Origin of the sequence: Micromonospora sp. NPDC005220, assembly GCF_040607895.1 — a bacterium.
In the GTDB taxonomy this organism is placed as follows: Bacteria; Actinomycetota; Actinomycetes; order Mycobacteriales; family Micromonosporaceae; genus Micromonospora.
Genome location: NZ_JBEXHP010000002.1, coordinates 113986 through 170251 on the forward strand (window position 1 = coordinate 113986; position 56266 = coordinate 170251).

Annotated in this window: 55 protein-coding genes and 1 tRNA gene (2 of these 56 running past the window's edge); 37 read left to right on the forward strand and 19 right to left on the reverse strand. The window is 71.2% G+C overall.

From position 1 onward, the window contains the following. A protein-coding gene (locus tag ABZU52_RS01515; RefSeq protein ID WP_354969138.1) for a homogentisate 1,2-dioxygenase domain-containing protein crosses the window boundary here: on the reverse strand, positions 1-829 show its 5' portion. The gene continues 338 nt to the left of window position 1, outside the view; only the first 829 of its 1167 coding nucleotides appear in the window; its start codon is at positions 827-829; the stop codon falls past the left edge of the window. Between the two features lie 94 nt (positions 830-923). On the opposite strand from ABZU52_RS01515, the gene ABZU52_RS01520 reads away from it, so the two are divergent. From ABZU52_RS01520 to ABZU52_RS01540, 5 genes are all read left to right on the forward strand, one after another. Then, on the forward strand, positions 924-1793 hold the full coding sequence (locus ABZU52_RS01520; RefSeq protein WP_354969139.1) for a hypothetical protein: 870 nt from the start codon (positions 924-926) through the stop codon (positions 1791-1793). Further along, on the forward strand, positions 1790-2986 hold the full coding sequence (gene fahA, locus ABZU52_RS01525) for a fumarylacetoacetase (protein WP_354969140.1): 1197 nt from the start codon (positions 1790-1792) through the stop codon (positions 2984-2986). Before ABZU52_RS01520 ends, fahA begins: the two co-directional genes overlap by 4 nt. A gap of 175 nt (positions 2987-3161) precedes the next feature. Beyond that, complete coding sequence (locus ABZU52_RS01530) at positions 3162-3371, forward strand: DUF397 domain-containing protein (protein WP_354969141.1); 210 nt, start codon at positions 3162-3164, stop codon at positions 3369-3371. A 144-nt stretch (positions 3372-3515) separates the two neighbouring features. Next, entirely contained in the window at positions 3516-3998 is a 483-nt protein-coding gene (locus ABZU52_RS01535; protein ID WP_354969142.1) for an SRPBCC family protein, read from the forward strand. 81 nt (positions 3999-4079) lie between these two features. Next, positions 4080-5336, forward strand: coding sequence for a PQQ-binding-like beta-propeller repeat protein (locus ABZU52_RS01540; protein WP_354969143.1), 1257 nt, complete (start codon positions 4080-4082; stop codon positions 5334-5336). Between the two features lie 91 nt (positions 5337-5427). Here ABZU52_RS01540 and ABZU52_RS01545 read toward each other — a convergent pair whose 3' ends face one another. Continuing rightward, positions 5428-6264, reverse strand: a complete 837-nt coding sequence (locus ABZU52_RS01545) for a BTAD domain-containing putative transcriptional regulator (protein ID WP_354969144.1) — start codon at positions 6262-6264, stop codon at positions 5428-5430. A gap of 569 nt (positions 6265-6833) precedes the next feature. Here ABZU52_RS01545 and ABZU52_RS01550 point away from each other — a divergent pair. Beyond that, the gene (locus ABZU52_RS01550) at positions 6834-7451 is read left to right on the forward strand and encodes a hypothetical protein (protein WP_354969145.1); all 618 of its coding nucleotides are present in this window, start codon (positions 6834-6836) and stop codon (positions 7449-7451) included. Positions 7452-7729: 278 nt separating this feature from the next. Then, a complete protein-coding gene (locus tag ABZU52_RS01555) occupies positions 7730-7999 on the forward strand; it encodes a hypothetical protein (RefSeq protein ID WP_354969146.1) in 270 nt (89 codons plus the stop codon). Between the two features lie 103 nt (positions 8000-8102). Here ABZU52_RS01555 and hisC read toward each other — a convergent pair whose 3' ends face one another. From hisC to hppD, 4 genes are read right to left on the reverse strand one after another with little or no spacing between them, the layout of a single operon-like run. After that, a complete protein-coding gene (gene hisC / locus ABZU52_RS01560) occupies positions 8103-9206 on the reverse strand; it encodes a histidinol-phosphate transaminase (RefSeq protein WP_354969147.1) in 1104 nt (367 codons plus the stop codon). Then, entirely contained in the window at positions 9203-10195 is a 993-nt protein-coding gene (locus ABZU52_RS01565; protein WP_354969148.1) for an RDD family protein, read from the reverse strand. The genes hisC and ABZU52_RS01565 overlap by 4 nt, the downstream gene beginning before the upstream one ends. Before the next feature lie 22 nt (positions 10196-10217). Then, positions 10218-10355 (reverse strand): hypothetical protein, encoded by a 138-nt coding sequence (locus ABZU52_RS01570; RefSeq protein WP_354969149.1) that lies wholly within the window; start codon positions 10353-10355, stop codon positions 10218-10220. Between the two features lie 11 nt (positions 10356-10366). Next, positions 10367-11572 (reverse strand): 4-hydroxyphenylpyruvate dioxygenase, encoded by a 1206-nt coding sequence (gene hppD, locus ABZU52_RS01575; RefSeq protein WP_354969150.1) that lies wholly within the window; start codon positions 11570-11572, stop codon positions 10367-10369. A gap of 139 nt (positions 11573-11711) precedes the next feature. Here hppD and ABZU52_RS01580 point away from each other — a divergent pair, with 139 nt between their 5' ends. From ABZU52_RS01580 to ABZU52_RS01600, 5 genes are all read left to right on the forward strand, one after another. After that, positions 11712-12215, forward strand: a complete 504-nt coding sequence (locus tag ABZU52_RS01580) for an Lrp/AsnC family transcriptional regulator (RefSeq protein WP_354969151.1) — start codon at positions 11712-11714, stop codon at positions 12213-12215. A 79-nt stretch (positions 12216-12294) separates the two neighbouring features. Next, positions 12295-13731 carry a PQQ-binding-like beta-propeller repeat protein gene (locus ABZU52_RS01585; protein ID WP_354969152.1) on the forward strand — a complete coding sequence of 479 codons (1437 nt, stop codon included), beginning with the start codon at positions 12295-12297 and terminating at the stop codon, positions 13729-13731. A gap of 114 nt (positions 13732-13845) precedes the next feature. Then, complete coding sequence (locus tag ABZU52_RS01590; RefSeq protein ID WP_354969153.1) at positions 13846-15513, forward strand: fumarate hydratase; 1668 nt, start codon at positions 13846-13848, stop codon at positions 15511-15513. A 259-nt stretch (positions 15514-15772) separates the two neighbouring features. After that, complete coding sequence (locus tag ABZU52_RS01595; protein ID WP_354969154.1) at positions 15773-18751, forward strand: BTAD domain-containing putative transcriptional regulator; 2979 nt, start codon at positions 15773-15775, stop codon at positions 18749-18751. Positions 18752-18786: 35 nt separating this feature from the next. Next, complete coding sequence (locus ABZU52_RS01600; protein ID WP_354969155.1) at positions 18787-20196, forward strand: class II fumarate hydratase; 1410 nt, start codon at positions 18787-18789, stop codon at positions 20194-20196. Between the two features lie 79 nt (positions 20197-20275). On the opposite strand, the gene ABZU52_RS01605 is transcribed toward ABZU52_RS01600, so the two are convergent. Next, positions 20276-20566 carry a hypothetical protein gene (locus ABZU52_RS01605; protein ID WP_354969156.1) on the reverse strand — a complete coding sequence of 97 codons (291 nt, stop codon included), beginning with the start codon at positions 20564-20566 and terminating at the stop codon, positions 20276-20278. A 525-nt stretch (positions 20567-21091) separates the two neighbouring features. Here ABZU52_RS01605 and ABZU52_RS01610 point away from each other — a divergent pair. The 3 genes from ABZU52_RS01610 to ABZU52_RS01620 all read left to right on the forward strand — a co-directional run bounded on the left by ABZU52_RS01610 (position 21092) and on the right by ABZU52_RS01620 (position 22841). Next, positions 21092-21904 (forward strand): helix-turn-helix transcriptional regulator, encoded by an 813-nt coding sequence (locus ABZU52_RS01610; protein ID WP_354969157.1) that lies wholly within the window; start codon positions 21092-21094, stop codon positions 21902-21904. Next, complete coding sequence (locus ABZU52_RS01615) at positions 21895-22077, forward strand: DUF397 domain-containing protein (protein ID WP_354969158.1); 183 nt, start codon at positions 21895-21897, stop codon at positions 22075-22077. The genes ABZU52_RS01610 and ABZU52_RS01615 overlap by 10 nt, the downstream gene beginning before the upstream one ends. 164 nt (positions 22078-22241) lie before the next feature. Then, positions 22242-22841 (forward strand): GNAT family N-acetyltransferase, encoded by a 600-nt coding sequence (locus ABZU52_RS01620; RefSeq protein ID WP_354969159.1) that lies wholly within the window; start codon positions 22242-22244, stop codon positions 22839-22841. Here the strand turns inward: ABZU52_RS01620 and ABZU52_RS01625 are convergent. After that, the gene (locus ABZU52_RS01625; RefSeq protein WP_354969160.1) at positions 22808-23353 is read right to left on the reverse strand and encodes a CGNR zinc finger domain-containing protein; all 546 of its coding nucleotides are present in this window, start codon (positions 23351-23353) and stop codon (positions 22808-22810) included. The two genes, ABZU52_RS01620 and ABZU52_RS01625, sit on opposite strands and share 34 nt — an antisense overlap. An 86-nt stretch (positions 23354-23439) precedes the next feature. Here ABZU52_RS01625 and ABZU52_RS01630 point away from each other — a divergent pair, with 86 nt between their 5' ends. The 3 genes from ABZU52_RS01630 (at position 23440) to ABZU52_RS01640 (ending at position 27052) form a co-directional block, all read left to right on the forward strand. Beyond that, entirely contained in the window at positions 23440-24411 is a 972-nt protein-coding gene (locus tag ABZU52_RS01630) for a DMT family transporter (protein WP_354969161.1), read from the forward strand. A 116-nt stretch (positions 24412-24527) separates the two neighbouring features. Next, positions 24528-25259 carry an HAD family hydrolase gene (locus tag ABZU52_RS01635; protein ID WP_354969162.1) on the forward strand — a complete coding sequence of 244 codons (732 nt, stop codon included), beginning with the start codon at positions 24528-24530 and terminating at the stop codon, positions 25257-25259. A 98-nt stretch (positions 25260-25357) separates the two neighbouring features. Next, on the forward strand, positions 25358-27052 hold the full coding sequence (locus ABZU52_RS01640; protein WP_354969163.1) for a S8 family serine peptidase: 1695 nt from the start codon (positions 25358-25360) through the stop codon (positions 27050-27052). Positions 27053-27491: 439 nt separating this feature from the next. Here the strand turns inward: ABZU52_RS01640 and ABZU52_RS01645 are convergent, their stop codons facing one another. Further along, positions 27492-28100 carry a DUF559 domain-containing protein gene (locus tag ABZU52_RS01645; RefSeq protein WP_354969164.1) on the reverse strand — a complete coding sequence of 203 codons (609 nt, stop codon included), beginning with the start codon at positions 28098-28100 and terminating at the stop codon, positions 27492-27494. A gap of 110 nt (positions 28101-28210) precedes the next feature. On the opposite strand from ABZU52_RS01645, the gene ABZU52_RS01650 reads away from it, so the two are divergent. Next, positions 28211-28537: a hypothetical protein gene (locus tag ABZU52_RS01650; RefSeq protein ID WP_354969165.1), complete on the forward strand. Its 327-nt coding sequence runs from the start codon at positions 28211-28213 to the stop codon at positions 28535-28537. Between the two features lie 19 nt (positions 28538-28556). Next, on the forward strand, positions 28557-28697 hold the full coding sequence (locus ABZU52_RS01655) for a hypothetical protein (RefSeq protein WP_354969166.1): 141 nt from the start codon (positions 28557-28559) through the stop codon (positions 28695-28697). A 502-nt stretch (positions 28698-29199) separates the two neighbouring features. Here ABZU52_RS01655 and ABZU52_RS01660 read toward each other — a convergent pair. Next, positions 29200-29838, reverse strand: a complete 639-nt coding sequence (locus tag ABZU52_RS01660) for a helix-turn-helix domain-containing protein (RefSeq protein WP_354969233.1) — start codon at positions 29836-29838, stop codon at positions 29200-29202. Between the two features lie 243 nt (positions 29839-30081). Between ABZU52_RS01660 and cysS the strand changes: the two genes are divergently transcribed. Beyond that, a complete protein-coding gene (gene cysS, locus ABZU52_RS01665; protein WP_354969167.1) occupies positions 30082-31497 on the forward strand; it encodes a cysteine--tRNA ligase in 1416 nt (471 codons plus the stop codon). Further along, positions 31497-32627, forward strand: coding sequence for a 23S rRNA (guanosine(2251)-2'-O)-methyltransferase RlmB (gene rlmB, locus ABZU52_RS01670; RefSeq protein ID WP_354969168.1), 1131 nt, complete (start codon positions 31497-31499; stop codon positions 32625-32627). Before cysS ends, rlmB begins: the two co-directional genes overlap by 1 nt. A gap of 52 nt (positions 32628-32679) precedes the next feature. Here rlmB and ABZU52_RS01675 read toward each other — a convergent pair whose 3' ends face one another. Both ABZU52_RS01675 and ugpC read right to left on the reverse strand, forming a co-directional pair. Beyond that, a complete protein-coding gene (locus ABZU52_RS01675; RefSeq protein ID WP_354969169.1) occupies positions 32680-33267 on the reverse strand; it encodes a hypothetical protein in 588 nt (195 codons plus the stop codon). A 167-nt stretch (positions 33268-33434) separates the two neighbouring features. Then, entirely contained in the window at positions 33435-34526 is a 1092-nt protein-coding gene (gene ugpC, locus ABZU52_RS01680; protein WP_354969170.1) for a sn-glycerol-3-phosphate ABC transporter ATP-binding protein UgpC, read from the reverse strand. Positions 34527-34865: 339 nt separating this feature from the next. On the opposite strand from ugpC, the gene ABZU52_RS01685 reads away from it, so the two are divergent. Further along, a tRNA-Thr gene (locus tag ABZU52_RS01685) sits at positions 34866-34942 on the forward strand. 138 nt (positions 34943-35080) lie between these two features. Here ABZU52_RS01685 and ABZU52_RS01690 read toward each other — a convergent pair. Beyond that, the gene (locus ABZU52_RS01690; protein WP_354969171.1) at positions 35081-35794 is read right to left on the reverse strand and encodes an ATP-grasp domain-containing protein; all 714 of its coding nucleotides are present in this window, start codon (positions 35792-35794) and stop codon (positions 35081-35083) included. A gap of 204 nt (positions 35795-35998) precedes the next feature. Here ABZU52_RS01690 and ABZU52_RS01695 point away from each other — a divergent pair, with 204 nt between their 5' ends. The 5 genes from ABZU52_RS01695 to ABZU52_RS01715 all read left to right on the forward strand — a co-directional run bounded on the left by ABZU52_RS01695 (position 35999) and on the right by ABZU52_RS01715 (position 38662). After that, the gene (locus ABZU52_RS01695; RefSeq protein ID WP_354969172.1) at positions 35999-36766 is read left to right on the forward strand and encodes a hypothetical protein; all 768 of its coding nucleotides are present in this window, start codon (positions 35999-36001) and stop codon (positions 36764-36766) included. A gap of 185 nt (positions 36767-36951) precedes the next feature. Then, entirely contained in the window at positions 36952-37353 is a 402-nt protein-coding gene (locus ABZU52_RS01700; protein ID WP_354969173.1) for an AraC family transcriptional regulator, read from the forward strand. 35 nt (positions 37354-37388) lie between these two features. Next, a complete protein-coding gene (locus ABZU52_RS01705; RefSeq protein WP_354969174.1) occupies positions 37389-37808 on the forward strand; it encodes a VOC family protein in 420 nt (139 codons plus the stop codon). Between the two features lie 10 nt (positions 37809-37818). After that, on the forward strand, positions 37819-37950 hold the full coding sequence (locus ABZU52_RS01710; protein WP_354969175.1) for a hypothetical protein: 132 nt from the start codon (positions 37819-37821) through the stop codon (positions 37948-37950). Positions 37951-38017: 67 nt separating this feature from the next. Further along, positions 38018-38662, forward strand: a complete 645-nt coding sequence (locus ABZU52_RS01715; protein ID WP_354969176.1) for a histidine phosphatase family protein — start codon at positions 38018-38020, stop codon at positions 38660-38662. Here the strand turns inward: ABZU52_RS01715 and ABZU52_RS01720 are convergent. Beyond that, on the reverse strand, positions 38650-39222 hold the full coding sequence (locus ABZU52_RS01720) for a hypothetical protein (RefSeq protein WP_354969177.1): 573 nt from the start codon (positions 39220-39222) through the stop codon (positions 38650-38652). The two genes, ABZU52_RS01715 and ABZU52_RS01720, sit on opposite strands and share 13 nt — an antisense overlap. Positions 39223-39373: 151 nt before the next feature. Here ABZU52_RS01720 and ABZU52_RS01725 point away from each other — a divergent pair, with 151 nt between their 5' ends. The 3 genes from ABZU52_RS01725 to ABZU52_RS01735 all read left to right on the forward strand — a co-directional run bounded on the left by ABZU52_RS01725 (position 39374) and on the right by ABZU52_RS01735 (position 44439). Next, complete coding sequence (locus ABZU52_RS01725) at positions 39374-41761, forward strand: M4 family metallopeptidase (RefSeq protein WP_354969178.1); 2388 nt, start codon at positions 39374-39376, stop codon at positions 41759-41761. A gap of 187 nt (positions 41762-41948) precedes the next feature. Beyond that, positions 41949-42716 (forward strand): enoyl-CoA hydratase/isomerase family protein, encoded by a 768-nt coding sequence (locus tag ABZU52_RS01730; RefSeq protein WP_354969179.1) that lies wholly within the window; start codon positions 41949-41951, stop codon positions 42714-42716. A 133-nt stretch (positions 42717-42849) separates the two neighbouring features. After that, complete coding sequence (locus ABZU52_RS01735) at positions 42850-44439, forward strand: serine/threonine-protein kinase (RefSeq protein WP_354969180.1); 1590 nt, start codon at positions 42850-42852, stop codon at positions 44437-44439. A gap of 71 nt (positions 44440-44510) precedes the next feature. On the opposite strand, the gene ABZU52_RS01740 is transcribed toward ABZU52_RS01735, so the two are convergent. The 4 genes from ABZU52_RS01740 to ABZU52_RS01755 form a co-directional block, all read right to left on the reverse strand. Further along, positions 44511-44954 carry an HNH endonuclease gene (locus tag ABZU52_RS01740; protein ID WP_354969181.1) on the reverse strand — a complete coding sequence of 148 codons (444 nt, stop codon included), beginning with the start codon at positions 44952-44954 and terminating at the stop codon, positions 44511-44513. Positions 44955-45167: 213 nt separating this feature from the next. Continuing rightward, complete coding sequence (locus ABZU52_RS01745) at positions 45168-46379, reverse strand: hypothetical protein (protein WP_354969182.1); 1212 nt, start codon at positions 46377-46379, stop codon at positions 45168-45170. Between the two features lie 67 nt (positions 46380-46446). Beyond that, on the reverse strand, positions 46447-47994 hold the full coding sequence (locus ABZU52_RS01750; protein ID WP_354969183.1) for an FAD-dependent oxidoreductase: 1548 nt from the start codon (positions 47992-47994) through the stop codon (positions 46447-46449). A 25-nt stretch (positions 47995-48019) separates the two neighbouring features. Beyond that, complete coding sequence (locus tag ABZU52_RS01755; protein WP_354969184.1) at positions 48020-48508, reverse strand: MSMEG_6728 family protein; 489 nt, start codon at positions 48506-48508, stop codon at positions 48020-48022. A 95-nt stretch (positions 48509-48603) separates the two neighbouring features. On the opposite strand from ABZU52_RS01755, the gene ABZU52_RS01760 reads away from it, so the two are divergent. The 6 genes from ABZU52_RS01760 (at position 48604) to ABZU52_RS01785 (ending at position 55984) form a co-directional block, all read left to right on the forward strand. Continuing rightward, on the forward strand, positions 48604-50571 hold the full coding sequence (locus ABZU52_RS01760; RefSeq protein ID WP_354969185.1) for an NAD-binding protein: 1968 nt from the start codon (positions 48604-48606) through the stop codon (positions 50569-50571). A gap of 127 nt (positions 50572-50698) precedes the next feature. Beyond that, a complete protein-coding gene (locus ABZU52_RS01765) occupies positions 50699-50998 on the forward strand; it encodes a type II toxin-antitoxin system Phd/YefM family antitoxin (protein ID WP_354969186.1) in 300 nt (99 codons plus the stop codon). After that, positions 50995-51237 carry a type II toxin-antitoxin system RelE/ParE family toxin gene (locus tag ABZU52_RS01770; RefSeq protein WP_354969187.1) on the forward strand — a complete coding sequence of 81 codons (243 nt, stop codon included), beginning with the start codon at positions 50995-50997 and terminating at the stop codon, positions 51235-51237. The genes ABZU52_RS01765 and ABZU52_RS01770 overlap by 4 nt, the downstream gene beginning before the upstream one ends. A 101-nt stretch (positions 51238-51338) precedes the next feature. Continuing rightward, complete coding sequence (locus ABZU52_RS01775) at positions 51339-54182, forward strand: BTAD domain-containing putative transcriptional regulator (protein ID WP_354969188.1); 2844 nt, start codon at positions 51339-51341, stop codon at positions 54180-54182. Between the two features lie 30 nt (positions 54183-54212). Then, the gene (locus ABZU52_RS01780) at positions 54213-55202 is read left to right on the forward strand and encodes an ATP-binding cassette domain-containing protein (protein WP_354969189.1); all 990 of its coding nucleotides are present in this window, start codon (positions 54213-54215) and stop codon (positions 55200-55202) included. Continuing rightward, the gene (locus ABZU52_RS01785; protein WP_354969190.1) at positions 55199-55984 is read left to right on the forward strand and encodes an ABC transporter permease; all 786 of its coding nucleotides are present in this window, start codon (positions 55199-55201) and stop codon (positions 55982-55984) included. Before ABZU52_RS01780 ends, ABZU52_RS01785 begins: the two co-directional genes overlap by 4 nt. A 27-nt stretch (positions 55985-56011) precedes the next feature. Here ABZU52_RS01785 and ABZU52_RS01790 read toward each other — a convergent pair whose 3' ends face one another. Further along, a protein-coding gene (locus ABZU52_RS01790; RefSeq protein ID WP_354969191.1) for an APC family permease crosses the window boundary here: on the reverse strand, positions 56012-56266 show its end. The gene runs 984 nt beyond the window's last position; the window shows 255 of its 1239 coding nt (coding positions 985-1239); the start codon falls outside the window, past its right edge — the gene reads right to left on this strand; it ends in the stop codon at positions 56012-56014.

The window sequence follows — 56266 nt, forward strand, 5'->3', positions numbered from 1 at the left end:
CGAAGTTGGGCCCCTGGAAGGTCTGGTGCACCGGCGGGGGCTGGTGGATGCGGCCGGTGATCGGCTCGAAGTCGTGGATGGAGAACGCCCACGGGTAGAGGTGCCCGTCCCAGCCGACCACGTCGAACGGGTGCTGGGCGTAGACGTAGCGGGTCCAGCCGCGTCGGTGCCGGACCAGCACCTCGACCTCCTCGCCGTCGACGAGCAGCGGGGCGTCGGGGCCCCGGACGTCCCGCTCGCAGTACGGCGAGTGCTCCAGGAACTGGCCGCGTACGGAGAGGTAGCGCTTGGGCGGGCCGATGTGCCCGGAGGCCTCGACGGCGAGCAGCCGGACGGGCTGGTCGCCGGTGGGCACCAGCCGGTGGATGGTCGAGGTGGGGATGACGACGTAGTCGCCGGCGACCGCGTCCAGCGCCCCGAACGGGGACTCGACCCGCAGGGTGCCCGACTCGACGTAGAGGCAGTGGTCGCCGGTGGCGTCGCGGAACAGCGGTGAGGGCCGGTCGGCGAGCACATACCCGATCCGCACGTCGTCGTTGGCGAGCAGGTACTGCCGGCCGAGGATGGGGTCGGAGCCGCCGGTGTCCAGTTTGTGGGTGCGCAGGTGGCGGGGCTTGAGCGGCAGGTTGGGTGCCCGGGTGAACGCGGGCGGGGTGAACTCGTCGGCGGCCAGGATCGCGGTCGGCGCGTGCCGGTGGTAGAGCAGGGACGAGTCGGAGGAGAAGCCCTCCTGGCCCATCAGCTCCTCGGCGTAGAGGCTGCCGTCGGGCTGCCGGAACTGGGTGTGGCGCTTGCGCGGCACTTCGCCGATGCTGCGGTAGTACGGCATCTCGCCTCCCGATATGTCCCGTTCACCGGGCCAAGGCGTCCGATAATCGGACGCTGTTGTCCGTTCCTCGTAGCGTCCCGTACATTCTTGTTCCGTGTCAACGCAGGTGCCCGCACTCCTCCACGGCCTGGTCGACGACGCCGCCGTCTTCCCTCCGGGCAGCGCCGCGCTGCCCGACGCCCTGGCCGCCCACCGCCAGCACCGCGCCGCCTGGTACGCCGACCTGGTCGGCCCGCTGCTGATCCCCGCCTCGGCCGTGGCCGCCGGTGAGCTGACTGGTCTCGTCGACCCGGGCGAGGGCCTGGTGGTCGGCGTGATCGGTGACACCGGGATCGGAAACCTGCCGTTCGCGCTGTCGTTCCTCGCCCCGGACGGCGTCACCGCGCGTCAGGTCGAGGTGGCGGTCGCCAAGCGCGGTGAGGACCCGCTGCCCGGCATCGCCGAGTTGCTGCGGCTGACCGACGCGCTACCGGGCCTGGCGGCCGTCTACGCCGAGCTGCCGCTGACCTTCGGGCTGATGGGCGCGCTGGACGCGCTCGTCGCCGCGCGGGCCGACGGGGTGCCGATCGCGGCCAAGTTCCGCACCGGTGGCCTGGCCGCCGAACTCTTCCCCACCCCGACCGAGCTGGCCGCGGTGATCTGCGCCTGCCGGGACCGGGGCCTGCCGTTCAAGCTCACCGCCGGGCTGCACCAGGCGATCCGGCACCGCGACCCGGAGACCGGCTTCACCCATCACGGCTACGCCAACGTGCTGGCGGCGACCCTGGCCGCCGCCGACGGTGAGAGTGCGCGCACGGTCGCCGAGCTGCTGACCGTCGTCGACCCGCGTCCGCTGCTGGAGCGCGCGACCGCGCGGCTGGACGAGCCCCGCCCACTCTGGGTCGGCTTCGGCTCGTGCAGCATCCTGGAACCACTGACCGATCTGATCCGGCTTGGGCTGGTGAACGGGGGCTACGACGCATGACCTGGGTGACCGGCGCCGACGGTTCGCCGTACGGGGTGACGAACCTGCCGTACGGGGTGTTCCGGCGAAACGGGGGTCCGTCGCGGATCGGCGTACGGATCGGGTCCTGGGTCTTCGACCTCGCCGCGGCGGAAGCCGCCGAGCTGGTGCTGGCCGCCGGCACGCTGTGCCGGCCCGTACTCAACGACTTCATGGCCCTGGGGCGTCCGCAGTGGACAGCGGTACGCCAGCGGATCACCGAGCTGCTGACCGACCCGGCGCACCGGGCCGCGGTGGAGCCGCAGCTGGTGCCCCTGGACGACGTGGAGCTGCTGCTACCCATCGAGGTGGCCGACTACGTCGACTTCTACTCATCCGTTCACCACGCGTCGAACGTCGGGCAGATCTTCCGCCCCGGCCAGCCGCCGCTGCTGCCCAACTGGAAGCACCTGCCGATCGGCTACCACGGCCGCGCCGGGACCGTCGTCGTCTCCGGCACGCCGGTGGTCCGGCCCACCGGGCAGCGGGCGTCCGCCGACGGTCCGGTGACCGGCCCGTCGGTACGCCTCGACATCGAGGCCGAGGTCGGCTTCGTGGTCGGTGTGCCCAGCGCGCTCGGCGACCGGGTCCCGGTGGACGACTTCGCCGACCACGTCTTCGGGGTGGTGCTGGTCAACGACTGGTCGGCCCGGGACATCCAGGCCTGGGAGTACCAGCCGCTCGGCCCGTTCCTCGGCAAGTCCTTCGCCACCTCGGTGTCGGCCTGGGTGACGCCGCTGGACGCCCTCGCCGACGCCTTCGTCCCAGCCCCCGACCAGGATCCGCCGGTGGTCGATTACCTGCGGGACGTACCGCACCTGGGCCTGGACCTCCGCCTGACCGTCGAGTGGAACGGCGACCGGGTCAGCGAGCCCCCGTTCGCCACCATGTACTGGACTCCCGCACAGCAGTTGGCGCACCTCACCGTCAACGGGGCCTCGCTGCGCACCGGTGACCTGTACGCCTCCGGTACCGTCTCCGGCCCGGAGCGCGGGCAGGTCGGGTCCTTCCTGGAACTGACCTGGGGAGGGGCCGAGCCGGTCACTGTGGGCGGCGAGAGCCGTACCTTCCTCGACGACGGCGACACGGTGACCATCACGGCCACCGCCCTCGGCCCGGACGGCACCACCATCGCCCTCGGTGAGGTGTCCGGCACGATTCGTCCGGCCCGCTGAGCGGGCACCCACCATCCGTCTCGTGCACGTGACCCGTGATCGCACCGCCTGTGCGATCACCGGCCCTGGTTGATCCGTTGATCGTCCGGATTCCGTTGCCACACCGCGCAATCCGAGCCGGGCTCTGCCCGGCTGCCAGCGGTGCGGCATCCCGACGCACACGGAGGTAACGACGATGCACGATCTTGCAGGCGCGCTCTGGCGTACCAGCAGCCGCTCCAACGACCAGGGGCTCTGCGTGGAAGTGGCGGACAACCTGGTCGATGTCCATGGTCTGGTCGGAGTCCGCGACTCCAAGGACCAGGCCGGTCCCACGCTCGCGGTCAGCCCGCCGGGGTGGACGGCGTTCATCGGCGCGATTCGGGCCGGTCGCTTCGAGCGCTGACCGGCGCTTCGGCACCGGACGACGACGACCGGTGCCGAAGCGACCGCCCAATCGGACAGCGTGGCCTCCGGGTGGTGGAAATTCCGTCCCGGGGGCCCCGTCCGGCCCTCACTCCGCGTACCGTCGGGGACACGGGAGGGTGGCATGTCGACGGTGGCGATTACCGGAATCATCGAGGCGCACGCTGTCGACGTCTGGCGTCTGCTGACCGACCTGCCCGGCCGTGCGGCCCGGCTGACCGCGGCCGGCCCGATCGAGGTGCTCACTCCGGGTTCGTTCGGGCCGGGCACCTCCTGGCGTGAGGAGCGGGTCCAGCCGGGTGGCGGCACGCTCACCGAGGAGTTCCTGGTGGTGGAGGCCCTCGCGCCGCAGCGACTGGTGCTCTGTTCCTCAGGTGCCGGCGCGGACTACCGGATCACCTGGAACCTGCGGCCGGTCCGCCGCCGCCGTCGGGGTTGCACGGCGATCACCGTCACCCAGGAGGCGGTGCCGACCGCCCCGTACGGCCGGGTGGTGGCGCTGCTGCTCGGCGGGCTGGCCGCGCGGGCGGTCGAGGCGGCGCTCTGGCGTGATCTCGCCGATCTGGCCGTCGCGGCCGGTGCCACCGGCTCCGTCGAAGCCGCCTGAGCACCAGCCGGTCACCAGTCGCCGTGACCTGACCGGGGTCCGGCCCGCTCCGCTGGGTAGGGTGCCGGGCGGAGGTGCGGCATGGGGTTCCCGAGAGGCCGGCGACGGCTCGTGATCGCGGTCGTGGCGCTGCTCGCGACGGCGGCCATCGCGGTCATCGTCCACCGGGTCCTCGCGCCGGCAGAGGTGAGCACGGTGGCCCGGGGTGACTATCCGGCCCCGGCCCGACCGGCTGCCCGAGTGATCGGTCGACTTCCGGTCGCCCCGTTGATCGTCGACGGAAGACTGCGGGTGTACGCCGCACACCGCCAGGTCTACGCCGACCGGCCGGTCGACGGGCGGTACCGAACCAGCCCGTTCTGGTCGTACCGGCGCTGGCCGGCGGAGCTGACCGGGGTGGTGGCCAGCGGCAGTACGGTGGTCAGCCGCTGGTCCGACGGTCAACTTGTCGCACTCGACGCCCGAACCGGCGGGGTGCGCTGGCGTACCGACGGCCCGCAGCCCGCGAAGAGCGCGGCGCTGGTGCGGCGTACCGGGGCGGCGACCGTCTGGGATGCGCCCGGGCTCCGGCTCACCGACCTCCCCGACGGGCGGATCGTGTTGGTGGTGACCGGGGAGGCCCAGGCGCGTGGGGTCGAGCTGACCGACGGTCGGGAGCTGTGGCGGGCCGAGCTGCCCGGCAGGTGCCGCAGCGATGTCGGCACCACCGCCTCCGGGCAGCTGATCGGTCTGGACACCTGCGCCGGGGCGGCCACTGTCGAGTTCCGGGACGCGTCGACGGGCGCGGTGCGGGAGCGTTGGCGACCGCCGAACGGCCCGGACGGGTTGGTGCTGACGCCGCTCGGCTGCCGTACCGGCCGATCGGACTGTCTGGGGTTGCGGACCGCCGGGCCGGGTGACGAGGGTGGTCGGGGTTGGCTGTTGGGTGCCGGAGCGCCGGTCGCCGCTCCGGCGCTGGACCCGGCCGGCGCCGTGCTGGTCGATGAGCAGTCCGTCGCCGTGCTCGACGGGGTCGTGGTGGGTCGATCGGCGCGTACGGGCACGGAGCTGTGGCGGTCCGCGGGCCTGGGCCCGGCCCGGGTCCTGGCCGGGCAGCAGGGCCGGGTGCACCTGCTGACCGAGGCGAACGAGCTGGTGACCCTGGACCCGGCGACCGGTAGGCAGTTGTCCCGCTTCGTGCTCAACGTCGGCTCGGACGGGACCGGCTGGGCGCCGGGGGCGGTGACCGCCGAAGACGGGTTCGTCGCGGTCGAGCGGCTCCGTAAGCCGGTCGACCCCACCGGCGACGACCGCCGTTACTACTACACTGGGGAGACGGTGATCCTGGCCGCCACCTGATCGTGGCGCGCCCCACCCTCCAGGGTCGCGGGCCGTCGGTCGAACCGGGTGGGCCAGGTGAGCGCTGCGAACCCGGCCTCGCCCGTCTCCGTCAGGCCACTCGGGCAGTGAGGTTGGAGTGCTGGGGTCGCGGTTCGCCATCGCGGCTCAGACTCACCAGTAGCTGATCGGAGAACAGCAGAGCGTCGTCGCGCCGGAGGGCTGCGTGGTGAAGGGTCTGCAGCCATGATCCCGGCTCCACGCCAAACTCCCGGCGCAAGGTGGTGCGGGCTGCCGCGAAGATCCGCAGGGCCGCCGGAAGATTGCCAGCCCGGTAACACGCCACGAGCATGAGCGCGGCCGACTTTTCTCGGGTCAGATCCAGATCATCGATTTCCGGCAGCCCAGCAATGGCGGGCAGGCCGTCGCCGCTGGCGATGCGGGCGGCAGTGAGGTCCTCGGCCAAGGCGAATCGTTGCTCGCGGAGCACTGCCAAGCGATGGTCGAGCCAGCCCTGAGCGGTAACATCCTGGCCTGACGTCCCCGCCCAGAGTGCCGATGCGCTTTGCAGTGCCTCGACCGCGCCACGGAAATCCGAGCGGTTCATCGCTCGGCGGCCCTCGTTCCAGAGTTCGTTGGATCGCCCGAGGTCCAACTCCCCGTCGAGAATATCGAGCCGGTAGCCACCGTGGACGGTTGCGAGACGTTCGTGGAGTTCCGGGCTGATGTCGGCAAGAAAGCGGCGCAGTTTGGCGATGTAGGTCCGCACGTTCGCGTCCGCGGAAACTGGCGGATCACTCCAGATGGCAGCGGCCAGGGTGGCCGAACTGACGTTTTGCCCACGTCGAAATAAAAGAGCTGCGAAAATGCCCTGGACGCGTCCCTCCCGTGGGGAGTGGAAGGCATTGCCAACTGTAACGCCCGGAGAGCTGAGTAGTCGGAACATCATTGTGGCACCCCCGTTGTCGCTCACCGTCAGGGTGGGCAGCGACAGAGACGCTACATCGGCCCGCGCGCCGAGGCAACGGATGCTCTCGCCATTATTTAACGGACTTATCTAGAGGCGATCCGCAGTGGGGCAATTCGACCGCTTCGTCGCTACCGAGCTGAGGCCGTCGCACAGAGTCGCCCGTCACCTGAAGTAACCGAGGTGTGAGCAGTGGGAAGCTCAAATGACGTGGTCAGCTGATGGGCAGGCGTCGAGGTTCCAGGGCTTGATTGCGCATCCGCCACAGTCTGTCATCTCCGGGTCGACGTGCCGGGTAGGCGCCCCCTTGCCCGTTGACGCCACCACCAAGCTCGGCGATCCCAGGCGTGTAATTGGTTGTTGAACTTGACGATTCGGTCGAGCGTGCCCTGCGCTTCATAATCCGGGCGGTCCGCCCGGCCCGGTCTAATTCGGGCGGCCAGACCCGACCGCCCGCCCTCGGTCAGCCGCGTGTGCCGCGAATGTGCAGTGCTGGTGCAGCGGAGTGAAAGGCTGCAATCTCCACCGCAATACCGACCAGGGATGTGGCGATGACTAAAAAATCTGCAGGTCTGCTCCGAGCATTTCCTCTTGCTGCGACCGTCGTCGCCGCCGTGCTGCTGCCGGCAGTTCCTGCCATGGCTGCGGGCGGGGTCACGCCGGCGGCGTCTGAGGACCTCGTGCCAATCCCGGCTCCGATACCCCCAAAGGGTGAGCAGGGCCCTGAGTTTGGCACCCAGGCAGAGTACTGCACTCCGGGGACCTACCTCTACTCGATGACCAACACCACCAACACCTTCGACGCGAAGTTCCGTACGTCGGTCATCAACAACACCAGTTCGGCGAAGAGCTTCAAGTTCACCGCGACGAAGACGGGCACCACCACCTTCACGGTTTCGGTTTCGGTTTCCGCTGAGCTGAAGGCGGCAATCTTCGCCAAGATGGAAGCCACCATCAACGCCGGCGTCGAACAGAGCAACACAACGTCCTATGGTGTCGAGGTCAGCGGCACCGTCAACGCCAATTCCACCCTGTACGGCGACTATGGCAACTGGAAGGAGAACGTCAGCTGGAAGTCGCACTACGTCTACAGCAACTGCAACACGGCCTCCGAGAATTCGGGCAGCGCCTACGCGCCCTACCGCGAAGCCTGGAAGCTGTACTACTGAACCTGGGTGCCGCTCGTGTAGTGGCGTTCCGGGCAGCTTGACGACCGAGGTGAGGTTCATCAGGCTCGTCCGGCCTGGATTGGAGACACGAGATGCGTGCTAGTCGTTCCGCCGTATGCCTGGCCATCGGGATGGTCGTCCCGTTGCTGTTGGTCAGCGGCTGCACCGGTGACACGGCGAGACGATCGGTGGCGCCGTCCGAACCCCCGTCGCCCACCGGGCCTGGCCGGCCTTCCCCTACTCCAGAGGCGCCGACGGGATGGTTCCCGGCCGGCCGCGTGCTGCTGGCCGGCCCGCTGGCGGAGCAGAAGGATGTCACCATCGCCGATGTTGTGCCCAGTGGGGCCAGTTTCACGGTGTATTTCGTCTGCACCGGAGGAGGGCGAATCGCCCTGGACGTGCAGGCCGCCGATCCGCTGCGGTATCCCTGCGATGGGGTGCCCAACCGCTCGCAGGTCTTCGTCGACAAGGGCGTCTCGACCGATCTCGCCGTCGGCGTCGAGGGTGCGGCGCAGTGGCGACTGGCGGTAGTCGACGGAGCGCCCTAGCCGGTCCTGGCGGGCGGAGCAGCTGCTTGCTGCCCCGCCCGCACTGCCGTTCGTACCCCTGTCCGTGCGCCGGTGCGGCACCACCGCGACGGCGAGCTTGCGCTCAGACCAGGGCAGCTTCGGCCGCGGCCAGGAACGCGTCGTTCTCGGCCGGGGTGCCGATGGTGACCCGCACGCCGTCCCCGGCGAACGGCCGCACGATCACCCCGCGCGCCTCGCACGCCTTGCCGAACGCCACGGCCCGCTCGCCCAGCGGCAGCCAGACGAAGTTGGCCTGGCTCGTCGGCACCTCGGGCACGAGCTTGCGCAGCGCCTCGGTGACCCGGTCCCGCTCGGCGACGACCAGGGCACAGCGGCGCTCCATCTCCGCCACCTGGGTCAGCGCGGCGAGCGCCCCGGCCTGGGCCGCCGTGCTGCTGGAGAACGGGGTCGCCACCTTGCGGATGGCGGCGGCCACCACCGGCTGGGCAACCAGCCAGCCCATCCGCAGCCCGGCGAGCCCCCACGCCTTCGACAGCGTGCGCAGCACCGCCACGTTGGGCCGGTCCAGGTAGTCGAGACCGTCCGGTACCTCGGGGTCGGTGACGAACTCCCGGTACGCCTCGTCGATCACCACCAGCACGTCGTCCGGCACCGCGTCGAGGAACCGGTCCAGCTCGGCCCGGCGCACCGCCGTACCCGTCGGGTTGTTCGGGTTGCAGACGAAAATCACCCGGGTCCGGTCGGTCACCGCCGCGGCCATCGCCGCCAGGTCGTGCCCGTGCCCGGCGTCGTTGGGCACCCGCACGCTTGTCGCGCCGCTGGTCGCCACGATGATCGGGTACGCCTCGAAGGACCGCCACGAGTAGAGCACCTCGTCGCCGGGCAGGCAGGTGGCCCGCACCAGATGCTCGGCGAGTGCCACCGAACCACAGCCGGTGGCGATCCGGTCGGCGTCCACCCCGTACCGCTGGGCCAGCGCGTCCCGCAGCGCGACCACGCCCATGTCCGGGTAGCGGTGCGAGGTGGTGATCGCCTCGGTGACCGCCTCCACCACACCGGGCAGCGGCCCGTACGGCACCTCGTTGCTGGCCAGCTTGATGGCCTCCGGCAGGCCCAACTCCCGGGCCAGGTCGGCGGGGCTGCGCCCCGGCACGTAGCTGGGCAGCGCGTCCAGGTCGGCGCGGGTCAGCCGCAGCGCCGGCTGGTGACGTCCAGAGTCGGTCATGGGGTGTCTCCCGGGGGCTGGTTGCGGTCGTTCGAGGGGGCGGGATCGGTGCGGTAGGGGACTTCGACGACCACTGTCTGCGCGCGCTTGTCGTGCAGCGCCTGGCGCAGGGGGTGGTCGAAGAGGGGAGAGAGCGCGTCGACCAGTTGCAGCACCAGGCCGAGCCCGAGGCAGTACCAGAGCAGAGTTGGCAGGCCCAGCGTGCTCCACCGGCTCAGCGCCCGGCGGAAGCCCAACGGTTGATCGGCGGTCATCGGCACCGCCCGGATCCGCATCACCCGCTTGCCGATGGTCTGCCCGCCGGAGGCCATGGTCGGCACCTCGTACGCCAGCCAGAGCGCGGTGGCGATCAGCAGGATCGCCACCAGCAGAGACCCGGCCTGCTCGCCGGGCATCGGCAGGTTGTCGGCGGAGGTGTCGCCCCGCGCCGCGCGCCGGAAGACCTCCTGCCAGTACGGCGTCCACTCCTGCGCCCAGCGCCAGACGAACCAGCCGTTGACGACGACGTTCAGCGCGAAGACGAGGCCGAAGTCGATCAGCCGGGCGACGAACCTACGGCCGTAGCCGGCCAACCGGTGGCCGTGCGGTCGCGGCTCCGCCGGCCGTCCGGGCCAGCCGGGGTGACCAGCCTGAGGCGCCCAGCCGGGCGGAGTGCCCTGCGGCGCCCAGCCGGGCGGAGTGCCTTGCGGCGCCCAGCCGGGCGGAGTGCCCTGCGGGCCCCAGCCCGGACCGGGTCCAGGCTGAGGGCCGTACCCCGGGGGTGGGCCCTGCTGCGGCGACCAGCCCGGCGCGGGTGGTGCCGAGCCGGGGGTGGTCGACGCCGCGGGCTCTGCCGGACTGACCGGCGCGGGCGGCGGCTCGGCCGGCGGCGGACCGTCCGGCGGAGTCGCGTCGACGGGAATGGGCGCACCGAGCCAACCCTCGCCGTCCCAGTAACGCCGGGTCTCGGTGTCGGCGGGGTCGACGTACCAACCAGGTTGCACGCTCACGCCGTCGCTCCGCTTCGCTTGCTCACGGAGACACCTTAACGACGACGGCCTCGGCCAACTCGTGATGGAGGCGGTGTGGTCCGGGCTGCGGCGCGACGCCGCCGGTGGTGGGTAGGGGCCCACCGACCGGCGGCGTCGGGTACGACAGAGGTTGCGTCACGCTCGCAAGTGTTACAGGTTGCCGCGGGCTTCCTGCTCTCGCTCGATCGCCTGGAAGAGCGCCTTGAAGTTGCCCTTGCCGAAGCCCAGCGAGCCGTGCCGCTCGATCAGCTCGAAGAAGACCGTCGGACGGTCCTGCACCGGCTTGGTGAAGATCTGGAGCAGGTAGCCGTCCTCGTCCCGGTCGACCAGGATCTTGCGGGCCTTCAGCTCCTCGATCGGCACCCGCACGTTGCCGATGCGGGCGCGCAGCTCCGGGTCCTCGTAGTACGAGTCCGGGGTGTCCAGGAACTCCACACCGGCCGAGCGCATCGCGTCGACGCTGGCCAGGATGTCGTTCGTGGCGACGGCGATGTGCTGGGCGCCCGGGCCCTGGTAGAACTCCAGGTACTCGTCGATCTGGGACTTCTTGCGGGCGATCGCCGGCTCGTTGAGCGGGAACTTCACCTTGCGGGTGCCGTTCGCCACGACCTTGCTCATCAGCGCCGAGTAGTCGGTGGCGATGTCGTCGCCGATGAACTCCGCCATGTTGGAGAAGCCCATCACCCGCTTGTAGAACTCCACCCACTCGTCCATCCGGCCCAGCTCCACGTTGCCGACCACGTGGTCGACGGCCTGGAAGAAGCGCTTCGGCTGGATGCCGGCGTCGATCATCGGCTGCCGGTCGACGATCGGGCCCCGGGCCACGAAGCCGGGCAGGAACGGGCCGGTGTAGCGGGACCGGTCGACGAGCGTGTGCCGGGTGTCGCCGTACGCGGCGATGGCGGCCATCCGGACCGTGCCGTGCTCGTCGCTCACCTCGTGCGGCTCGACGACGCCGGTGGCGCCCTGCGCGACGGCGTGCGCGTACGCGGCGTCGACGTCCGGCACCTCCAGCGCGATGTCGCTGACCCCGTCGCTGTGCTTCGCCACGTGCTCGGTGCCGTCGGCGTCCGGGCGCACCGCGCCGGTCAGCACGAACCGGGCCGAGCCGCTGGTCAGCACGTACTGGGCGTGGTCCCGGTAGCCCTGCTCGGGGCCGCGGTACGCCACGCAGGTCATGCCGAACGCGGTGGAGTAGTAGTGGGCGGCCTGCTTGGCGTTGCCGACCAGGAAGTGCACGTGGTCGAGGCCCCGGACCGGGAACGGGTCGTGGCTGATGTCGTGGTCGACAGCGCCGACGAGCCGGTCGATGTCGACGTCCTCGGTCGACTGGGGTCGGTCGATCGCCTGGGTCATGGTGGACTCCCTCGCGTACCGGCCGGCCTTGTGGGCCGCCGTGGTCGGTTCTTGTGGCGAGGATCGCTGCCCCGGCATGGGGTGGGCAACTGTTGCCAGAAAGGCTGGTCAGGTTGCGCATTCGGTATGGTATTCACCCATGAATGGTGAGCAGAATGTACAGCTCGACGGGCTCGACGTGCGCTTGATCGAACTGCTCGCCGAGGAGCCTCGGATCGGGGTGCTGGAGTGTTCCCGGCGGCTCGGCGTGGCCCGGGGCACCGTGCAGGCGAGGCTGGACAAGCTCGTCGAGCGGCGGGTCATCGAGGGCTTCGGCCCCGAGATCGCGCCGGCCGCGATCGGGTTCGGGGTGACCAGCTTCGTCACCCTGGAGATCAGTCAGCGGCACGGCCACGACCCGGTCACCGCGCACCTCGCCGCCATCCCCGAGGTGCTGGAGGCGCACACCATCACCGGCTCCAGCGACCTGCTCTGCCGGATCGTGGCCCGCTCCAACACCGACCTGCAACGGGTCATCGACCAGATCGTCTCGTCCGCGGGCATCACCCGGGCCTCGACGATCATCGCGTTGGCCGAGCAGATTCCCTACCGCACGCTTCCGTTGGTGCGCAGCGCCGTTCGGGCCGAGGGAAGGGCGCTGTAACACCTCTGAGCCCAGAAAGCGCGGCGACACGGCGGCGCGAGCGTACGGAAGATCCGTGATCGTGGCTACGGTGTGCGGTGTGGCGAAGGGGAGCGTGCGCGGGGGGCTGCTGCTCGGCCTCGCCGTGGTCGTCGCGCTCGCCGCGACCGGCGTGTGGAACCCGTTCCCCAGCCTCTGGGACTGGGTGGACCGCAGCGAACCCATCTCCGAGCCGGACGTGGTCTGGCAGCAACGGGTCGGCGGCACTCCGCGCAGCGTGACCATCGCCGGCGACGCCGTCGTGGTCGAGCAGCGCACCCGGGTCGAGGCTCGCAGCCTGGCCACCGGCGCCAAGCTCTGGGAGCGCAAGGCGGACTGGGCGGCGGTCGCCGGCGGCGACCGCGACCCCGTCGTGGCCGTGGGCAAGCTCCTGGTCAAGGGGTACGAGCTGCTCGACCCGACGACCGGGGTGACCCGGCGACGTGACGATGACGCGGTGGCCGTGTGGACGTACCGCAATCTGCTCCTCGACGCCCGGTGCACGGACGCCACCGACTGCACCCTGAGCGCCTGGGACCCGCGGGGCACCGCGCCGCTCTGGACGGCCTTCCTGCCCGGGGTGCACAGCGGTCTGCTCGCCGACAACCCGGGTCTGCGCGGCACCCGCCGGCTCACCGCCACCCGGATCGACGACGGGGTGGCCGGGGCGGAGGCCGCGCCACCGCTGCTCGGCTTCCCGGTCGACGGTCGGGTCCACGTGGTCGACACCGCCACCGGCCGGGTGTTGCAGAACGTCGAGCCCAGCCGGGACGAGCGGCTCTCCGTGGTGGGCGGCCGGCTGCTGCGGATCGCCGCCCGCTCCCAGGACGGCACCTGCTACTTCGCCATCTCCGCCCGGGACTCGGCGACCGGGCAGGAGGCCTGGCAGCGGGCAGGCGTCAACCTGCGTACCGCCGACTCCGCCGGCTGCGTGCAACGCGAGGACCCGCAGGGTGCGCGGAACGTGCTGATCGGCGTCGCACCGGACGGCCGCGAGGCGGTCATCGACGGGTACGACGGGCGGCTGCTCTGGGTCGGTGAGCCGGGCACCAAGTTGATCGCGGTGGACGACCGTTCGGCGGTGTTCCGGTCCGCCGACAAGCGGTCGGTCATCGCCCGTGAGCTGGGCACCGAGAAGGTGCTCTGGACGCGACCGGCCAGCGGCAAGGCCGGGGCCGCACTCACCCCGTACGCGGCGGTGGTGGCCGACGAGAAGCCGTCCCGGCTGGTAGCACTGGACCCGCGCACCGGCCGGGAGTTGGCCGCCCTGCGCACCTCGGCGAACGCCCTCGCGGTCGGGTCGCAGGGCATGATCATTGGCGAGGGGCGGGAGATCGGATACGTCCGCTTCGGCGCGTCCGGAAGCTCGCCCAACCGCCCACCCGGCGACGGTGGGAATCCCGGGCCGGGCGCCACCGGCCCCGGCGCGCCGAACAACGGCGACTGCGGGCCGAAGGGTGAACTCTGCCCCGACCCGGACGGCGGCAAGGACGGCTGAGCGGGCGGTTCTGGACGGCGGCGAGGCCCAGCACGCTCGGTGGATGAGAGCGGCGTCCCAGGACCCGCCCGGCGGGTGGGAGTGATCGGCCGGTCTGCCCTAGGCTTGCCGCTCATGAGCAGTGCCGCCGCATTCTCGTACGCCCCTCTGCTGCCGACCGGCCCGGACCAGACGGACTATCGCCTGGTCACCGACGAGGGCGTGGACGTCGTACACGGCCCGGGAGGCCGCCGGTTCCTCACCGTGGAACCGTCCGCGCTCACCGCGCTGACCGCCGAGGCGATGCACGACATCGCGCACTTCCTGCGCCCCGCGCACCTGGCGCAACTCCGGTCGATCATCGACGACCCGGCCGCCTCGCCGAACGACCGGTTCGTCGCGCTGGACCTGCTGCGCAACGCCAACATCGCCGCCGGCGGTGTCCTGCCCATGTGCCAGGACACCGGCACCGCCATCGTGATGGGCAAACGCGGTCGGCACGTGCTGACCGACGGCGGCGACGCGGAGGCCATCTCCCGGGGCGTCTACCAGGCGTACACGAAGCTCAATCTGCGCTACTCCCAGCTCGCCCCGCTGACCATGTGGGACGAGCGGAACACCGGCAGCAACCTGCCCGCCCAGGTGGACCTGTACGCCGAGGACCCGGACGGGCACCCCGACGCGTACAAGTTCCTGTTCATGGCCAAGGGCGGCGGCTCGGCCAACAAGTCGTACCTCTACCAGGAGACGAAGGCGCTGCTCAACCCGACCCGGATGATGCAGTTCCTGGAGGAGAAGCTGCGGCTGATCGGCACCGCCGCCTGCCCGCCGTACCACCTGGCCATCGTCATCGGCGGCACCTCCGCCGAGTACGCGCTGAAGACCGCGAAGTACGCCAGCGCCAAGTACCTCGACGCTCTGCCCACCTCGGGTTCGATGAGCGCGCACGGCTTCCGCGACCTGGAGCTGGAGGCGGAGGTGCTGGAGCTGACCCGCAACTTCGGCATCGGCGCGCAGTTCGGTGGGCGGTACTTCTGCCACGACGTACGGGTGGTTCGGCTGCCCCGGCACGGCGCGTCCTGCCCGGTGGCGATCGCCGTCTCCTGCTCGGCGGACCGCCAGGCCGTCGCCAAGATCACCCCGTCGGGTGTGTGGCTGGAGCGGCTCGAAACCGACCCGGCGCGGTTCATGCCCGACGTGACCGACGATTCGCTCGACGCCGAGCTTGTCGTCCGGGTCGACCTGAACCGGCCGATGGACGAGATCCGCGCCGAGCTGTCGAAGTACCCGGTGAAGACGCGCCTCTCACTCTCCGGGCCGCTCGTGGTCGCCCGGGACATCGCCCACGCCAAGATCGCCGAGCGGTTGGACGCCGGTGAGCCGATGCCGCAGTACCTGCGGGACCACGCGGTCTACTACGCCGGCCCGGCGAAGACCCCCGAGGGGTACGCGTCCGGCTCGTTCGGCCCGACCACCGCCGGCCGAATGGACGCCTACGTGGAGAAGTTCCAGGCCGCCGGCGGCTCGCAGGTGATGCTGGCCAAGGGCAACCGCTCCGGTCAGGTGACCCGCTCCTGCCAGCAGCACGGCGGCTTCTACCTCGGTTCGATCGGCGGCCCCGCAGCCCGCCTCGCCCAGGACTGCATCAAGCACGTCGAGGTGCTCGAATACGCGGAGCTGGGCATGGAGGCGGTCTGGAAGATCGAGGTCGAGGACTTCCCCGCCTTCATCGTGGTCGACGACAAGGGCAACGACTTCTTCGCCGAGGTCACCAAGCCGGTGCTCACCGTCGGGCGCCGCTGACCCGACAGGTACGCGAAGGGGTGCCGGGCGAATCCGCCCGGCACCCCTTCCGTCGTCTGTGCTCTGCCGACATCGGTACGCCCGCCCCGCTGGGGAGGGACGGGCGCACCGCCCCCGTCGGATGCCGTCACCGACAACCCGAATTGATTCTGCTGGGCACCGCTGTCGATCCGCTCTCAGATCGCTATCGCCTGGCCGAGGCGATCTGTTACCACCGGACTACTCTGCTGGAAGTTGCACCACGGAAGCGGGAGAGTAGATGCGGTTCGGGATCCTGGGGCCCCTGCGGGTGGGCGGTGGCGAGTCCACTGTCACCGCGGGACGCGACCGGATCGTGCTCGCCATGCTGCTGCTCCGGGCCGGCCGGCTCGTGCCGGTCGACGAGCTGATCGACGCGGTCTGGGAGGAGCGCCCGCCAGCCACCGCCCGAGCCCAGTTGCAGACCTGCGTGTCGCGGTTGCGTCGCCGCTTCACCGAGCTGGGGCTCGCCCCGGAGACCATCATCACCGATCCGGTCGGGTACGGCGTCCGCACCGCCCCGAACGACCTGGACGCCGAGGTCTTCACCCGTAACGTCGAAGCGGCCCGTGCCGCCGTCGCCGCCGGACGGCTGGCCGAGGCGAGTGAGCGGTTCCGCGCCGCGCTGGCACTGTGGCGCGGGCCGGCGCTCGGCGGCATTCCGAGCCGCAGCGTGCGCCGCCGGGCGCAGACGCTCGACGAGCAGCGTCTCACCGCGCTGGAGGAGTGTGTCGACGTCGAGCTGCGCCTCGGGCGGGCTGCGGAGCTGATCGAGGAGCTGACCGAGAGCGTCGATCAGCATCCGCTGCGGGAGCGTCTGCGCGGCCAACTGATGCTGGCGCTGTCCTCTGTCGGTCGGCAGGCCGACGCGCTCGCCGTCTACCGGGAGGGCCGGCGGTTCTACGCCGACGAGCTGGGCATCGAGCCGGGCGCCGCGTTGCAGGAGCTGCACCAGCGCGTACTCGCCGGCGACCTGGCCCTGGCCGGTCGGGAAGCGCGGCCGATCGCTCCGGTTCGCTCGCTGCCCCGGGCGATCGGCGACTTCACCGGTCGCCAGCAGACGCTGGCCCGCCTGGTCAAGGATGTGGAGGCCGGCGCGCGGATCCAGCTTATCGACGGTATGGCCGGTAGCGGCAAGACCACGCTGGCGGTGCACGTCGCCACCGCACTCGTGGACAACTATCCGGACGCCCAGCTCTACATCGATCTGCACGGCCACAGCGAACGCGCCCCGTTGACGGCGTCCGCGGCGGTGGCCACCCTCCTGAGGCAGCTCGGTGTGCCTGCCGACCGGGTGCCGACGAACCAGGACGACCGGTTGGCGCTCTGGCGCACGGAACTGGCCGGCCGGCGGGCCCTGCTGGTGTTGGACAACGCCGCCACCGCCGACCAGGTGACACCGTTGCTGCCCAACGGCTCGCACTGTCTGGTCCTGGTCACCAGCCGTCGCCGGCTGGTGGGTGTGGACGAGGGACGACCATTCTCGCTGCCGGTGCTCGACCCGGACGAGGCGGTCGAACTACTGGGGCGGGTGGTCGGTCCCGACCGGGTCGCCGCCGAACCGGAGGCGGCAGCCGAGGTCGTCCGCCGCTGCGGGCACCTACCGCTCGCCATCCGGCTGGCCGGCGCTCGACTGGCCCATCGGCCCCACTGGCGCATCGCCGACCTCGCGGAGCGGCTGTCGAGCCGACCCGATCCGTTGGCCGAGTTCGAAGCGGGTGAACGGTCCGTCGGGCGGGCCTTCGCCCTGTCGTACGCCCAGGTGTCGCCATCGGCGCAGCGCGCGTTCCGGCTGCTGGGCCTGCACCCGGGCGTACGGTTCGACACCTCGGTCGCCGCCGTCCTCGCCGAGCTGTCCCTCCCTGGTGCGCAGGATCTGCTGGACGAGTTGGTCGACGCGCACCTGGTGGAGGAGGTGGAGCAGGATCGGTACCGGTTGCACGACCTGGTCCGCGAGTACGCCCGGACCTTGATAGCTCACCCGGACCGGGCGGTGGAGCGCCGGGATGGCATCGAGCGTCTACTCGATCACCACCTGCAGGTCGCCATGACGATCGCCCGTAAGCGGGAACTCTCCGCCTCTCGGCCGCTGCTTGTGGCGGGCGAGCCGCTCCGCGCCGACCTGGCCGCGACCGTCGCCGAGCAGGGCGGAGCCTGGCTCGACGAGAACGTGGCCCTGTGGCCCGCCCTGGTCCGCCTGGCCGAAACGGAGAGGTTCCTTCACTACTGCTGGCAGTTGACCAGGGCGTGCTGGTACGCCCAGTTCGAGAGCGGCCGTCTCGACGAGCTGATCGAGACGCACCGTGTCGGACTGCGCGCCGCGGAGGAGTTGGGTGACGAGAGGGCGATGGCGACGCTGCTCAACTATCTCGCCTCGGCCCACTACCGGCTGGGCAACTTTCCCGAGTCGATCCGGGTGATGGAGATGTCGCTCGACATCTTCCGTCGGCTCGGTCTGCATCGCGAAGTCCGCAACACCCTCGTCAACCTGGGCACCTCGTACGGCGCCAACTTCGAATTTCAGCGGGCCCGGGATGCCTACGACGTCTCCCGGGCGCTGGCGACCCGGATGCGCGACAACGACGCGCTGGCGAACGAACTCAACAACCTGTCGTTGAGCTTGCTGCTGTGGGGTCGGCTCGACGAGGCGGTGTTCACGGCCCGCAAGCACCTGATTGTCGCCCGCGAGATCGGCGACCCGCGCCGCATCGCCAACGCCATCGGGCACCTCGGGATGGCCCGGCACCGGATGGGTGACGTGGGGCCTGCCGGCCGGTTGCTGCGGGCGGCGCTGCGCCTGAAACGGCAGGTGGGCGCCCGGTTCGGCGAAGGCGAGGTATTGAACGAGATCGGGATGATGGAACGCGAGGCCGGCCGTCCGGAGTTGGCGGCTGACCTGCACCGCTCGGCGCTCGTCGCGATGACCGAGGTGGGGGACCGCGTCGCCCAGTGCGGCTCGCGCAACCTGCTGGCCCGGGCCATCCTGGCCCAGGGCGATGTGACAAGTGCCCTCGACCTGTACCGCCGGGTACTCGCCGACGCGACCCAGCTGGGCGCTCGCTACGAGCAGGGCCGGGCGCTGGAGGGCATCGGCCGGTGCCTGCGGACGGGCGACCCGACGGCGGCCCGCGCGCACCTGACCCGGGCGCTGTCCCTGTACCGGCAGATCGACGTGCCGGACCGGCACGAGGTGGAGCGGCTGCTCGCCGAGTTGGGCTGACGGATCATCTGCGGTTCGGCGACGGGCGCGGCAGGATGGTACGCGTGACGACTCCAGAGGCGACCGGTTACCGGATCGAACGCGACTCGATGGGCGAGGTGGAGGTGCCCGCCGAGGCGCTGTGGCGGGCGCAGACCCAGCGTGCGGTGCAGAACTTCCCGATCTCCGGCCGGGGCCTCGAACCGGCCCAGATCAAGGCCCTCGCCCAGATCAAGGGCGCGGCGGCCGAGGTCAACGGCGAGCTGGGCGTGATCGACGCGAACGTGGCCGCCGCCATCGCCGCCGCCGCCGCCCACGTGGCCGACGGTGGTTACGACGACCAGTTCCCGGTGGACGTGTTTCAGACCGGCTCGGGCACGTCGTCGAACATGAACGCCAACGAGGTGATCGCCACCCTGGCGAGCCGTGAGCTGGGCGCGCCGGTGCACCCGAACGACCAGGTCAACGCCTCCCAGTCGAGCAACGACGTGTTCCCGTCGTCGATCCACCTGGCCGCTACCCAGTTCATCGTGGAGGACCTGCTGCCCTCGCTGAACCACCTCGCCACGGCGTTGGAGGCCAAGGCGGCGGAGTTCGAGACGGTGGTCAAGGCCGGGCGTACGCACCTGATGGACGCCACGCCGGTCACCCTCGGCCAGGAGTTCGGTGGGTACGCCGCCCAGGTCCGCTACGGCATCGAACGGCTGGAGGGCCCGCTGCCCCGGCTCGCCGAACTGCCGCTGGGCGGCACCGCCGTGGGTACCGGGATCAACACCCCGCTCGGTTTCGCCGCCGCCGTGATCGGCAGGCTGCGCGAGTCGACCGGGTTGCCATTGTCCGAGGCGCGCAACCACTTCGAGGCGCAGGGCGCCCGCGACGCGCTGGTGGAGACGTCGGGGCAACTGCGGACCATCGCCGTGGGCCTCTACAAAATCGCGAACGACATCCGCTGGATGGGTTCCGGCCCCCGGGCCGGTCTCCGTGAACTGCGCATCCCCGACCTCCAGCCCGGCTCGTCGATCATGCCGGGCAAGGTCAACCCGGTGGTCGCCGAGGCAATGCGGCAGGTCTGCGCCCAGGTGATCGGCAACGACGCGACAGTCACCTTCGCCGGTTCGCAGGGTGACTTCGAGCTGAACGTGATGCTCCCGGTGATGGGCCGCAATCTGCTGGAGTCGATCCGGCTGCTCTCCGCGGTGAGCCGGCTCTTCGCCGACCGGCTGGTGGTCGGCCTGGTCGCGGACGCCGAGGTCTGTCTGGCGTACGCCGAGGGCTCGCCGTCGATCGTCACCCCACTCAACCGCTACCTGGGGTACGACGAGGCCGCGTCCATCGCCAAGGAGGCGCTGGCCAAGCAGACCTCGATCCGTGAGGTGGTGATCTCCCGAGGGCATGTCGACTCCGGCAAGCTCACCGAGACCCAGCTCGACGAAATCCTGGACCTACTCCGCATGACCCACCCCTGATCCGCCCGCTGCCGCTGCCGCTGCTTGCCCTGCCTGCCTGCCTTGCCCCTGCCCGCCTGCCCTGCCTGCCCGGCCCTGCTCAGCGCAGGTGTCGTGGTCTGGCCCAGCCGAGGAATCGGGCGAACAGTGCGGCCGGGTCCGGGCCGTCGTGCGGGTTGAGCCGGTACAGGTCGGCCGCCGCGTCGAGTAGGACCGTGCACAGGTAGACGCTCAACCCGGCCTGGTCGTGCGCGTACTCCTGGCGCAGACTGAGTCGGGCGACCGGGCACGGCCACGGTGCGGCGCAGACCCGGCAGAGCCAGAGCGGGCGCAACGGCAGGTGCGGTCGACAGGGCGTCGTCGCGCGGTCGTCCGGGGCGGTCGGGGACATGGTGTTGAAGTCCTTTCGAGCTGACTCGTGTGTGGCATCACCCCGCGCCCCTGCGCCCTGCGCCAGCGCCCCGCGCCAGCGCCCCGCGCCCTGCGCCCTGCGCCCGCGCCCCGCGCCAAGATCCGAGCAACTTCCCCGATGTTGCTGCCTCCGGGACGCGCGAGGCAGCAACATCCCCGATGTTGCGCGGATCTTCCCCCGTTGATCTCGCTTCGCACCGCAAGATCGTGCTCGATCCTTGATGTAGTGGCTTCCGCCCCGCCGGGACCCCACTAGATCCAGGATCGAGCGCGATCTTGGGTGGTCTGTCGGGGGTGGGACCGCCCGGCACGGGGGAGCGGGCGGTCCCGTGCGGTGCCGCCGGGCCCGGGGGACGGGGAGCGGTGCCGCGCTTCACAGTCTGGTGATCGGACGACTACGGTCGGAAGGGTTCGACCCACCTGTCGTAGCTGCCCTGTTCCCGGGCCGCGCCGGCTCTGTTGGTCGGCTGGAGTTGATCGTCGGCGGGTTGGAGAGTGGCTGGGCATGGCCGATGGACAGATGACGGCGGCGGCGTTCCTGATCGCGGAGCTGCGCCGGGCGCGGGCGCGGCGCGGCTGGAGCCAGGACGAGTTGGCCAAGGCGGTCAACTACTCGGCGTCGATGGTCAGCGCCGTCGAGCTGGGCCAGCAGCCGCCCACCGCCAAGTACCTGGAACTGGTCGACCGGGCTCTCGAGACCGGCGGCCTCTTTGGCCGGATGTCCACCGAACTGGTCAGCCTGGACCGGACGCAGCCCTGGCTGCGGGGCTGGCGTGCGATCCTCGCGGAGGCGCGAGCCCTGCGATGGTTCGACCCGCTGCACGTCCCTGGGCTGCTGCAAACCGAAGGCTATGCCCGCGCCATCTTCGAGTCGGACCGACTGCTCGATGCCGACGAGGTTGAGCGTCGGCTGACGGACCGGATGGACAGCCAGCGGGTCCTCTACGGGGATCGCCCGCCGCACGTGGTGGCGGTGCTTGACGAGTCGGTGCTGAGGCGACGGGTCGGCGGTCGGAAGGTGATGTGCGAGCAAGCGCTGCACCTGGCGCGCTTGTCGACCGAGCATCCGCGGGTTCAACTCCATGTGGTGCCCCGCTCGGCCGAGGAGTATCCCGGCCTGAACGGCCCGTTCATCGTTGCCACCGTGGCTGACCACAGCGATCTTGCCTACCTTGGTGGCCAGATCGGCGGCCAAGAACTCGATCGGCCTGCGGATCTGTTGCGTCTACAACGGACCTGGGAAGCTACCCTCGGGCAGGCGCTGCCACCGCAGGAGTCGATCGAGTTGCTGAGGGAAGTGGCGGAGTCGTGGAGTTGACCCGAGCCCGGTGGCGTAAGAGCAGCCGGAGTGGTTCCAACGACCAGTGCGTCGAGGTGGCGACGAATCTGGGGGACGTGGTCGGGGTGCGCGACAGTAAGGACTCGGGCGGACCCGTGCTCGTTGTCGACGCGTACTCCTGGCGGCTCTTCGTGGCCGCGCTCCCGCGCTGACGCGACCGCCTCGCCCGCGACGGCGGTCGGGTTTCGGCGCAACTTCTGGGAAACTGCTGCCTCGGCGCGGCCTGAGGCAGCAGTTTCCCCGACGTTGCGCGGATCTTGGGTGGCTCGGGTAAACGGGTCGACGGCGTCACCGGGGCGGCGGGATGATCCGGGCCATGGGTGACGACGGGGCGGGTGTGCCGGCGGAGACCGAGCGGTTGCGGTTGCGGCGGCTGACGATGGCTGACGTGGACGCGCTGGTCGAGTTGGACAGCGACCCCGAGGTGATGCGTTTCCTCACCGGCGGCGTCGCGACCCCGCTGGCCACCGTGCGCGATGAGCAGTTGCCGAGGCTGCTGGCCCAGTACGACAGGCATCCCGGGCTGGGTAGGTGGGCGGCGCACGATCGGGAGTCCGGTGAGTTCCTGGGCTGGTTCGCGCTGGATCCGTCGGAGGACGGCGCCGAGGCCGAGTTGGGCTACCGGCTGCGCCGCGCGACGTGGGGGCGAGGGCTGGCCACCGAGGGGTCGCGGGCGCTGGTCCGGTACGCCTTCGACACGATCGGGGTGCGTCGGGTCTGGGCCGAGACGATGACTGTCAACGACCGGTCCCGGCGGGTGATGGCGAAGGTGGGGCTGCGTTACGTGCGGACGTTCCACGTCGAGTTCGACGACCCGATCCCGGGCACCGAGCAGGGCGAGGTGGAGTACGAGCTGCGGGCCGACGAGTGGGCGACCGCCGGTCAGGATCGGCCGGCCGCCCGGCGGGCGCGGTAGGCGGTCACCGCGGCGCGGTTGCCGCAGCCGGCCTCGCAGAACCGTCGGGACCGGTTGCGGGACAGGTCGACCACCACGTTGTCGCAATCCGGGTATTCGCAGATGCGCAGCCGGCTCAGCTCCCGTGCGCGGACCAGGTCGGCGATGGCCATCGCCGCCTCCACCGCGATGCGCGTCGCGAGTGGGGCGTCGCGGGGCACGGCGTGCAGATGGTACGGCTCGTCGTCGTGCTCGATCAGCTGCGGCAGCGCCTTGTGCTCCAGCAGCAGGCCGTTGACCACGGCGACGATCTCGGGTGGTTCGGCGTACCAGATGCGGCGCAGCTGGGGCCGCAACTCCCGGACGGCCCGCAACTCGGCGTCGGTGTGCTCGTGCCGCCCGCTGTAGGAGTGGCGGACGAAGAACGCGTCCAGCGCCGCGATGTCGGGCAGCAACTCGCCGTTGCGGCCCGCGGTGTTGACCAGCGCGGCGGCGGCGATCAGCGAACACTCAGTGTCATGAGCGAATAGCAACTTGACTCCTGTCATGGCCTCCGCCTAGCGTCATCAGCACAAGGATAGTTTGCTCATGACACGGTGCCCTTTCCGAGGAGCGCGACATGCACTCACGACCTGCTGCCGGTGTCGGGTTGGCGCTGCTCTCCGCAGTCACCTTCGCCACCTCCGGCACCTTCGCGCGATCACTCATCGCGGCCGGATGGTCGGCCGAGTCCGCGGTGATCGCCCGGGTCGGCGTGGCCGCCCTGGTGCTGGTGATCCCCGCCCTGCTGGCGCTGCGGGGCAAGTGGCACGTGCTGCGGAGCAACGCCACCGCCATCGGGATGTTCGGGCTCCTCGGGGTGGCGCTGGCCCAGGTGTGCTTCTTCAATGCCGTGCGCTATCTGCCGGTCGGCGTCGCGTTGCTGCTGGAATACCTCGGCATCATCCTCGTCGTGGTTTGGATGTGGCTGCGGCACGGGCAGCCGCCCCGCCGGCTCACCATCGCCGGGTCGGTGGCCGCGCTGGCCGGGCTGGCGTTCGTGCTCGACCTCGCCGGCACCGCCGACTTCCACCCGGTGGGCGTGCTCTGGGGGCTGGGCGCGGCGTTCGGCCTGGCCGGGTACTTCGTGCTCGCCGGTCGGGTCGACCCCCGACTGCCCTCGGTCACCATGGCCAGCGGCGGCATGGCCGTCGGCGCCGCCGTGCTGCTCCTCATCGGGCTGACCGGTCTGCTGCCGCTGCACGCGACCTTCGGCGAGGTCACCTTCGCCGGGCAGCCCACCAGCTGGTTGGTACCCATCGCCGGGCTCTCGCTGGTGGCCGCCGTCATCGCGTACCTCGCCGGGATCGCCGGCACCCGCATCCTCGGTCCCCGGCTGTCGTCGTTCGTCGGACTGACCGAGGTGCTGTTCGCGGTGCTGATCGCGTGGCTGTTCCTCGACGAGTTGCCCACGGCGTGGCAACTGTTCGGCGGTGCGCTGATCGTCGCCGGCGTCGCCCTGGTGCGCCTCGACGAGCTGCGCGGCTCGCCCTCGACGGCCGCACCGGCGGCGGCCTCGCCCGAGCCAGAGCTGGCGCTCGACGGTCGGTGAGGTTCGCGGTCGGTGGTGCTGGGCGGTGCACCGATGTTGGTGCGTCCGGCCGCTGTGTTGGACGGTCGGTTCGCTTGGCGGTCGTTGGGCTTGGCGGTCGGTGAGAGAGTGGCGTCGTGCTGACGACTGTGGTGTTCGACGCTGACGAGACGCTGCTGGACCTGCGTCCCGCGGTGACCGGCGGGCTGGTGGCCGTCCTCGACGAGATGCGGCGACGCACCCCGGCGGCGGCCGGCGTGACACTCGCTGAGCTGGAGTCGGACTGGGACGCGGTCTTCGGCGAGCTGACGGCTGCCCCGGTGATGGAGATCCGGCGCGCCGCGCTGGCCCGGTCGCTGACCCGCGCCGATTTGGCCGACCACCTGGACGAGATCGCGGACCTCTTCTTCGCCCGCCGGTTCGCCCTCACCCGGCCGTTCCCGGACGTGCCACCGGCGCTGGCCACGCTGCGCGGCCGGTACACCCTGGGTTTCGCCACCAACGGCAACAGCCGCGCCGAACGGTGCGGGCTCACCGGCGAGTTCGCCTTCGAGTTGTACGCGCACGAGAACGGCCTGCCCAAGAAGCCGGCCCCAGAGTTCTACGCAGCCGTGGTCGCGGCGGCCGGGGTGCCGGCCGGGCAGATCGTGTACGTCGGTGACTCCTGGGAGCACGACGTGGTGGCACCTCAGCGGGCCGGCCTGCGATCGGTGTGGTTGAACCGGCTCGGTCTGCCTCGCCCGCCGGGCGGTACGCCCGACGCCGAGGTGTCGAGCATGGCTGACCTGCCGGCCGCGCTCGCAGGTCTGCGCGTCGACTCGGACGGTGCTCTCGGTGCGCGTGCCGGCGTGGCCGATGCGCGTGTCTAAGTGGAGGAATTCACGGCCATAACGGGCGTTCAGCTGGCGTATTCCGACCCGGTGTTGTGTGATGGCTGCCACGTCCCTCAACGAGAGGATCCGATGTGGTGAGCAAGCGCTTCACCGCCCGTACGGTCGCGACCGCGGCAGTGCTGGCACTTACGGCTACGGGGTTGGGTGTTCCGGCCAACGCCGCGCCGAGCGACTCCCGCACCTTCACCGTCGTCGCCGAGGATGGCGTCGCCGCCGACACGGCCGTCGCCGCCATCAAGGCAGCTGGCGGCACTGTGGTGTCGCGGTCCGACGAGGTCGGCATGTTCCAGGTCAGCAGCGACCGGGCCGACTTCGCGGCCAGGGCGACCGCCGCGCCGACGCTGATCGGCGCCGCCGAGCAGAAGGCCATCGGCCGCAAGCCGAAGCTGGACCGGGTCGAGCAGGAGCACCTGCGGGCCGCTGCCGGCGCTCGTGCCGGTGCTGCCGGTGCTGCCAAGAAGGGCGCCAAGCTCGACCCGCTCGACGACAAGCTGTGGGGCCTGGAGATGATCCGGGCCGACAAGGCCCGCAAGATCGAGCCGGGCGACCGTCGGGTGACCGTCGGCGTACTGGACACCGGCGTCGACGCCAGCAACCCGGACATCGCGCCGAACTTCAACTGGTCGCTGTCGCGCAACTTCGCGCCCGACCTGACCGACGTGGACGGCCCCTGCGAGGTGGCGAGCTGCCTCGACCCGGTCGGCACCGACGACGGCGGGCACGGCACCCACGTGGCCGGCACCATCGGCGCCGCGGCCAACGGCTTCGGCCTCTCCGGTGTCGCCCCGAACGTCTCGCTGGTCGAGCTCAAGGGTGGCCAGGACTCCGGCTACTTCTTCCTCGACCCGGTGGTCAACGCCCTGGTCTACGCCGGCCGGTCCGGGATCGACGTGGTCAACATGTCGTTCTACGTCGACCCGTGGCTCTACAACTGCACCGCCAACCCGGCCGACTCGCCCGAGGACCAGGCCGAGCAGCGGGCCATCATCAAGGCGATGAAGCGGGCGCTGGTCTTCGCGCACAACAAGGGCGTCACCCTCGTCGGTGCGCTCGGCAACAACAACGAGGACCTGGGCGCACCGCGTACCGACGTCACGAGCCCGGACTACGGCGCGGACCCGTACCCGCGACCGATCGACAACGAGAGCTGCTGGGATCTGCCCACCGAGGGCCCGCACGTGATCGGCGTGTCGTCGGTCGGCCCGTCCGGCAAGAAGTCGGACTTCTCCAACTACGGCACCGAGCAGATCTCGGTCGCCGCGCCGGGTGGTTGGTTCCGGGACGGCTTCGGCACCGACACCTTCCGTACCGACGCCAACCTGATCCTCTCCTCGTACCCGAAGCATGTGCTTCAGGAGGAAGGATCGGTCGACGCTGACGGCAACATCGTCGCCGGCTTCGAGGATTCGGTCTTCAAGCAGTGCAAGGCCAACGGTGAGTGCGGCTACTACACGTACCTGCAGGGCACCTCGATGGCGTCCCCGCACGCCGCAGGTGTCGCTGCGCTGATCGTCAGCCGGTACGGCAAGGCGCAGGGTCGGACTGGCTTCGGGATGTCGCCGGACCAGGTCGAGCAGCACCTCTACCGCACGGCCGCCGAGCACGCGTGCCCGGAGCCGCGCCTCCAGCAGTACCGCAACGAGGGCCGGGACGAGACCTACGACGCGTACTGCGCCGGTGGGGTCAACTTCAACGGCTTCTACGGCTACGGGATCGTCGACGCCTACTCGGCGGTGAAGACCCCGCTCAAGCCGAACGCCCGCCCGTAACGCACATTGCGCTGCGGAGGTGGCCCAACCGCCACCACCCTCCGGGGCCCGGTCGACACTCGTCGACCGGGCCCTGCGGTCGTCCGGGCCTGTCGTTTTGGCCCTGTGCTCGTCGTGGCCCTGTCGTCGTGGGCCCAGTGCTGGTCGGGGCCTGTCGTTTTCGCCTGCGGTCGTCCTGGCCTCTCGTCCTGGCCATGCGGTCGTTCGGGCCTGTCGTGCTGGCCCTGTGCTCGTCGGGGCCTGTCGACCGGGCCCTGCCGTCGTCGGGGCCTGTCGTTCTGGCCACGGCCGTCGTCGTCCGAGCCTGGTGCTCGCCGTCCCAGGCCCGGCTTCCGAGGCCCGGCGTTCGGCCTCGGTCATGATCGACTCGGGTTTCTTGAAGGCGCGGTGTCGGTGCCTGAAGGATGGCGCGGTTTCCAGAAACCCGAGATGATCATGGTCAACTGGGCGACCCCCGTCGCCATCCGCGGCTGACCAGCGCGTTGCGTACCTCTCGAAGCACCGCCGGGAACTCGCCGTGCAGCCGTCGACTGGTCACGTGCAGGACCAGCCAACCCGCGCCGACCAGCTGATTCAGCCGACGGCGGTCGCGGTGCAGCTGCTCCGCGTCGGAGTGCCACGTCCCGTCGTACTCGACCGCTACCCGATATTGCGGCCAGGCCAGATCCGAGTGCAGAACAACGCCGACGGGCAGGCGTATCGGATGTTGAACCGCTGGGCGCGGTAGCCCGCCCAGCACCAACCGCACGCGTAGGTGTGACTCCGGCGGAGACTCGGCTCCGCCGTCGGCCAGGTCGAACACCCAGCGGGCTCGTCGTCCACCCGGCCGGTCAGCATTGCTGGCAGCCACGGCGGCCAGGGTGTCGCGATCGGCCAGCCCCTGCCCGAGCAGCGAGTCGACGATGGCGACCGCCCGGACCGGGTCGAGCCAGACGGCCGTCTCCCAGGCGGCCCGCCCGGGATCGGACCGGGGGATCGGGAGGTCCCGCTCCCTGGGCCTGAACGTGCTGGCCGCCGCCCACCCATCGCCCCGACTGGCCGCCACCATGCCCCCTGCTCCGACGGGAACGGCGGCCGGGCGGGACAGGTGTCGTGCTGGGCGCGGTGACATTCCGCCGGCAGGTGGGCGCCCTGCTTCCGTAGGCCGCGCTGCATCACGTGGGTTTCCAGCGCCCAACGGACGCCCTGCGTCCGGCAATCGTCCTGTGCCTGGCAATCGTCCTGTGCCTGGCAATCGTCCTGTGCCTGGCAATCGTCCTGTGCCTGGCGGTCGGCCTGCGTCCGGCGGTCGGCCTGTGCCTGGTGGTCGGCCGGCGTCCGGTGGTCGGCCGGCGTCCGGTGGTCGGCCGGCGTCCGGTGGTCGGCCGGCGTCCGGTGGTCGGCCGGCGTCCGGTGGTCGGCCTGCGGCTGATGGTTGTCTTGTGCCTGGCAGTCGTCCTGTGTTTGGTGGGGGCGCGGCCGGCTCCGCCAGCTCGCTCGCCATGAGCGGTGTGATGGCGTTGACGTGCACGCTGAGGCCGCGCTGGGGGCCGACCCGCAGCGATCGGGGCACGAGGACGTGCACATCGTCGGTGAAGCTCGCGGCGTGTTGGACGCCGTGCAGGTAGGCGGCGGACGGGCCGCCGACCACCACTCCGGGCGGTAGCCGGAGCAGGGCGGCGCGACACATGAGGGCATGGTCCCGGTCCAGCCGCGAGTCGGCGTAGATGTCGTGGCGCAACCGCACCCAGGCGGAGCTGCGCAACTGATGTTCGGTGAGCAGGCCGTCCCGGACAGCGTCGGAGCCGCGGAAGACCTGCCAGGTCAGGGCATCGGGGCGATGCGGACGTGGTGGCATACCGAGCAGCCTGCCGACCACCGGTCGACCATCGAAACCCCTGTGGACAACCCGGCCTGCGCGTGCCGCCGGACCTGTGGACAACCAGGAATCCGCCTGCCGATCGTGCTATGGACCGGCCGGATCCACCCACTGATCAGGCACTTGGGCCGCTGAGGGGCTGTGATCCACTCGCGTTTCTGAAAGTCGGGCGGTCGTTGGCCTTGGGATACCGCGACTTTCGTGAACCCGAGTCGATCAAGCCATGGCGCGCGGCGGTGGGGTGGCGCGGGGCGGTGAGGTGGCGCGGGGCGGGGCGGCGGCCGGGGGGTCAGCTGAGGGCGGTGGTGATGGCTCGAGCGGCGGCCAGCACCTGGGGGCCGATCGTGTTGACGTCCAGCGGGGCGAGCGCGACCACGCCCACGCTGGCCTCCAAGCCGGGTACGCCGAGCACCGGCGCGGCCACCCCGTACGCCCCGGACTGCAACTCCCCGCTGCTGCTCACCGGCTCCGCCACCCCGGCCCGGCCGGCCAGGATGGCCCGCCCGGCGGCTCCCCGATCCAGTGGATGCCGTGCCCCGGCCCGGTACGCGACGTGGAACGACGTCCAGCTCGGCTCGACCACGGCCAGAGCGACGCCCTCTCCACCTTCGACGACGGTCAGGTGTGCGGTCGCGCCGGCCTGCTCGGCGAGACGGCGTAGCGCGGGCAGCGCGCCCTCGGCGAGCAGTGGCTGAGCGCGTCGGGCCAGGTGCAGCAACCCGGCACCGAGGCGCAGCCGACCGGCTTCGTCGCGGCGCAGCATGCCGTGCCCGGTCAGCGCACTGACCAGCCGGTAGACGGCGGCCCGGCCGATGCCGAGCCGATTCGCGGCCTCGGTGACGGTCAGGCCGCCAGGGGCGTCGGCGACCAGGTGCAGCAGCCGCAGACCCCGGTCCAGCGTCTGCGACGTCTCCCCGCCCCGCCCCACGACCGCGTCGGCCCGCCCCGCGCCACCGTCAGCCGGCCCGAAGGCCGCTTCGGTCGAGCCGGAGGCCCGCCCGAAAATCGGGTCGGCCGGTCCGGAGGCCCGCCCGAGGGCCGGGTCGGCGGGGGCGGTGGGGTTGGCTGGCGGGTCACCGGAGCCACCGGAGCGTGCGGTCGCATCCACGCCTGGCAGCGTACGACCCGGCACCGGCGGACCCGGAAAGGCACGGACAGCTACCCTTGTACGGTGACGCTACGCCTGTATGACACCGCCACCCGATCGGTGCGGGACTTCGTCCCGCGGGAAGCCGGCAAGGTGGGGGTCTACCTGTGTGGTCTCACCCTCCAGGCGCCGCCGCACATCGGTCACCTTCGCTCCGGCGTCAACTACGACGTGCTGCGCCGCTGGCTGTTGGCCGCCGGCTACGAGGTCACCTTCATCCGTAACCTCACCGACATCGACGACAAGATCCTGGTCAAGGCCGGTGAGCAGGGCCGCCCGTTCTGGTCGATCGCGTACGCCAACGAGCTGCTGCTCGCCGAGTCGTACCGGTCGTTGAACGTGCTGGCGCCCACCTATGAGCCGCGCGCCACGGGGCACATCCCCGAGATGCATGAGCTGATCACGAAGTTGATCGCCGACGGGCACGCGTACCCGGCGAGTGACGGCTCCGGTGACGTCTACTTCGACGTGGCGTCCTGGCCGGCGTACGGGTCGCTGTCGGGTCAGTCCCCGGACGCCATGCAGTCCGCCGGGGACGCCCCGGACCGGGGCAAGCGGGATCCGCGTGACTTCGCGCTGTGGAAGGGCGCCAAACCGGACGAGCCGGCGGACGCCTACTGGCCGTCACCGTGGGGGCTGGGCCGTCCGGGCTGGCACATCGAGTGCTCGGCGATGTGCTGGCGCTATCTCGGCCCGGAGTTCGACATTCACGGCGGTGGCCTGGATCTGACGTTCCCGCACCACGAGAACGAGATCGCCCAGTCCAATGCGGCCGGGTTGCCGTTCGCCCGTTACTGGGTGCACCACGGGCTGCTGAGCATCGGCGGGGCCAAGATGGGCAAGTCCGCCGGCAACGCTCTGGACCTGGCGTACGTGGACTCGCTCGGGGTGCGGCCGGTGGAACTGCGCTACTACTACGCCGCCGCGCACTACCGCTCGGTGATCGACTACTCGGAGGATTCGCTGCGCGACGCGGCCACCGCGTACCGGCGGATCGAGGGTTTCGTGCAGCGGGCCACCGAGCGGGTCGGTGCCGGGCAGCTCGGTGAGCTGCCCGCCGGCTTCGTCGCGGCGATGAACGACGACCTCAACACGTCCGCCGCGCTGGCCGTGCTGCAACAGCACATTCGGGACGGCAACACCGCCTTGAGCGTCGGCGACGATGTGACCGTCCGCACCACCCTGGCCGTGGTGCGGGCAATGCTGGATATTCTCGGGATCGACCCCCTCGACCCGGCCTGGACCGGTGGCGGCCGATCGGACGATCTTCGTACCGTGGTGGACTCCCTGATCGCGCTGGCCCTGGAGCAGCGCGCGCAGGCTCGGGGCCGCAAGGACTGGACCGCCGCGGACGCGGTACGTGACCAGCTCAAGCTGGCCGGCGTGGTGGTCGAGGACACCCCCCAGGGCCCCCGTTGGACTATTGGAGAGCAGGACTGATGGCCGGCAACTCGCAGCGCCGTGGCCGGCGACTGACGTCGAAGGCAAGCGCCCCCAAGGGCACCGGCGGCAAGAACAAGGACTCGCTGGCCGGGCGGGGCCGCACCCTGCCCGCGGACGAGCGGCCGTGGCACAAGGGCTACTCGGGCACTGAGAAGCTGCCCCAGCGCACCGCCTGGAAGCAGGACAAGGAGCGCCGCGCGGCGGCCGAGGAGGGGCGTGCCCCCAAGATCGGTCAGCCCGGTAGCAAGGACACCACCTGGGGTCGGGGCGGCGGTCGGGGCGTACCGGTCGGTCGGGGTGCCACCGGCGGACGGGGCGGCAAGCCCACCGGACGGTCCGGCCCCCGGGTCACCCCGGGGCGCAAGTCCAACCCGTCCAAGGACACCCCGGAGCTGCTGGTCGGGCGTAACCCGGTGCTGGAGGCGCTGCGCGCCAACGTGCCGGCGACGGCGCTCTACACCGCTCAGGGCATCGACATGGACGACCGGATCAACGAGATCATCCGGACCGCCGCCGACCGGGGCATTGCCAACCTGGAGATCAGCCGGGCCGAGCTGGACCGGATGACCGGCGGGGTGCTGCACCAGGGCGTCGGGTTGCAGGTGCCGCCGTTTGCGTACCAGCCGTTCGAGGACATGGTCGCCGCTGCCCTGGAGCAGCAGGCTCCGCTGCTGGTCGCGCTGGACGGTGTCACCGATCCGCGCAACCTGGGTGCCGTCATCCGGTCGGCTGCCGCGTTCGGCGCGCAGGGTGTCTTCGTACCCGAGCGTCGTGCCGCCGGGATCACCGCGACCGCCTGGCGGACCAGTGCCGGCGCGGCCGCGCGGGTGCCGGTGGCGCAGGTGACCAACCTGACCCGGTCGCTGAAGGCGTGCCGGGACGCCGGCTTCATGGTCGTCGGCCTGGACGCCGACGGCGACACCGACCTCTACAACCTGGAGGCCGCTGTCGGTCCGCTGGTGGTGGTGGTCGGTTCCGAGGGGCGTGGCCTTTCCCGCCTGGTCGGGGAGACCTGCGACCTGACCGTCAGCATTCCGATGATCTCCGAGGTCGAGTCGCTCAACGCCAGCGTGGCGGCGGCGGTCGCCCTGGCCGAGGTCGCCCGCCGGCGCTCCGTCGAGCTGTAGAGCACGTCGACGAAGGCCCTCTCCCGCCGAGCGCGGGAGGGGGCCTTCGTGGTCAGATCTGACGGGTCCACGCGACGAAGAGCAGCGCACCGGCGAGCGCCATCAGCAGCACGGTCGGGAGCAACCAGAGCGGGCCGCGCTCGCCGTCCAGGCGTCGGGTCAGCCGCTGGTGCACGGCGGCGATGCCGATCAGGGCGGCCAGACCGGCGGCGGTCATCGGCAGGCCGACCAGGAAGTGCGCCAGCCACGCGCCGGCCCGGGTCGGACCACCCCAGGAATTGTCGTACGGCCCCGGGTCCACCACGCCGTACAGCACGCCCCGCAGCACCATCAGCATTTGCACGCCGAGTGGCAGCAGGGCCACGGCACCCACGAGCAGGCTGAGCAGCGCGTGGCCGAGCACCGCGACCGTGCCGGGCCGCCGGCCGGGCACGGCCGTCGGTGGCATCCCGAGCAGTCCGGTACGCAGGGCCCGCCAGCGTGTGACGGCGGCGTCGGCTCCGCCCAGCGGGGCGGTCACCAGCGTGAGTACGGCGACCGGGACCAGCGTCGCGCAGTAGACGAGGCTGCGGGCAGCCAGGCGGGCGATCCGGTGCGGCCGGCTCCGGACGGTCGGGTGGGCGGTGGCGATGGCGGACACGGCGTCTCCTCGGCTTCGGAATACCGTGACGGTACGAACGTCATCGCCCCTGCCGGATCACTCCACAGAGCCATCCCCGCGCTGGCTCCACAGGGTGACAACCCCCGCCGGTACCGACGAAGGGGCGGCCCGCCGAAGCGGACCGCCCCTGTCGGTACGGCGTTACGTCAGATCCGGCCACCGGTGGCGGCGTGGAAGACGTGGCTGCGGCCGGCGACCGGCCTGACGAACACGGTGTCACCCATGTTCGGCATGTTGCGCCGGTCGGTGCGGACGACGAAGCGCTCCGAGTTGCCACCCAGCGCGGCGTGGCCGTAGACGTTGGCGTCCGAACCGAGGTCCTCGACCAGCTCGACCACGACCGGCATGCCGCCCTCGGTCGGGCTGACCAGCTCGCAGTCCTCCGGGCGGAAGCCCACGGTGACCTTGCCGTCGCCACCCTCGGCGCGGGCCGCCTCGACCTGCTCCCGGGTCAGCGGAATGTTCAGCTCGGCGAACTCGGCACCCCGCTCGTTCAGCGGAACGGTCTTGATGTTCATGGCGGGAGAGCCCATGAAGCCGGCGACGAACACGTTGGCCGGGGTGTCGTAGAGCGCCCGCGGGGTGTCCACCTGCTGAAGGACACCGTCGAGCAGCACCGCGACCCGGTGACCCATGGTCATGGCCTCGACCTGGTCGTGCGTGACGTAGACCGTGGTGACGCCCAGCTTGGCCTGGAGCGACGCGATCTGGGTACGGGTCTGCACGCGGAGCTTGGCGTCGAGGTTCGACAGCGGCTCGTCCATGAGGAAGACCTGCGGCTCGCGGACGATCGCCCGGCCCATCGCGACACGCTGACGCTGACCACCGGAGAGCGCCTTCGGCTTACGGCTGAGGTACTCCTCGAGCTGAAGCAGCGCGGCCGCCTCCTTGACCCGCCGGTCGATCTCCGACTTGGAGGTCTTGCGCAGCTTGAGGGCGAACGCCATGTTCTCGTACACCGTCATGTGCGGGTAGAGGGCGTAGTTCTGGAAGACCATCGCGATGTCGCGGGCCTTCGGGGGAAGGTGGGTGACGTCACGCTGGTCGATGTAGATCGAACCGGCGTCCACGTCCTCCAGGCCGGCGAGCATCCGCAGGCTGGTGGACTTACCGCAACCGGAGGGGCCGACCAGAACGAGGAACTCCCCGTCGCCGATCTCGAGGTCCAACTCGTTGACGGCGGGACGCTCTTGGCCCGGGTAGACCCGGGACGCCTTGGAATAGGTGACCGTAGCCATGGTGAAGCGCTTCCTTTCACCGGCAGGAACGTGCCGGACGATCCGAGTGAAGGAGCAACCAGCACGTGCCGTGCCGGTCAGCGGACGGCGGCCCGGTCGCGGGGGCGCCCGGTTGTCGTCCGTGTCAGTGAACCGTAAACGCGTTTAACCGTGCTGCCAAGGCGAGGGGCCGCCGATCCCGACAGACGGCCTACGCATTCCGGTCACTCCGGCACGGTCGGACATCAATCGACGCCATGGCACACGGGCGTGCGTCGGGTTGTTGACGATTCCCGTGCTCGGGAGGCCTCGCGATCGGGATTACCGGACGTCAGTCGCTATGCTGACCTCGACACACGCGCCCCTGTAGCTCAGCTGGCCAGAGCACTCGCCTTGTAAGCGAGATGTCGCCGGTTCGATCCCGGCCGGGGGCTCCAATTACATCAGACCTTTACCGGGTGGCGCTGCCACGAGTCGACCAGTTGACAGCGCCGGCACTCACGAAAGCTTCCCGTCGACCATGAAGTCCGGTGGGTAGCCCTGCCCTACGCGCTGCCCGGTTCTGGTGGTGACTGTCAGATGGTCAGCTGAGGCCGTCGGATGAACTGTCTGTCGCTGGCGGTGACCGATGCCGTTGGACCGGCCGCTCGGAGGACGACATCGAGGACCAGGTCTGGATCCGCTACGTAGGCGCCGCTGGCCCATGCGGCGTTTGCCTCGATCACGGCCCAGCGGCCGTCGACCAGTCCTACGTCCACGACGACGGCGGAGGGCAGGGTGTGCCCGAGCCCGGCGACGAGGTCGGTGCCGAAGGCCAACGCGTCCGGCGACGGAGGGCCGAGGTGCAACCGGCCGTGCGCGGCGTACTGGCTGCCGGTGTGGACGACAGCGTCGAGCAGGTGCAGCCGGTACTCGGCGGTGAAGTCGACGATGTCGCTGACGAGCACTGGGGTCCGCCGGTCGACGGCATCCGGGCCGGGCAGACGGGAGCCGTCGGTGTAGATCATCGCCGGGATGTTCTTGTCGTTGGGGGACTTGATGAACGCCGGCCGACGGAGTTCGTAGGCCTCGCCGATCGTGACCAGGGTGATCTCGCGGCGGGTGAGTTCACGGGGTAGACCAGTCAGCCAGCCAGGCGCAGCCTCCAGGGGCGCGATCCCCAGCAGTGGTGCGACGACGTCGGCGAAGCTCGGTCCCGCATGAAGGTGATCAGCACGCAGTCCGGGGGGTACCTCGAAGGTGCGCAGCTGGACGGTGCGTAGTTCGCGTCGGTGAGCGGCGTCGCGCAAGCTCTGAGCCGAGGCTGTCAGGCGCGGCGGCAGGACGAGTGTCACGGCCGACGATTCTGCCCAGTGCGCCGTCACAGTTACCAATCCTTTCCACCGGCACAGGCCGCGCCTCCGCCGGGCCGCCCCGAGGGGCACCGGGCGTCGGCCAGGTTCGCTATCGTGCCTCCGTCCCGCCACCGGGCGGCGTTTCACGGGGGAACCACAATGAAACAGAGCACCACCCTGCTCGTGCTGGGTTTGACCGCCGGTCTGTTCGTTACCGCCGGATGCACTCCTGAAGCGGAGTCCACGCGCGCCGAGAAGCCGGTCCAGGCCACCTCAGCCGTGCCGTCTCCGACGCCCGACGTCCGGGCCGAGTTGGTCGCGGGACTCCAGCGGTCGCAGGGGGTTGCGCACCGGTACGCGGTGCGCGGCGGCCTGCCCGAAGGGCAGAAGATCACCGGCACGGGCGCCTTCGACCCGAAGAAGCGCCGTTTCCAGAGCACGGTCTCGGTCACCGGCGGGAAAAATCCGTCGGCGGGAAGCCGGATCGTGATCGGCACCGACAGCTACGTACGGCCGTCCGACGACAAGGACTGGGTGCACGTCGATCTGAAGCGAGTGAAGCGCGACGATATCTTCCTGCGCTTCGACTGGGCCGACCCGACCGGTCTGAAGGCGTTCACCTCGTCGATCGTCTCGGTGGACCGCGTCGACCCGCACACCTACACGGGCCGTTTCGACCCCAACGGCAAGGACACCACGTCGTTCCTTCCCGTTGGCGCACCGAGCATCGTCTCGCTCGGCGCACGCCTGTCGCCGTTCACGATCACTACCGACGACCGGGGCTGGGTCACCTCGATCAAGGTGGAGCTGAGCCCCAGCGACGGCCCGAAACTGACGATGACCACCACCATGAAGGATCACGGGACGCCTTCGCAGATCACCGCGCCGAAAGGAGCTGGTGAGGCGGCAGAGTTCTATTACCGCTAGTGATTGCGAGCGCCGGCCATCAGCACCGCCCGCAGCGAGCCCCGTGCGCAGCCCTGGCCGTCCACCCGCGACGGGCACCGCCACAGCGGATGCTCCGGGTTGAGCGGCGCGCTACCCGACCGGACGGCGGAGTGCCTGACGGTAGCCTGGGCTCCGGCGGCGAGCAAAGTGAGGCCGGGGGGTCGATGAGTCGCGCGGTGGAGGAGTCGAACCGGGCGATGCTGCGTGCCCGGGACGCGATGGACCGGGCGTACGCCGAGCCCCTGGACATTCCCGCGCTGGCCCGGATCGCGCACGTCTCGGAGGCACACTTCATCCGTACCTTCCGGGCCACCTTCGGTGAGACCCCGCACCGCTACCTGCAACGTCGCCGGGTGGAGCGGGCGATGACGTTGCTGGTGGAGACCGACCGGGACGTGACGGACATCTGCTACGCCGTCGGCTTCGGCAGCCTGGGCACGTTCAGTCGGACGTTCCGGCAGATCGTCGGCGACTCACCCTCGGATTTTCGGCGTCAACGCGTCGCGCCGGCCAACGTGCCGTCGTGCTTCACCAAAGCCTGGACCCGACCCAGCAGTTTTGGATAAGCCCCAGGTCACGGCCTACCTCTAGCGTCATGGGCATGACGATGAACGCGATCAGCCGCTCTCAGCTCTACGTCCTCGACCAGGACGCAGCCCTTGACTTCTACGTCAACAAGCTCGGCATGGAGGTCAACACCGACCAGGACCTCGGGTTCATGCGGTGGCTCACGGTCAACCTGCCCGGCGACCCGGAGCGGGAGATCCTGCTGGAGAAGCCGGGCCCGCCCGCGCTGGACCCGGCCACCGCCGAGCAGGTCCGCGAGCTGCTCACCAAGGGTGCCCTCGGCGGGTACCTCTTCATGACCACCGACGACGCCCGCAAGACGCACGAGGATCTGGTGGCGAAGGGCGTCGAGATCACCGACGAGCCGACCGAGCGCCCGTACGGGATCGACTTCGGTATCCGGGACCCGTTCGGCAACAAGATCCGCATCGGCCAGATGTTTCCCCCGGCGTAGGGGGCGGGCGATGAGCCAGGCCGCCGCGTTTCCGGTGGTACGACCGGCCGCCGTGATGGTGTCGTTCGGCCTGGCGGTGACGGCCGGCTGGCTGTGGGTGTCGGTCACCTTCGCGGGGGCGACGTCCGGTCGGGCCGACTGAGCCGACGAGCGCAGTGCCGGGAGGTACGGGTAGAACCCGTGCCTCCCGGTGTGTTGAGGTGGGATCCATGGTGACCCGGTTGCTGTACCTGACCCGACACGCCGAGCAGGATCTGTCCGAGCTGAGTGGGCTCGACGCCAGCGAACCGGACACCGGCCTGTCGGAGCGCGGCCGGCAGCAGGCCACCCTGCTGGGCGAACGCCTGCGAGCCCGCCGGTTCGCCGCCGTCCATCACGGGCCGCTGCGCCGGGCCGCGCAGACCGCCGAGCTGATCGCCAAGTCGCTGCCCGACGTTCCGGTGTACGAGACGGAGCTGGCCGGCGACCACCTCCCACACGACACGGATCCGGCTGGCCTGCCGCCCGCGTACGCCGAATTTCTGTCGCAGTTCTCGGCGGCCGAGCGGGTCGACGGGCCGCGAGTGACGGCGGAGGCGGTGCGGCGGTTCGCCGGCCCGGTCGGCGAGGGGCCCGCCGGCGGCGAGCCGGTCCGCGAGCTGGTCGTGACGCACAGCTTCCTGATCGCCTGGCTGGTGCGGCACGCCCTCGACGCGCCGGAGTGGCGGTGGCTGGGCGTGAACTCGCACAACGCGGGGCTGACCGTCATCCGGTACAGCGCGGCCGGCCCGCCGAGCCTGGTCGCCGTCAACGACGTGGCTCACCTTCCGCTGGCGCTGCGGGGCACCGGCCTGCCCCCGGACTACCTGGTGTGAGTGCCGGTGGCCCGCAGTAGCAGCTTGACCACCGCCTGGGTGGCCGGCGGTGGGGGCGCGTCCGCCGGGCAGTCGACGTACCCCGTCTCGGTGTTGCCGACGACCAGCCGGTGGTGGAAGGCGTCCGCGCAACGGGTCGGGCTGGTCGGCTGCCGCGCCTCGGCGGCCAGCCGGGGGTCGGCGGCCAACCCGGCCAGGCGACCGAGGTCGGCGGGGGTGAGCCGGCCGGTGCGTCGGCTGCCGGCCTGGTCCACCACGGTCCACTGACCGTCCGGCTCGACTGTCACCGAGTCACCGCGCCCGGCGAAGCCGCCGGAGGTCCGCAACGTCACAGTGGCGGGCACGCCGCTGTTCGGCGGGCCGACGGTGGGGGCGGTGGTCGGCAGCAGGGTGCCGGTGGCCGGAGCGCTCGGGCCGGGAGCGGTCGTCGCCGACGGTGGGGTCGGGTCCGGGGTGGTGGTGGGGGCTCGGTCGACGCTGGTGCAGCCGCCCAGGAGGGCAACCAGTAGCGCGGTAGCGGCGCCGGTTGTCGAGGTGAGTCTCATTGTCGTCGGACGCACGACGCGCAGCGTTGGTTCCCGTGTCAAGAGCCTCATCCGAACGGCCATTGTCTATGTCTGGAAGTGGTCGGAGGCGCTTTTCCTCGTCACATATAGAACAATGTGCATCTGTGACTACCCCCGTCACACTCTTCTCCTTCCAGGAGGGCACGTGAAAAGACCTCTCGCCGCCGTCAGCACAGCTCTGCTCACCAGCGGCCTGCTGACCTGCGTCGTCACCGCGGCGCACGCGGCTCCGCCCACCGCTCCCGCACCGGATGCCTCCGCCGTGGCCCGAGCGGCAACCGTCCTACAGACGAACCCCGGCGCGGTCCAGGGTTCGGGCGCGGAGTCGTACCGGGTGCACAGCACCAAGGTCGACCCCAGCGGCGCCGCCCACACCCGCTACACCCGGACCTATCAGGGCCTGCGGGTGTACGGCGGTGACTTCGTCATCCACACCGCGCCGAATGGCACGTACGCCGGCAGTTCGGTCGGCCTGGCCGCGCCGCTGACCCTCACCACGTCGGCCAGGACCACCGCGGCGGCCGCGAAGAAGGCCGCCACTGCCAGGTTCACCGGTAAGGCCGAGGCGGTGGGCACACCCGAGCTGTTCGTCGACGCCAGCTCCGGCGTGGGTCGGCTGGCCTGGGAGACCGTGGTCAGCGGGTGGCAGCCCGACGGGCAGACCCCGTCCCGGCTGCACGTGATCAGCGATGCCACCACCGGTGCGGCCGTCGGCGCCTACGACGAGATCGAGTCGGTGGTCGGCAGCGGCCAGGGCATCTACACCGGCGCGGTCAGCATCGACACGACGCTCTCCGGCAGCACGTACCAGATGATCGATCCGTCGCACGGCAACGGCCGTACCTGCGACATGAACAACGGCACCTCGTCCTGCACCACCTTCACCGACGCGGACAACGCGTGGGGCACCGGGACCAACTCCAACCGGCAGTCCGCCGCCGTGGACGCGCACTTCGGCGCCGCCAAGACGTTCGACTACTACAAGAACGTGCACGGCCGTAACGGCATCTTCGGCAACGGCACCGGCGTGCCGAGCCGGGTGCACTACGGCAACAACTACGTCAACGCCTTCTGGGACGGCGCCCAGATGACCTACGGCGACGGCTCCAGCAACTCTCGCCCCCTCGTCTCCCTGGACGTGGCCGGGCACGAGATGAGCCACGGTGTCACCGAGGCGTTGGCCGGCCTTGTCTACTCCGGCGAGTCCGGCGGCCTCAACGAGGCCACCAGCGACATCTTCGGCAACATGGTCGAGTTCTACGCCGCTGCGCCGAGCGACCCGGGTGACTACCAGGTCGGCGAGGAAATCAACATCAATAACAACGGTACGCCGCTGCGTTACATGTACAACCCGTCGCTGGACGGCTCGTCCGACAGTTGCTGGTCCACCAGCACCAAGAACAAGGACGTGCACTACTCCTCCGGCGTGGCCAACCACTTCTTCTTCAACCTGGCCGAGGGCACCGGCGCCACCGCGTACGGCACCTCCCCGGTCTGTGGTTCCGCCCCGGCGGTGACCGGCATCGGCCGGGCCAAGGCCGAGAAGATCTGGTACCGGGCGCTGGACGTCTACTTCACCTCCAACACGTCGTACGTCAGCACCAGCAACCCGGCGAACACCGCCCGCGCCTACAGCCTGCGGGCGGCCACCGACCTGTACGGCAGTTGCTCCACCGAGTACAAGGCCGTGCAGGCCGCCTGGACCGCGGTGAACGTGGCCGGCAACGACGCACCCTGCTCGACCGGCAACGACTTCTCGGTGGCGCTGTCGCCGACCGCCGGCTCGGTGAACCCGGGCAGCGCGGTCTCCACCACCGTGTCGACCGCCACCACAAGTGGCTCGGCGCAGACTGTGACGTTCTCCGCGTCCGGCCTGCCCAGCGGGGCGACCGCCGGGTTCAGCCCCACCTCGGTCACCTCGGGCGGATCGTCGACCCTCACCATCAGCACGTCGGCCAGCACCCCGCCCGGCACCTACTCGGTCACCGTGAACGGCGCGGGAGCGGTCACCCGCAGCGCCACCTACACGCTGACTGTGAACGGCACCGGTGGTGGCTGCACCGCGCCGGGGCAGAAGCTCGCCAACCCGGGCTTCGAGTCCGGGGCCACCAGCTGGTCGGCCAGCTCCGGGGTGATCACCAGCTCCAGCAGCCAGGCAGCCCGCACCGGCTCCTGGAAGGCGTGGCTGAACGGGTACGGCACCAGCCGTACCGACACCCTCGCCCAGTCGGTGAGCCTGCCGACCGGCTGCTCGTCGTACACGCTCAGCTTCTGGCTGCACATCGACTCGGCCGAGACCACCACCACCGTCGCGTACGACACGCTGCGCGTGCAGGTGCTCAACTCGGGCGGGACGGTGCTGGCCACGCTGGCGACCTACTCGAACCTGGACAAGGCCACCGGCTACAGCCAGAAGTCCTTCTCGCTGGCGTCGTACGCCGGCCAGACCGTCAACCTGAAGTTCACCGGCACCGAGGACTCTTCACTGCAGACGTCCTTCGTGGTCGACGACACCGCCCTCACCGTCTCCTGACCTGACCCCGACCTGGCGTGCGGGCCCGGCGGCCACCCCTCACGGTGGTCGCTGGGCTCGCCGGGTGCGGTTTCCTGGCCCTCCGCGTGACCTGACCCATCGCCGCGCCGTTATGGTCGCCGCGCGGGTGCACGACGTCGGCTCGCCAGATCGGCGCCGTCGGACGGTGGCGCGGGAAGGAGCGGACGTGTCCGACGCGGAGTTGACCGTCGAGGTGACCGGACCGGTCGCGACCGTGGTGATCCACAACCCGGCCCGGCGCAACGCGATGACCGCGGCCATGTGGCGTCAGCTCCCCGAACTGCTCGACCGGTTGGAACCCGACCCCGACGTACGGGCGTTGGTGCTCACCGGCGCGGGCGACGCCTTCTGCGCGGGCGCCGACCTCGGTGACCTGGCCGAGCTGTTGGACGCCGGCGATGCCAGCATCGCGGTGGCCGCCGAGGAACGGCTGGCCCGGTTCGCCAAGCCGACCATCGCGGCCATCCGAGGCGCGTGCGTCGGAGGCGGGGCTCAGCTCGCGGTCGCCTGCGACCTGCGGATCGCCGCGGACGACGCCCGGTTCGGCGTACCGCCGGCCCGGCTCGGGCTGGTCTACCCGGCGCCGACGACGCGCCGGCTGGCCCGGCTGGTCGGCCCGTCCGCCGCCAAGCATCTGCTCTTCACCGCCGAGCTGATCGACGCCGAGCGGGCCCTGCGGATCGGTCTGGTCGACGAGGTGCTGCCGCTCGACCGGCTCGCCGCGCGGGTGGACGAGCTGACCGCGACCATCGCCCAGCGGTCGCCGCTGAGCATCGCCGCCGCGAAGGAGATCATCGACGATCGGGCCGAACCCGCCCGGATCGCCTGGTGGCACCGGAAGGTGACGACGACCGGCGAGGCCCGGGAGGGCGTGGCAGCGATCACCGAACGCCGACAGCCCCGCTTCGCCTGGCGGCCACCGACCGGCGACTGACCGGGTTTCAGCGGTACGCGTCGAGACCGCGGACATCTTCGTTAACGGACGGTAGCGGCAAGCCGGTCCCACTCATCGTGATATCTCGATCCCGGGTGCCCGGTTCTCCGGCCGGTACGGCAGGCTGTCCTTCGTGCAGCGTGATCAGTTGCTTGCGGGCCGCTACCGGCTCCTGGAACGCCTCGGCAGTGGCGGCATGTCGGCGGTGCACCGGGCGTACGACGAGGTGCTCGAACGGGACGTGGCGGTGAAGGTGCTGGTCGCCTCGGACGTCAACGCTCGACAGCGGATCCGGAGCGAGGCCAGGGCCGCGGCCCGGCTGTCGCATCCACACGTGACAAGCGTCTACGACTACGGAGAGTCGGCCGTGGACGATGGCGAGGTCCCGTTCGTGGTGATGGAGTTGCTCGGCGGTCACACCCTCGAACACCGGCTGACGGCCGGGCCGTTGCCGCCGCGCGCCGGGTTGCGGGTGTGCGCCGAGGTGGCCTCGGCGCTCGCCGCCGCGCATGAGCAGGGGTTGGTGCACCGCGACATCAAGCCGGGCAACGTGATGCTCACGCCGACCGGCGCGAAGGTGCTCGACTTCGGCATCGCGGCAGCCGCCGGGGCGCCGGAGATCGACTTCGAGGGGCGACTGCTGGGCACGCCGGCGTACCTGGCGCCGGAGCGGTTGCAGGCTGGCGAGGTGCTGCCGGCCAGCGATGTGTACGCCCTCGGCCTGCTGCTGCACCGGGTGCTCACCGGCCGACTGCCGTGGCCCGCCGAGGCGCAGACCGGGATGCTTCGCGCGCACACGCACGTCGAGCCGGACCCGCTGCCCCCGATCGACGGCGTACCGCCCGAGGTGCACCGGCTCTACCGCTGGTGCCTGGCCGGCGACCCCGCCGACCGGCCGCCGGCCGCCGACGCGGCCCGCATCCTGCTCGCCGCCGCCGGCGCAGCCGTGCCCGAGGCGGCCGCCGTTGCCGCCGAACCAGCGGCAGCGGTCACCAAGCCGACCAGCACCATGCCGGCGAGCGCCGAGCCGACCAGTGCCGAGTCAACCAGCGCCGGGCCGACGAGTGCCAAGGCGACCAGCACCGGGCCGACGAGCGCCAAGGCGACCAGCGCCGGGCCGACCGGCGACTCGGCGGCGCGGATGAGGCGCGCGCCGTGGCGGCGGGGGCGAGCCATTCTGACGGTCGGCGGGGCCGTGATCGCCGCGGTGGCGCTGGCCGGGTCGCTCGGCGACGTCAGCAATCGTCGACCCGGGCAGAGCGCCGCGCCGACCGGTAGCGGCCCGGGCACCACCACGGTGGGGATGCCGCGCACCGAGGAGCCGACCGACACGGTCGACAGCAGACCGTCCGTCGTACCGTCGACCAGGAACGCCGCGACCGCTACCCGGACCGGCCCCCCGACCAGTCCGGGCGGGACAGCGGTGCCCGGCCCGACCACCACAACTGGCGGCCCGACCCCGACCACTGTGGCGCCGACCCCCACCGCTGCCGCCGGCGTACCCGTCGACGCGCGCGGCGGGACGGTCACCGCTCGCTGCGTGGGGAAGATGGTCGAGGTGCTCGCGGTGACGCTCGCGCCTGACTTCCGGGCCGAGTCGTACGACCCGGGGCCGGCGAAGAACATCGTGGTCGAGCTGACCTCCGCGGAGCATCGCAGCGAGGTCCGGGTGCGTTGTCCCAGTGGCGAGCTGAAGTCGAAGGTCAGGGAAAGCGCCACCTGACCTGGGGGCCGGCGGGTGCCGCGCCCGGGACGTACCCGGGTCGCGGCCCCCCGTTCCCGCCGGCCGGTCTGTCACCGCCCGATCAGCGCCCCCCAGCCCGGGTTTGCCGGCTCCCGGCGCAGCGGCATGCCCGCCTCCGCTGGTGTCCGGTCTCCCTTGCGCTGGTTGCAGGCGTAGCAGGCGGCGGTGGTGTTCCGCCAGGTGTTCCGGCCGCCGCGCGAGCGGGGCAGGATGTGGTCGATGGTGGAGGCCGGGCCACCGCAGTACGCGCAGCACCTGCCGTCGCGGCGCAGCACACCGGCGCGCGACCAGGCCGGCCCGGAGTTGAACCTCCACCGGGTGACCACGAAGCGGACCAGCCGCACCACCCGGGGCATCGGGAAGACCCCGATCACCCGGTCCGGCTCGGCCTCGTGGATCTCGGCCACCCGACGGCAGAGCATTCGTACGGCGTGTTGGACGGTGACCCGGTGCAGCGGGCCGAGGTCGGCGTTGATGACGAGGACGGCGTCCACCGGGATCTCCTTTCCAGAGGGTGACGGACAGCAAGAAGCCGCCCGGTCCGACGGTCGGACGGGGCGGCTCAGCGCGTACGGGTACGCGTCAGTCGGGCCGGCCCGCCCGGGGACCTTCCGCTCGGTAACCGTCACCGGGCAGCGCCGACGGCACGGTGGTGACGTGCGCCATCGTCATGAGCTGCTCCCGCGGTGGTGGTTGACCTTGCGCGCTCACGGTAGGTCGACGGGGGAGACACCGGCAACGTATTTCGATCGGCCGGCCTCCTCGGGGCGCCGTTGCCGACGGGTGCGGGGAGTTGCCTTCGCCGTGGCCTCGGCGGTGGTCAGCGGCCGGTTCAGCCGCAGCGCCATCCGGGCGGTGAGTTCGCTGTCCAGCAGGGGCCGGTTGACCTCACCGGCGACGGCGAGCGCGGGCCCGGAGACCGACCGCCAGATCGCTGCCAGCCCGGCGCCGAGGCCCACCAGGGCGACGGTGGCGCGGGTGGTCGGTGAGCCGGCGGCCGCGGCGGCGCTCACCCCGACGACCGCGAAGAGCACCAGCAGCAGGGGTACCAGCACCGGCCAGAAGATGCCCCGGGCCGCCTGCGCCACCAGCCGCCGGTCCCGGATGATCAGATTTTTGGCGATCACCGCGTAGTCCTCCTCATCGAGCAGGTCGCGCGGGTGCAGGCCGCCGGTGAGCACGTCGCGCCAGAGGTCACCCTGGCCGCGCAGCGCGCGGCTCAAAGCGGCGGGCGTCGGCTCGGTCGGGTCCCCGTGGCCGGCGCGGTCGACCGCGCTCGCCCAGGCGGCCAGCGACCGGCGCACCACTGCGGCCGAGTACGGCGGCAGCACGCTGGCCAACTCGTCCAGCCACCGGCTGATCTGGACCTGCCGGCCGCCGAACTGCCGCAGCAACTGCGCGACGTCGCCGGCTCGGACGGTGTCGGCCACTGATCGGCCCAGTCGGTAGGCCAGCCCGACCCGGTGGTTCGCGGCCATCGCCCAGCGCAGCACCTCCACGTTCAGGTCGTCGAGGGCGAGCAGCAGCGGCACCGGGTCGGCGGGGTCGGGCTGGGCCAGGTCGGGCAGGAGGGCTCGGGCGGCCGACGTGTCGGGTACCGGCCCGGTGTGCCGGGTGAGGTCGGCGATCTGGGCCAGGGCGACGTCCACCCCGTCGAGGTACATCCGCATCCGCCGGTGCGCGGACATCTCGGTGAGGTTGGAGAGTTTGGCTGGCGGTACGGCCGGGCGGGCCTCGACGAAGGCGCGGGGCTCCGCGTGCTGCCCGTGGTGGTAGGCGTCCGCCATCCACCAGCCCAGCCGGAGTGCGGTGACGATGCAGGCGCGCTCGTCGCGGATCAGCGGGTACGCGTCGTCGCGGCCGATCTCGTCGATCGACGACGAACCGTGCTCCACGCCGGCGCGGTGCAGTGGTGACATCTTCCGCTGCCCTCCCGCCCGGCCGATCGACGGTTGATCATTCGAGCGTACGGCAGCTTATGGTGGCTTATGTGGGGTTTTGTCGATTCGGCCTGCCGGCCAGCAGCCCGCGCGGCCGGATCGAGCGCACCGGCTCGGCCGCGCCACCCTCGGCGCGCAGGATGTGGTTCGCGGCGATGATCCCGGTCGCCGCCGAGCGTTCCATCAACGCGCTCGGGAAATCCGTGGCGATGCCGTCGCCGGCCAGGTAGAGGCCGTTCGCGTCGGTGCGTACCACCGGTCGCCAGGCGTGGCTGCCCGGCGTGAACGCCGGAGCCTGCGCCTCCACCCGGGCCCGCAGCTCGCGGACCCGCAGGTCGCCGGCCTCCGGCCAGAGCGCGACCAGCTCGCGGCGCATCCGCTCGGCCAGCTCCTCGGCCGGCACGCCGGGTTCGCAGGCGTACGCGTGCAGCTCGATGACCGACCCGCCGGTCCGCTGCGCCCAGCGCCGCGGCTCGTTCTCCAGCCGGTGGTAGAGCGTCACCGAGTCCAGAGTGGGCTGACGGGACACGCCACTGAACACCGCCCGCTCGGCGGAGACATCCCCGGAACACCAGTAGCGCGCCACCGCGTACGGCGGGCCAGGGGTGCCGAAGGCCGGCATCCGCGCCGCCAGCTCGGGTGCCTGCTCGGCCAGGTCCGGCGAGGCCGCGACCAGCGCGGCGAGCGCCGGTGGGTCGACGGCGAGCACGACGTGACCCGCCGGATGGCTGCCGCCGTGGGTGGTCGTCACCCGCCAGCCGTCGGCGTCGCGGTGCACCCCGGTGGCGGCGCAGTTGGTGAGCACCCGGCCGCCGTGCTTCTCCACGTGCCGGGTCAGCGGCTCCCAGATCGCCGTGGCGTAGTCCTCATCGGGGCAGTCGAAGGCCAGCCCCTCCGGGTTGCCGAGCAGGTAGAAGTGGAACTGGGCGACCATCTCGGCGGCCGACATCTCCGCCTCGTGGTTGAAGAACGAGTGCGAGAAGACCTCGAACAGCATCGCCCGTGCCCGGTCCGGCAGTCGCAGCGACGACAGCAGCTCGTCAGCTGTGGTGTCGTCCAGGTCGGCGTAGGTGCGCACCGGGTCGTAGCTGAGCAGCGGCAGCGCGGCGTCCCGATCCATCAGTCGCAGGTCGGCCAGGCGCAGGCTGGGGCTGCGCAACAGCAGCGCGAGCAGGTTCGCCGGCGGCGCGGGCGGCAGCTTGCCGAACTCCTCGGTCGGCCACTGCTCGCTGAGAATCGGGTAGCCCGGAATGGGCTTGAGGAAGGCCAGGTCACTGTCGACCCGGCGGAGGATGGACCGCCAGTTGTAGTACTGCCGGAAGAACGCGTGGAAGCCGTGCTCGTTCTGCTGGCTGCCGTCGGCCAGCGCCTCCGGCCAGGCGCCCAGTCGACCGCCGAGCGTCGGTGCCGCCTCCAGCACGGTGACCGCCACGCCCCGTTCGGCCAGCACCACCGCCGCCGACATGCCGGCGATGCCGCCACCCACCACCAGCGCCGTGGTCGGTCGCGGCACCCGGTCGGCGCCACCGCCGCCCGGGTCCACCTGATGCTGCCGTACGCCGATCAGCCGACCTACCACTTGCGACAGCGCCATGGGTCCAGTCTGCCCCACCTTCGGCTCAGTCGTTCGGTAAGCAACGGCGGGGGCGGTCGGAGGCGGGCCAGACGTACTCCAGATCCACCGGCACGTCGTCACCGAAGAGGGGGCGGTAGTGCGCCGGGTCCTTGCGCAGCAGCGACGAGCGGTGACTCAGGTGCAGGTCGTCGCGGCCCAGCCAGGGTGGCAGCTCACCGGCTTCGGCCAGCTCGTTCTGGGTCCGTACGACGCCGGCCCCACAGGCGGCGGCGAGGTCGACGGTCATCGTGGTGGCGCAGGTGTCAGCCCGCCCCGGTTCGGTCCAGACCGCGCACATGTCCAACCCGTAGCGGACCAGCGCCTCCTCGTACCCGGCCCACATCTTCACCGCCGGGTGGTTGCGCCAGCCGTACCCGGGTCGGGTGAGCCCGCGCAGCACCTGGATGGCCTCCACCCGCTGCTTGCCCAGCCGCTTCTGGTCCAGCGTGCGGGCGCTGGCCAGAAAGCCCGGGTACGGGAGGAACGTCTGCATGTCGCTGCTCTACCCGTCGCCGGGGCGGACATACCTGGTCCCGGGATGATCCGGACGGGGTCGCCCAGCATGGCTGGGCTGATTACGATCCGGACATGGCGGAGCCGTGGCGGGATCGGGCGCGACGGGCGGTCGAGTGGAACTGGCGGCTGCGCTCCGTCGGTGATCCGCGCCCGCACTACGTGATCTGCGGAAAGGACGCGCTCGCCTACTACGTGGCCCGGGCGATGCTCGAATCCGAGCTGCCGGCGGGTGGGGCCCGGGTGACCGTGGTGGTCCCGGAGCGTTACCGCAGTAACGGGCCGGACGTGGCCGGGTTACGCGGGGTCCGGGTGGTCCGCTCGGAACGGCTGGACGTGGCCACCTTCGAGGCCGCCGGCCTGGCTGGCGCGACCGGGCTGGCCCTGCTGCACCAGGACGACGTGGGCAACCTGCACGCGGCGCTCTGCGCCCAGGCCGTCGACCAGCGGGTCCGTCAGGTGCTGCGGATGTTCAACGGCACCCTCGCCGACGGCGTACGGAAGCTGCTCAAGGCCCCGGTCGAGGTGCTCTCCGACGCCGAGATGGCCGCGCCGGCCTTCGTGGCCGCCGCACTGAACGAGGTCGACCCCAGTTCGTTCCAACATCGGGACAAGACGCTGCGGGTGGCCCGGCGGGCCGACGTCCGACCGCAGGACGTGGTCTGCGCGCTGGCGCACTTCACCGAGGCGCAGAGGGTGGAGCTGCTGCCGGCCGAGCAGGCCGGCGCCGACCTGGTGCTCGCCGAGGCGACCGGTCAGCCACCGGGCACCGAGGTCGCCGCCCGTCGGCTGGTCCGGGCCCGGCGGCGGCGTCGCCCGGTCACGGTGGTGATGGGAGCGGTACGCGGCTTCGCCACCCGCAAGATCGGCATCGCGGTGATGTTGGTGCTCGCGCTGATCGCGGTGCTGGGGGCGCTGATCTCCCGGGCCGAGGACGTCTCTCCGCTGGAGGCGCTGTACCTGACGCTGGTCACCACGCTCAGCGGCGCCGACCCGGACACCACCAAGGCGGCGGACGCGCAGATCATGCAGGTGGTGCTCAACCTCGCCGGGCTGGCGCTGATTCCGCTGATCACCGCCGTGGTGGTGGACGGCATCGTCAACGCCCGGCTGGCCCTGCACACCGGCCGGTTGCAACCCGCGCGGGTCGGGCACGTGGTGGTGATCGGCCTGGGCAACGTCGGCACCCGGGTGATGGCGCAGCTGCGCGAGTACGACGTCGAGGTGGTGGCCATCGACAAGGCCGCGGAGCCGCGCGGTGCCGCCCTGGCCCGCCAGCTGGAGGTGCCGCTGATCGTCGGCGACGCCGCGTTGCCGGAGACGCTTGCCGCCGCATCGGTGGCCGACTGCCAGGCACTGGTGGTGGCGTCCACCGACGACGTGGCCAACCTGGAGGCGGCGCTCGCCGCCCGCGACCTTCGTGCCGACCTGCGGGTGGTGCTGCGGTTCTTCGACGGTGACTTCGCCGAACGGGCGGAGGAGACCTTCGCGCTCGGGGTGTCCCGGTCGGTCTCCTACCTGGCCGCCCCGGCCTTCATCGGGGCACTCACCGAACGCGCCGTGATCAGCACCATCCCGGTCGACCGGCATGCGCTGCCGGTCGCCGAGGTGCCGGTCGCCGCCGGCTCCGAGTTGGACGGCCGCCCGCTGGACGTGGTCAACCGGGACGGGCAGGTCCGGCTGATCGCCCGCACCCCGGCCGGCGGCGCCAAGACGATCTGGTGGAAGGACCTCGACCCCCGGCAGGTGATCTTCGCCGGTGACCGGCTGACCGTTGTCGCCCGGCGGCGCGGGCTGGACTGGCTGACACGGCAGTGCGCCCCGCCGGCCCGGCCGGGCCCGGTCCCCCGGCCGGCCGGGTCGGTCCACGGCGGGCCGCTCACGCCAACGGCGACTCCCTCGGTGCCGGACCAGGCGGGCTCGAGGGTCGGTGCGGGACATTCTGTTCCGTCGGGCGGGGATGTGCCTCCGGCGACCAACAGCGGTCAAGTTGACGGACTTGAGCTGACCCACCGGCATGACGGGACCGGCGAGGAGAGCTGACGCTGCGCGGAGCGGCCGGCGCGCTCGGACAGTGCCTTGTGCGTCAGAACGACAGTCAGCTGCTTCTGCGTCTGGTCGACTTGTCTGGCAATTGAGAAAGTGCGGTACCGCGTGGTACCTTTTGGTCATGGAAAGGATCACGCTGCGGGAATTCCGTGACGGCGCGGGTCGGGTGCTGGACGGTGTCGAGCGCACCGGTGAGCCCGTCATCATCACGAAGTACGAACGGCCTGTCGCCGTGCTGATCGGCATTGACGAGTGGGAGGAGATCGAGGCATTCCGGGACAGTCGGGACTCGGCGGTAATCGCCAGTTCTCGTGCCGAAGGTCAGTTCGTGCCGCTGTCGGCGGCGCTGGAGTCGCTCGGGGTTGATCCTCGTGAGGTGGAGGCGCTGCTGGCTGATCGAGCCAACGGTGAGGCGGCGTGAAGGTTCAGATCGACCGGGACGTGCTGGTCTGGCTGCACAAGCAGCCACGCAACGTGTTCCTGACCGTCCTGAGTGCGATCCTTGGTTTGGTATCCGACCCTGCCCCGCAGAACTCGACCGAGATGCGTGACGGATCTGGGCGTCGTCTGCGAGTCGGTGACTACCGGGTCCTATATCGCCTCGACGGCGACGAGTTGACCATCCACGACGTCGGTCATCGTAAGGACGTCTACTCATGAGCCACACAGGCCTGCACCTTGTCTGGTCGCGACAGAGCTGGGGTCAAGGGCTGGTTAATTGGTCAGCAGGAACCGGCGGGCACTGAGCGACAATCCAGGGCATGCGTTTCCGCATCCTGGGGCCGACTCAGGTGGTGCTGGCCGACGGGCGAGAGGTCCCCGTGGGCGGCCCGCGGCTGCGCGCGCTGCTGGCACTCCTGCTGCTCGACGCGGGTCGGGTGGTCCCCGCCGAGCGGCTGATCGACGGCCTGTACGGCGAGAATCCGCCCCGGGGCGCGGCAAACGCACTCCAGTCCCAGGTGTCGCGGCTGCGGCAGGCCCTGCCCGCCGAGCACGACCCGGTCGAGTTTCACCCCGCCGGTTATCGCCTGGCCGTGGATCCCGACGATGTCGACGCGTACCGGTTTGAACGGCTCGCCGAGGCGGGCCGCCGCGCGCTTGGCGACCGAGACTGGCCCCGGGCGGCGGCCGTGCTGCGCGAGGCGCTGGAGCTGTGGCGGGGTCCCGCCCTGGCCGATGCCACCGGCGCGCCCGCCCAGGCGGCCCGGTTGGACGAGCTGCGGCTGGCCGCCATCGAGGATCGGGTCGAGGCGGATCTGGCGTTGGGCGCGTCCGGCGCGCTGATCGCGGAGCTACGGGAGTTTGTCGTCGCGCATCCGCTGCGGGAGCGCCTGCGGGGCCAGCTCATGCGTGCCCTAACGGCACTGGGTCGGCCGGCGGAGGCGCTCATCGAGTTCGAGGACGCCCGGCACACGTTGGCCGAGCAGCTCGGCGTTGACCCGTCGGCGGAGCTGGCCGCGATCCACCTGGCGGTGCTGCGCGGTGCGGAACGCGGCTCGGCCGAGCCGGCGCTGCCGAGCCAGCTCACCACGTTCGTCGGGCGGGAGGACGAGCTCAAGCGCGTCGGTGACCTGCTCGGCGAGCGCCGGCTCGTCACCCTCACCGGCCCCGGAGGTGCGGGTAAGACGCGCCTCGCGATCGAGGCTGCCGGCCGGGTTGACGGGGAGGTCCGTTTCGTTGAGCTGGCCGGGCTGGCCGACGGTTCGGACGTACCGCAGGCGGTGCTGAGCGCGCTCGGCCTGCGCGACGCGGGTCTGCGCGCCCCGGCCGAGCAGGGCTGGCAGACCACCGATCGGCTGGTCGAGGCACTCGCCGAGCGGCGACTGCTGCTGGTGCTCGACAACTGCGAGCACGTCCTCGTCGACGCGGCCCGGTTGGCGGCCCGGTTGCTGAGCGCCTGCCCGGCGTTGCGCGTCCTGGCCACCAGTCGGGAGCCGCTCGGGTTGGCCGGTGAGGCACTGTGCCCGCTGTCCGGGCTCACCCTGCCGCCGCTCGGCGCGTCCGCGTTGAACGCCGACGACTACCCGGCGGTCCGCCTCTTCGCCCAGCGGGCCGCCGACGTCGCGCCCGACTTCACCGTCACGCCTGCCAACGTCGAGACGGTGCTGCGGATCTGCCGCGGCCTGGACGGCCTGCCGTTGGCGATCGAGTTGGCCGCCGCGCGACTGCGGGCGCTGTCCGTCGCCGAGGTGGCCGCCCGTCTCGACGACCGGTTCCGGCTGTTGTCGACGGGCAGCCGGGCCGTGTCGCCGCGCCACCGCACCCTCCGGGCCGTGGTGGAGTGGAGTTGGGATCTGCTCGACGACACCGAACGGCGACTGGCCCGACGGCTGACCGTCTTCGCCGGTGGGGCCACGCTGGAGGCGGCCGAGCGGGTCTGCGGCCTGCCCACCGCCGAGTTCGTCGACGCGCTCACCGGTCTGGTCGACAAGTCCTTCGTGGAGATGACCGGCGGCCGGTACCGGATGCTCGAAACGGTGCGGGCCTTCTGCGCGGAGCGTCTGGCCGAGGCCGGCGAGGCCGATCAGCTCCGTCGCGCGCACACCGGGTACTTCCTGGAGTTCGCCTGGACCGCCAGCAACCACCTCCGGTGCGCGGAGCAGCTGCACTGGCTGCGACGGCTCGACGCGGAGTGGGACAACCTGCACGCGGCCCTGCGCCGGGCCACCGCCGCCGGTGACGTGTCCGACGCGGCCGGACTGGTCGCGGCCCTGTCGTTCTACTGGTGGCTGCGCGGCATGCGTGGGGAAGGGGCGCGGCTCGCCGCCGACGTCCTGGAACTGCTCGGCACCGAAGCGCCGCCGGGGCTGCGCGAGGAGTTCGCCCTCTGCGTCTACAACGCCTCGCTCGCCGGCTCCGGCCAGCTGCCGTCCCTCGGCACGCAGCAGTCCGTGATCCGCAGCCTCGATCGTGCGCCCCGGCAGCCGTTCCTGCTGTACCTGTCGGGGATCTCGACCGGGCCGCCGGCCGGCGGCGCGGAGCATGTCGACGAGCTGATGGGGGAGCTGCGACGGCTGGTCGGCCCGGACGCGTGGATCAACGCGCTCGGCGCGATGGGCAGCGGCTCGGCGCTGATGTGGAGCGGCCAGTGGGATCGGGCCCGGACCGCGCTGGCCACCGCGCTCGACGGCTTCCGGAGCACCGGGGACCGCTGGGGCACCATGATCACACTCGGGGCGCTCGGCGAACTGGCCGCCTGGCAGGGCGATCCGGAGGCGGCCGGCGCCCACATGGATGAGGCCATGGGCCTGGTCGGGGAGCTCGGGTCGGCCGTCGACCAGGCCGACATGCTGCGTACCCGGGGTGAGATAAGGCTGCGCTCCGGTGACCTCGCGGCGGCGCGGGACGACTTCGCCGGTGCGCTGCTCCTCGCCCAGCGCAGCGGCGCGCCCGAGTTCGTGGCCAGCGCCCGGCTCGGCCTCGCCCAGGTGGCCCGACTGCGCGGTGAGCTGGCCGAGGCGAGGCGGTTCTGCGAGGAGGCGTTGGCCGGCGGGCTCACCGGCTGGTACGTCGGCGAGGCCGCCCGCGCGGAGATCCTCCTCGCCCTTGCCGAGATCACCGAGGCGGAGCAGGCCGGTGCGCCGCCGTCAGCGGACGGTGCGTGATCCGTCAGCGCCCGGCGGCAGCGTGGGGGCATGACGACATCCGAGGTGGTCGCCGAGGGTCTGGGCAAGCGGTACGGCCCGACCCGCGCGCTCGACACGTTTGACCTGACCGTGCCGCCCGGCACGGTCCACGGACTGCTGGGACCGAACGGCGCGGGCAAGACGACGGCCGTACGGATCCTCACCACGCTGCTGCGCTTCGACACGGGAAGGGCCACCGTGGCCGGGTACGACGTGCTGCGCCGGCCGGACGAGGTGCGTGCCCGGATCGGGCTGACCGGGCAGTACGCCGCGGTCGACGAGATCCTCAGCGGCCGGCAGAACCTGGAGCTGTTCGGCCGGTTGTTCCGGCTCGGCCCCCGGGAGGCCCGTCGACGCGCCGGTGACCTGTTGGAACGGTTCGGGCTGGACGAGGCGGCGAGTCGGTCCGCCGGTGAGTACTCGGGTGGGATGCGCCGCCGACTGGACCTCGCCGCCAGCCTGATCCGTACACCGCGCGTGCTCTTTCTGGACGAGCCGACGACCGGCCTGGACCCGCGCAGTCGCAACCAGGTGTGGGACCTGGTCCGTGGTCTCGTGGCGGACGGGACCACGGTGCTGCTCACCACGCAGTACCTGGAGGAGGCCGATCAGCTCGCCGACCGGATCTCGGTGATCGACGCCGGTCGGGTGGTGGCCGAGGGCTCGCCGGACCAGCTGAAGTCGATGACCGGTGGGGACCGGATCGAGGTGGTGGTCCGCGACGCGGCCGAGCTGGGTCACGCCGCCCACCTCGTCGCCCCGATCTGCGGCGCGCAGCCCGAAGTCGACCCGGAGGTCCGCCGGCTCAGCGCGCCGGTGGTCGATCGTGTCGCCGGCCTGGTCGACGTGGTACGCGCGCTGGACGACGCCGGGATCGCGGTCGAGGACATCGGCCTGCGGCGCGCCACGTTGGACGAGGCGTTCCTGCACCTGACCGGGCACCGGCCGGACGAGGACCGCGAGCCCGTGGTCGCCGGCCGGAAGGCGGATGTGGCATGACCACTGTGATCGCCGACGGTTGGACGATGACCAGGCGGAACATGACCCACGTGGTCCGCGCGCCGGAGGAGCTGATCCTCTACTTCTCGCTGCCGATCATGTTCGTGCTGGTCTTCGGGTACGTGTTCGGCAGCGGCATGCAGGTGCCCGGTGGTGGCAACTATCGCGAGTTCCTGCTGCCAGGGGTCTTCGTGATGACGATGCTGTACGGGCTGGGGGCCACCGCGACCGGCGTGGCGCTGGACCTCAGCCGGGGCGTGGTCGACCGGTTCCGGTCGATGCCGATGGCACGGTCCGCGCTGATGACCGGTCGCAGCGCCGCCGACCTGCTGCGCGCCCTGCTGGAGATGTCCACCCTGCTGGCCTGTGGGCTGCTCGTCGGATGGCAGTGGCGACAGGGGGTGGGCAAGGCGCTGCTCGCCGTCGGACTCCTCCTGCTGCTGCGAGTCGCCATCACCTGGATGGGGATGTACCTGGCGCTTCTGGTCCGCAATCCGGACACCGTCGGCGTCATCGTCTTCCCGGCGGCGTTTCCGCTCACCGCGATCTCCAATGTCTTCGTGGCGCCCGAGCTGATGCCATCGTTCATCGGGACGATCTCGGAGTGGAACCCGTTGTCGGCCACCGTCGCGGCGATCCGCGAACTGTTCGGCAACCCGGGCCTGGGCGGCGACTCCTGGCCGGCGGAGCACGCCATGCTGTTGGCGGTGCTGTGGCCGGTGCTGCTGATCGCGACGTTCGCCCCGCTGGCCGTACGTCGCTACCAGCGGCTCAGCCGCTGAAGCCCACGCGCCGGTGGCCTCTCCGGGTCACCGGCGTGCGAGGCGGAACGCGTACCAGGCGGCACCGACGGCGAGCACACCGAAGCCCGCCAGCACGCTGGTCACGGGCAGGTTGACCGCGAGCAGCAGACACCCGACCAGCCCCAGGCCGGCGAGCACCTGCACCGGCAGCCGACGACCAGACTCCCGGCCCAGGGTGAGCGCTGCCGCGTTGGTGATCGCGTAGTAGACCAGCACCGTGCAGCTGGAGAAACCGATCGCGCCCCGCACGTCGCCGAGCAG

Excerpts from the sequence above, each read along its gene's own strand:
- fahA (WP_354969140.1), top strand. The coding sequence starts at position 1,790 with ATGACCTGGGTGACCGGCGCCGACGGTTCGCCGTACGGGGTGACGAAC.
- ABZU52_RS01530 (WP_354969141.1), top strand. The coding sequence starts at position 3,162 with ATGCACGATCTTGCAGGCGCGCTCTGGCGTACCAGCAGCCGCTCCAAC.
- ABZU52_RS01535 (WP_354969142.1), top strand. The coding sequence starts at position 3,516 with ATGTCGACGGTGGCGATTACCGGAATCATCGAGGCGCACGCTGTCGAC.
- ABZU52_RS01540 (WP_354969143.1), top strand. The coding sequence starts at position 4,080 with ATGGGGTTCCCGAGAGGCCGGCGACGGCTCGTGATCGCGGTCGTGGCG.
- ABZU52_RS01545 (WP_354969144.1), bottom strand. The coding sequence starts at position 6,264 with ATGATGTTCCGACTACTCAGCTCTCCGGGCGTTACAGTTGGCAATGCC.
- ABZU52_RS01550 (WP_354969145.1), top strand. The coding sequence starts at position 6,834 with ATGACTAAAAAATCTGCAGGTCTGCTCCGAGCATTTCCTCTTGCTGCG.
- hisC (WP_354969147.1), bottom strand. The coding sequence starts at position 9,206 with ATGACCGACTCTGGACGTCACCAGCCGGCGCTGCGGCTGACCCGCGCC.
- hppD (WP_354969150.1), bottom strand. The coding sequence starts at position 11,572 with ATGACCCAGGCGATCGACCGACCCCAGTCGACCGAGGACGTCGACATC.
- ABZU52_RS01580 (WP_354969151.1), top strand. The coding sequence starts at position 11,712 with ATGAATGGTGAGCAGAATGTACAGCTCGACGGGCTCGACGTGCGCTTG.
- ABZU52_RS01590 (WP_354969153.1), top strand. The coding sequence starts at position 13,846 with ATGAGCAGTGCCGCCGCATTCTCGTACGCCCCTCTGCTGCCGACCGGC.
- ABZU52_RS01595 (WP_354969154.1), top strand. The coding sequence starts at position 15,773 with ATGCGGTTCGGGATCCTGGGGCCCCTGCGGGTGGGCGGTGGCGAGTCC.
- ABZU52_RS01600 (WP_354969155.1), top strand. The coding sequence starts at position 18,787 with ATGGTACGCGTGACGACTCCAGAGGCGACCGGTTACCGGATCGAACGC.
- ABZU52_RS01605 (WP_354969156.1), bottom strand. The coding sequence starts at position 20,566 with ATGTCCCCGACCGCCCCGGACGACCGCGCGACGACGCCCTGTCGACCG.
- ABZU52_RS01610 (WP_354969157.1), top strand. The coding sequence starts at position 21,092 with ATGGCCGATGGACAGATGACGGCGGCGGCGTTCCTGATCGCGGAGCTG.
- ABZU52_RS01620 (WP_354969159.1), top strand. The coding sequence starts at position 22,242 with ATGGGTGACGACGGGGCGGGTGTGCCGGCGGAGACCGAGCGGTTGCGG.
- ABZU52_RS01630 (WP_354969161.1), top strand. The coding sequence starts at position 23,440 with ATGCACTCACGACCTGCTGCCGGTGTCGGGTTGGCGCTGCTCTCCGCA.
- ABZU52_RS01645 (WP_354969164.1), bottom strand. The coding sequence starts at position 28,100 with ATGGTGGCGGCCAGTCGGGGCGATGGGTGGGCGGCGGCCAGCACGTTC.
- rlmB (WP_354969168.1), top strand. The coding sequence starts at position 31,497 with ATGGCCGGCAACTCGCAGCGCCGTGGCCGGCGACTGACGTCGAAGGCA.
- ugpC (WP_354969170.1), bottom strand. The coding sequence starts at position 34,526 with ATGGCTACGGTCACCTATTCCAAGGCGTCCCGGGTCTACCCGGGCCAA.
- ABZU52_RS01695 (WP_354969172.1), top strand. The coding sequence starts at position 35,999 with ATGAAACAGAGCACCACCCTGCTCGTGCTGGGTTTGACCGCCGGTCTG.
- ABZU52_RS01700 (WP_354969173.1), top strand. The coding sequence starts at position 36,952 with ATGAGTCGCGCGGTGGAGGAGTCGAACCGGGCGATGCTGCGTGCCCGG.
- ABZU52_RS01705 (WP_354969174.1), top strand. The coding sequence starts at position 37,389 with ATGACGATGAACGCGATCAGCCGCTCTCAGCTCTACGTCCTCGACCAG.
- ABZU52_RS01710 (WP_354969175.1), top strand. The coding sequence starts at position 37,819 with ATGAGCCAGGCCGCCGCGTTTCCGGTGGTACGACCGGCCGCCGTGATG.
- ABZU52_RS01715 (WP_354969176.1), top strand. The coding sequence starts at position 38,018 with ATGGTGACCCGGTTGCTGTACCTGACCCGACACGCCGAGCAGGATCTG.
- ABZU52_RS01745 (WP_354969182.1), bottom strand. The coding sequence starts at position 46,379 with ATGTCACCACTGCACCGCGCCGGCGTGGAGCACGGTTCGTCGTCGATC.
- ABZU52_RS01750 (WP_354969183.1), bottom strand. The coding sequence starts at position 47,994 with ATGGCGCTGTCGCAAGTGGTAGGTCGGCTGATCGGCGTACGGCAGCAT.
- ABZU52_RS01755 (WP_354969184.1), bottom strand. The coding sequence starts at position 48,508 with ATGCAGACGTTCCTCCCGTACCCGGGCTTTCTGGCCAGCGCCCGCACG.
- ABZU52_RS01760 (WP_354969185.1), top strand. The coding sequence starts at position 48,604 with ATGGCGGAGCCGTGGCGGGATCGGGCGCGACGGGCGGTCGAGTGGAAC.
- ABZU52_RS01765 (WP_354969186.1), top strand. The coding sequence starts at position 50,699 with ATGGAAAGGATCACGCTGCGGGAATTCCGTGACGGCGCGGGTCGGGTG.
- ABZU52_RS01775 (WP_354969188.1), top strand. The coding sequence starts at position 51,339 with ATGCGTTTCCGCATCCTGGGGCCGACTCAGGTGGTGCTGGCCGACGGG.
- ABZU52_RS01780 (WP_354969189.1), top strand. The coding sequence starts at position 54,213 with ATGACGACATCCGAGGTGGTCGCCGAGGGTCTGGGCAAGCGGTACGGC.
- ABZU52_RS01785 (WP_354969190.1), top strand. The coding sequence starts at position 55,199 with ATGACCACTGTGATCGCCGACGGTTGGACGATGACCAGGCGGAACATG.